The sequence below is a fragment of the Spiroplasma endosymbiont of Thecophora atra genome (assembly GCF_964019735.1).
GTDB lineage: Bacteria > Bacillota_I > Bacilli_A > Mycoplasmatales > VBWQ01 > Spiroplasma_E > Spiroplasma_E ixodetis_A.
On sequence record NZ_OZ026464.1, the window covers coordinates 980,417 to 1,038,087 of the forward strand.

Genomic DNA, 57,671 nt, shown 5'->3' on the forward strand with positions numbered 1-57,671 from the left:
ACCATACTTCATCTCCTTACTTAATAAATATTCATGACATAATATTAAATTATTATTTTTAAAAAAACAGTTTTTTTATTTAAAAAATTAATTAAATTTTTTAATTACTTTATTAGTTTTAATTCTATTTTCTAAATATCAATCTTTATGCTTTGATTTTAATAAATATGTTGTTACTAAATCATTAAAATAAGTAATAGCAAATAATGGAGAAATAAATATTTCTTGTGCTTCATAAAGTCCTGAAGAAACAATATTAAATGTTCAATCAGCATAAGTCACTAATTCAGTTTTATCTTGTGATGTAACAACTGCAATTTTAGCATTATTCTTTTTAGCAAGTTTAGCTGCTTCAACAATAGTAGCGGTTTTACCTGATAATGAAAAAAGAATTATTACATCTTCTGGAATAATTAAAGAAGCATGCATTAAAATACTATCATCATCTTTATTTAAACAGATTGATCGTAAACCAAACCGATATAATTTATTTGATAAATCTTCCGCACCTAAACCAGAATGACCAATGCCTGCTAAATAAATACAAGCTTTACGATTATCATCTATTCAATTAATAAATCTTTGTAATTCCTCATAATTAATCGTTGAATCATTTAAATCCATCAGTTTTTTATAATGTTCTTTTAAAACACTACGATCACCAAAAAACTCACGATTTAAAGCTTTGAAAGTAGTTTCTTGCGCAGCTAAACTAATGATAAATTCACGATAACCTTTAAATCCCAACTTCTTAATTAAATTATAAACAACACTATAACCAACAGTATTTTCTTTAGCCAAAGAACTAATAGTAACTTGATCCATTTTTTGACTATTCTTATTAATATAGTTAATAAGAACTTTTTCTTTTTTTGTGAAATTATTTTCTTCCTTTGATACTCTAGATCAAAAATTATCATTGATAAGCATGTAAAAACTCCTTTTTAAACTAATGTAAAATATTTAAATATTATTATTTTTTAATTATGTGATGAAAATGGATCATTAATATAATATGGTTGCAAATCTTCCATGTTTTTTACTTCGATAAAATATGGTGACAACTTTTGAAAATTTTCCACAATATTACACTTTTCTAAATTTTCAATTATTTTATAATCTAGTAAATCACTAATAATACCAATTTTAGCATTTTCATCTACTAATTGCGGCTGAATAATTATTTTTCCATTATCACATACTGCCAAATAACTTTTATTATTGTATGCTGACAAAACACTTATTGATTTTATTAATCCTGCCTGTAATAATAAACTATTAATAGTAAAAACCGTTAAAAAACTATTCAAAACTTTAAGTGTTTTGACAAAAGTAATTGCTACTCTAATTCCAGTATAACTGCCAGGACCATTTGCAATAACTACTTTTGAAATATCTTTTAATTTTATTTTGCATTTTACAAGTAAATTAGTAATAGTTGGAATTGCCAATTCTGTTTGTTTTTGTCAAGCAATAAATGATGAACTTGCTAAAATTTTATTACCTTGCAAAATCACCACTGTTAATTTGTTATTTGTTGTATCTAAATATAATTGATACATAACATCACCTTATTATTTCATTTAGTTGCTATTAATAATTTTCTAATATCTTACATACTTATTATAATATCATGTATAATGTAATTAAAATAGAAAAAATATAGAATTGTGAGTTGATCCATATGGGAATAAGAAAAAATATAGGATTTAAAAGTAAATTTTCTGATTTTTTACTTTGATTTGGGCTAATTATTGCTGTTATAGGTCTAATAATGCAATTTGCAATAGTTTTAATTGAGTATAAACCAATAACAGTTGGAACACCTAATCCTCATAATTTATGAACTCCAGATGGCCCATGAGTTGGTATTTGAACAATGATTTCTACCTTTACTATTCAATCAAATTTTTTAGTTTTTCTTTTCTTTTGTTTTGTATTAACAAATCGTTTTCATGAAAATCGCGCACAATTTGTTTTTGGGCGATTTTCATTAGCAATTACTGTTTATATTACCGTAACTCTTATCGTATTTTTTGCTGTATTATTTAAACCAATGATAAATAATTTAGATAGTAGTAATAGTATTAGCATATTAAATTTTATAAATACATTTTTATTACATTTAATAGTACCAGTGATAGTGATTTTATATTTTATGTTTTCTGCTGGTAAATACTACTGAAAACTCGGAAAACAAACATATCTTTGAATACCAATTATTTCTATTTACATGTTTGCATATTTAGGTTATGCACTTGCTAAAGGAAATTTTGTTGGTTTTTTAAGAAAAGGAACGACAGAAATTGATTATTCATTTCCATATCCATTTTTAGATTTTCATAAAAGTTTAACTACTTTCTTTATTTATATCTTTGCAATTTTAATCTTATACCTAATTTTGATGTTACTTTTTACTCTTTATAATAATATTCTTTATAAGAAAAATAATAAACCAATAGCAGCTTTAAGAGATACAAATTTTTAATGTAAAATAATTTATAAATAAAGTGTACTAGTTTATAAACTAGTACACTTTATTACTATTATTTATTATTTAAAAAATATTAAAAAATAATTGTAGGGAGGAATATATATTTGTGAAAAGTAAAATTTGAAATTGTATTATTTTTTTAAATATTATTTTGTTATTTTTTCCCTCCTTTTTCTTAATATATTTTATTTTAAAATTATATAAAAACTCCTTGTATGCTATATATGCTATACAAGGACTTAAAGTCAAATATAAAATTAAAACCGGCATTACTTAAATATTTTCTAAACATTTATAACTACCATTTTTATTGTAACTCACTAAAAAGAAAAAACAAGTAATAACATTTTTTACACTTATCATTTTATATTTTTATATAATATATTGCATTTTAACAAGTACTACTTAAAAATAATAAACTTTATTTTAAATATTTCTTTTTACGAATAATAACAACAACTATTGGAATTATAGTTAAAAAACTAATAATGAAGCCACAAATGATAATAATATTTCAATTATTAATTAACATTTTAGTTGTTAATGGTATATTAACATCTCAGGGACGATCTGAATTATTACTTTGTAAATAATTAACATAATTTTGTTTAGTAATATCACCTTGATATTGAATAAATCATGATAAAAACTCACCAGCAGCATTATTTTTTAAATCTTCAATTTTAATACTATTATTAGTAGCACTATTTAAATATTGTTGAAAACCTGCTAATAAATTATTAGTTTTTTCAAAAAAATCAGTACAATTTGGAAAATTAGGTATTTTTGTATTGCTTCTATAAACAGTAATATATTGTTCAGAAGCAGCTTGACGTTGTAAGTCAGATGTATCTAAACCTATACAATAAACTTGAAAATTACTTCCTTGATTAAGAGTTAAATTATCACCATCTTTAATAGGTGTTCCTAAATCATTTTTTGCTTTTTGTAAAGTTTGTGAATCAACTTTTCATTTTAGTCAATGTTGTTGTGAATCACTAATATTTACTTTAGCTTTCTCAATAGCTTTATTCATAACTATTAATGTATTTTTATTATCTTGTGAATTATTTTGAACTAAATATTGAGGTGTAATTACAGGATTTTCTTTAACTTTTTCATCACTAATAGTACTAAATTGAATATTTGAACTATTATTTGTTAACTTAATAGTTTTACTATAGCCACTATCTTTAACACTAACATTAAAACTAGTTGATTTTAAATGATCGTCTGGTTTATGATTTAATATTGCATAACTAATTGAACCATTATCAAAAACTTCATCATTTTTATCATTTATTAATAATTGTTCATTCTTATCATTTTTATTTTTTGCTAAAATAGCTAACATTGGTTGATTAGTATCATTGGGATTACCATTATTAAGTGGTAAAATTGCTAACCGATCTTGAACGCTTTTATGACTATTTAAAAAATCATCGCTTGGTTTAATCATATAAGGAATACTAAAATAATTATTAAAATCTGCCCTAGGATTTACCGTTGCAAAAATACCATTGTTAATCTGTGCTGGTAAACTATTATCATGGTAACCAACATAAACATAACCAAAACTAGCAATATCATTAAAACTTTGTTTAGCAACACTACGACCAATAACTTTATCAGTAAAATATTTAATACCATTATCTGGTAAGATATTATTAGCTTTGTTTTCGATTTGTTCCTTAAATTTCTTATTAACTTCTTTACTAATATCATCATTTGAATTATTATTAACCTTATTAATATCATTAAATTGTTCTGTTATTACTTCTTTATGCAATCTAATAAAATCTTCATACTTATTATTAATTGAATTTCAAGTATTGGCTTCACTAATTAAATTTTTATTATTTTCCTTAACAGTAATATGAAACCCAGAAAGTTTGTTACTGTCATTAACAGTACTAATATTAGATTGATGATTAGTAACTATCATTAAACTACTAGTAAGAGATAATGCCAAAGCCAAACTTATTGTTTTAAAACTAAAAGATAAGAAATTTGTCATTATGATTACTCCTTTTTTACCTATTATTTGTGTTTATAATTATAATATTAAATTAAGTATATTTAATTAAATACTTAAAATCTTAGTTTTATTAAAATAAAACTAAGGATATATAATCAATTATTAAACTTTTTGTTAAATCAACATATATAATTTTAATACTTATATAATTACTTATATATTCATTAAAATTATAAGGATAAAATTATATCCTTAACATTAATAATAAACTTTATTACCAAAAAATCAAGATTAAATAATTAATAAGTTAATTTTTTTAACTTATTAAGTGTTTTAAATAATCAGTTAGTAAATATTAATAGTGATAAGAAAAAACTTGATATACTAAATAAGTAGCATATTCAATCATAATAAAAAATTAAATTTTTGATAGGAAATTTAATTAAATTTAATTCTAATATAAATAGGAGAAAAAATATGAATTGAAAAAATAGTAGTGAATACCGATTAAAAAAAAGAAATCTTATTAAAATTATTTGACGTTTATTTGGTCTACTTATTATTTCTTTATTCTTAATTTTTGATTTAATAATTACTATTAATTATCCCAATGCTTTCATTGTTCCTAATGTTGATAAATCAACTGAAAGATTGGCAATTTATTATTTTTATTTTACAACTCAAACTAATTATTTAGTACTCATTTATTTATTTGCTTTTTTATTTGAAAGTAAATTTAAAGAAAATTCAAAACCAAGTTTTTATATTTTATTAAGCATTACTATTTATATTACAATTACAATGTTAGTATTTTGAATAGGTATCATTAGTAATAGCCAAGAAAGAAGTAAATATGGAACTGATATTTATTTATGATTTAAAACAATAATTCTAAATCTAATTATGCCAATTGTTATGATTTTAAATTTTGCTTTATCATGTGGACGTGATTTTTATTCACTAAAAAATCATCATAAACTTTATATGTGATTTATTTTATTTTATCCTTGTTTTTATGTAGTAATGGTAATGGTTCGTGGTGTACTACGTATTAAACAAGGAGAAAATATTAATATTTGTTATCCTTACTTTTTTTTCAACTACCAAAAATATGGTGTAGGAGTATTAGTTACTGCTATTATTTTTCTGTTAATTATTAGTATTGGTTTACAATACCTTTATTTATGAATTAATAACATACAATATAAAAAAAAGCATGATGATGATAAACCAAATTTTCCAATCATTACTTATCCTTATGGTTTTAAATTATAAAAAATAAAATAAGGCTTTAGAAATTAAAAGCCTTATTTATACAATTTATTAAATATTTTTAATTATTCATTTACCATAGAAACTACTTCTTCTGGTTTATTAGTAACTGGAAAATATTTACCAATAATTAATAATACACCTGAAGCAATATTAAGTCCTAAAAAAATAATATTAATACCACTAATAAAATTAAAATTTGATGAAAACATAACTATTAAAGAAAAACCTGCTAAAACCAAAGTTACAATTCCAACAGCTAAACCACTATTAGCATTTCCTTTTAAAACATTATTGCACATAATAATTATTGCAATTGAAAATCCAATAGCAATTAAAAGTCCAAAAATCAATCCAACAATAAATATTGTACTAACTCCTGATGTTAATGAAGTGTGATCATATTTTGTAAAACTTTTAAAAATGACACTACTTGCTGTTGCTAAAATAATTGTAATAATTACACTTCAAATAATATTTATAATATTTGTTATGAATCCAATTTTAGCTCCAATATATAATTTTTTATCTAATTTCTTTTCAACCTTATCCATTTTTTCTCCTTTTTTCTTAAAATCTTTTTTACATTTTAATACTCTCAATCTTAACATAAAAAAAATTTAAATTTTAAATTAAATACTAACACAAACAAAAAAATTTGGTATCGTGCTATTTTCCCATTGCTGGTATTTTCGTCGCTGGAGTGCTTAACTGCTGTGTTCGAGATGGGAACAGGTGTGACCACTCCGCCATGGACACCAAATAGTTTAGCAATTGTTCCCTAAAAACTAGAAACAGACATCTTTAAATTTGATTACTTTTGATTTGCAATAGAGAATATATTCTTCAATAAATCCTCGATCTATTAGTATCAGTAAGCTGAACATATCACTATGCTTACACACCTGACCTATCAACCTTGTAGTATTCAAGGGATCTTACTTCTTTCGAATGAGAAATCTCATCTTGGAACTGACTTCGCGCTTAGATGCTTTCAGCGCTTATTCATGCCCTACATAGCTACCCAGCTGTGCCACTGGCGTGACAACTGGTGCACCAGAGGTAGGTCCATTCCGGTCCTCTCGTACTAGGAACAGCTTTCCTCAAATTTCTTGCGCCCACGACAGATAGGGACCAAACTGTCTCACGACGTTCTGAACCCAGCTCGCGTACCGCTTTAATGGGCGAACAGCCCAACCCTTGGAAGCGACTACACCTCCAGGATGCGATGAGCCGACATCGAGGTGCCAAACCTCCCCGTCTATATGAACTATTGGGAGAGATTAGCCTGTTATCCCCGGGGTAACTTTTATCCGTTGAGCAACGGCCTTTCCACACAGCACCGCCGGATCACTAAGCCCAACTTTCGTTCCTGCTCGACTTGTATGTCTCGCAGTCAAGCACCCTTTTACCTTTGCGCTCTACATATGATTTCCATTCATATTGAGGGTACCTTTGGGCGCCTCCGTTACTTTTTAGGAGGCGACCGCCCCAGTCAAACTACCCACCAGACACTGTCCTTAGACCAGATTATGGTCTCAAGTTAGAATTTCAATATAGCAAGGGTGGTATCCCAATGGTGACTCCATACCTACTAGCGTCTGCATATCAACGTCTCCCACCTATGCTGTACAAACTACACCAAAATTCAATATCAAGTTGTAGTAAAGCTCCACGGGGTCTTTCCGTCTAATCGCGGGTAACCTGCATCTTCACAGGTACTAAGATTTCACCGAGTCTATAGCCGAGACAGCGTCCGGATCGTTACGCCTTTCGTGCGGGTCAGAACTTACCTGACAAGGAATTTCGCTACCTTAGGACCGTTATAGTTACGGCCGCCGTTCACTGGGGCTTCAGTTCAAAGCTTCGCTTACGCTAACAAATCTCTTTAACCTTCCAGCACTGGGCAGGCGTCACCCCCTATACATCGTCTTACGACTTAGCAGAGAGCTATGTTTTTGCTAAACAGTCGCCCGGACCTCTTCACTGCGACTCATATTGCTATGAGTTCCCCTTCTCGCTAACTTACGGGGTTATTTTGCAGAGTTCCTTAGCTATAGTTATCTCGCTTGCCTTAGGATATTCTCCTTGACCACATGTGTCCGTTCTCGGTACAGGCACCATGGTGATGTCTTTAGAAACTTTTCTTGGAAGTATGGCATCAAATGCTTCGTTACTAAGCGAACCGTTCACTCCCCATCGTACTTCAAGGTTAACGCTGTGCGGATTTGCCTACACAACCCTCTTTGTACTTAGCCCAGCACTACCAACCACTGGGACATTTTAGCCTTCTCCGTCATTCCATCAGTCACCATGGTGGTACAGGAATATCAACCTGTTATCCATCGACTACGCCTTTCGGCCTCGCCTTAGGTCCTGACTAACCCTGGGTGGACGAACCTAGCCCAGGAAACCTTGGTCAATCGGCATGAAGGATTCTCACCTTCAATCGTTACTCACACCGGCATTCTCACTTCTAAACGCTCCACTAGTCCTTCCGGTCTAACTTCGTCGCAGATTAGAACGCTCCCCTACCGCCCACAATATATGTAAACATACATATAGACCCATAGCTTCGGTACAATGCTTAGCCCCGGTACATTTTCCGCGCAGAATCATTCGACTAGTGAGCTGTTACGCACTCTTTAAAGGATGGCTGCTTCTAAGCCAACCTCCTAGCTGTCTGAACAATTCCACATCGTTTTCCACTTAGCATTGATTTGGGGACCTTAGCTGATGATCTGGGCTGTTTCCCTCACGTCCATGGACCTTATCACCCATAGACTGACTGCCAGATATGTAACAATGGCATTCGCAGTTTAACTGCATTCAGTACCCCGAGGTGGGGCCATCATACATTCAGAGCTTTACCTCCATTGCACTAATTCTGACGCTAGTCCTAAAACTATATCGGGGAGAACCAGCTATCTCCAGGTTCGATTGGAATTTCACCGCTAGCCACAAGTCATCCACGGTCTTTTCAACGAACGTTGGTTCGGTCCTCCATTAACTGTTACATTAACTTCAACCTGCTCATGGCTAGATCACCTGGTTTCGGGTCTACGACCACATACTAAACGCCCTATTCAGGCTCGCTTTCACTTCGGCTCCGTCTTTTCAACTTAACCTTGCATGTAATCGTAACTCGCCGGCTCATTCTACAAAAGGCACACCGTCACCCATTAACGGGCTCCGACTTGTTGTAAGCATATGGTTTCAGAAACTATTTCACTCCCCTCTCGGGGTACTTTTCACCTTTCCCTCACGGTACTGGTTCACTATCGGTAATTGGTTAGTATTTAGCCTTACGCAGTGGTCTGCGCAAATTCCGACAAGGTTCCACGTGCCTCGCCGTACTCAGGATACTGTCAAGAGATTTATACATTTCGCATACTGGGCTTTCACCATCTATAGCGTTGCTTCCCAACAACTTCTGCTATATATAAATTTTGTAACTCTTCATAGGTGGAACCTAATAGACAGTCCTATAACCCCAATCTGACGACTGGTTTAGGCTGCTCCCTTTTCGCTCGCCGCTACTAAGGGAATCGCATTCGCTTTCTTTTCCTCTAGGTACTAAGATGTTTCAATTCTCTAGGTATCACTCTGCACAACTATGAATTCATTGTACAGTACTATCTGATTAAAGATAGTGGGTTTCCCCATTCGGACATCTCCGGATCAAAGCTTATTTCCAGCTCCCCGAAGCTTATCGCAGGTAATCGCGTCCTTCATCGTCTTCCAATTCCAAGGCATCCACCATACGCTCTTAATAATTTATTTTTAGAATATCCTATTGCAAGATAAAAATTATCTTATTTTTTTAAAAGATGTCTATTATCCAGTTTTTAAAGAACAATTGTTCAGAAAAAACAATCCCTGAAAACTAAACAGAACAAAAGAAATAATCCAATAAATCATCCATCTAATTTTTCTTGTTGTCTTGGTTTCTTATTAGAAACTAAACTCCATAGAAAGGAGGTGATCCATCCCCACCTTCCGGTAGGGATACCTTGTTACGACTTAACCCCAATCATCAACCCTGCCTTTGGCAGCTCCCTCCTTGCGGTTAGGACACCGACTTCTGGCATTGCCAACTCTCGTGGTTTGACGGGCGGTGTGTACAAGACCCGAGAACGTATTCACCGCGACATTGCTGATTCGCGATTACTAGCGATTCCGACTTCATGAAGTCGAGTTGCAGACTTCAATCCGGACTGAGACTGACTTTTTGAGATTTGCTTGACCTCGCGGTTTAGCGACTCTTTGTATCAGCCATTGTAGCACGTGTGTAGCCCAGGTCATAAGGGGCATGATGATTTGACGTCGTCCCCACCTTCCTCTAACTTACACTAGCAGTCTCCTTAGAGTCCCCAACTTAATGCTGGCAACTAAGGACAAGGGTTGCGTTCGTTGCTGAACTTAACCAAACATCTCACGACACGAACTGACGACAACCATGCACCACCTGTATCCTTGTTAACCTCTACTATATCTCTATAGCTTCGCAAGGTATGTCAAGACCTGGTAAGGTTCTTCGCGTTGCTTCGAATTAAACCACATGCTCCACCGCTTGTGCGGGTCCCCGTCAATTCCTTTGAGTTTCACTCTTGCAAGCATACTACTCAGGCGGAGTACTTAATGCGTTAGCTACAGCACTGCCTCATGGCAACACTTAGTACTCATCGTTTACGGCGTGGACTACTAGGGTATCTAATCCTATTTGCTCCCCACGCTTTCGTGCCACAACGTCAGTAATAGGCCAGTTAGCCGCCTTCGCCACTGATGTTCCTTCATATATCTACACATTCCACCGCTACACATGAAATTCCACTAACCTCTCCTATACTCTAGTAATGTAGTTTCCAAGGCGGTTAGGGGTTGAGCCCCTAAATTTAACCTCAGACTTGCAAAACCGTCTACGCACGCTTTACGCCCAATAAATCCGGATAACGCTTGCCACCTATGTATTACCGCGACTGCTGGCACATAGTTAGCCGTGGCTTTCTGGTAAGGTATGGTCGATACTAAAATCATTTCCTATTCTAGCACTTCTTCCCTTACAACAGACCTTTACAATCCGAAGACCTTCATCAGTCACGCGGCATTGCTCCATCAGGCTTTCGCCCATTGTGAAAAATTCCCTACTGCTGCCTTCCGTAGAAGTTTGGGCCGTGTCTCAGTCCCAATGTGGCCGTTCATCCTCTCAGATCGGCTACGCATCGTTACCTTGGTAAGCCATTACCTTACCAACTAGTTAATGCGCCGCATTCCCATCAATTAGCGAAGCAAATGCTCCTTTCATTATTTATCATTGCAAATAAATAACATATGCGGTATTAGCTGTCGTTTCCAACAGTTATTCCCCACTAAATGGTAGGTTAGATACGTGTTACTCACCCGTTCGCCACTAAAGTATTGCTACTTTCGTTCGACTTGCATGTATTAGGCATGCCGCCAGCGTTAATCCTGAGCCAGGATCAAACTCTCAATAAAATTGTTTTTGTTAAAAGATGATGTCTGACTTATTTAATTTTTAATAAAAAATTGACGGATTAATTCTTGTTCTATTTAGTTTTCAAAGATCGTTTTTTCTAGTTTGTAACCCATTTATTTTTGGGACAATAATAATAATACAACATGCCATAATTATTGTCAACCTAATTATCATAAAAAAACATTATTTTTTTAAAATTAAAATCATTAAAATTTTTTATAAAATTAAAAAAATAAAATATTATTTATTCTACTAAAAATTTAATAGTAATATAATCACTCTTAATTGTTAATTGATATTGACCAATACCAATAAAGTCATACAACTTTAAAGCAAGATTTTTAAATTTTTTATTACAATCATTATTTAAAAATAATATTTTTTCAATATTATTATTTTGTAAATCTTTCACTAATTTTGAATTAATCGTTTTATTTTCTGGTATTGATCAGTAATATTCTTTTGTTAATTTATTATAACTAGTTAATTTACCATAATTTGTTCCATCAATATCTGCAAAAATTACTGATTTATTTTCATTAAATGTCAAATGACCCGCTTGAAAGGCAATAATTTTTAAAGGTCCAAGTTTTTTATTAAAATTAACACGATTAATTGTACATAGTGCCTGATGCACAGTAAATGTTGATTGATAAGATAATAAAGGATAATCTTGATTAAAATGTTCATTAAGTAACAATGTTTCATAATCTAGTTTATATTTAAGAATAATTTTTAGTTCATTAACAACCAATTTGTTATTTTCAATGAAATTTGTAACTAAACATGGTATTTCATTAAAATTTGGAAAAATACGATTAAATACTTTATTACTTGTAACCTCATATAATAATGATGCTATTAATAAATTGTCATAATGATAATTAATTAATTCAGTATCTAATTCTTGACTTAATCTTAAATAAAAATAATTAACTATTTGATAATCATTTAAAAATAAGAATTGTTTTAAGATATTTTGATTACGATTAGTATCATTATCATGGGTTTGATAATTTTTTATTTTTTTTGCTATTCGTAAATAAAAATCATTTAAAAAATTATAAAATTCTTGAATTGTCAAATCATAATCAATTAATATTTTAAAAATAGCATTATCATTATAAAGTTGATAATATGATTGAATTACCAAATAAATTTTTTTTCGTGATTGATATCATTGCTTTAAATTAGTTAAAATGACGTTTTGACTTCTTGGTTCTAAAGTAATAGTACATCCATAAGGTAAATTAAAACTATTAGGTAATTGTTTATTAACATTTATAATATGTGAGTTCGAAAGATTTTTAATACCAATGGTTATGTCATATTTTTTATCAATATTAGCAATTAAATCATAAACCTCTAAACAATGTTTAGTTTCTGTTTTTCTCAATCCTCTTCCTAATTGCTGTAAATATACTGTTTTTGAATTAGTTGGTCGTAATAAAATAATAGTATCAATTTCAGGAATATCAATTCCCTCATTAAAAATATTTACTACACATAAATAATTAATAATTCTATTTTTAAAATCATTAATGATTTTACTACGATTAGTTTGATTTTTACTTGTTAAAAAATCTGCTTTTAAGCCGTGATTTTGCAAAAATCTAGCAACAATTTGTGCATGAGTAATGTTAATACAAAAAATTAAACAAATCCGATTACTATAAAATCCAATATAGTCATTAATTACATCTAATAATAACTTATTTCTTGCTTCAGTATTTAATTTTTTAAATAATTGTTGATCATTATTTAAATCAATACCAGTTAAATCAGCAGTAATGTCATCAATACAATAATAATCAAATGGTGATAAAAGTTTTTCATTAATTGCATCTCACAATCGTAATTCATGTGCAAACTCATTATCAAAATAATTAATAATGTTTTTATTATCTTCTCGTTCTGGTGTTGCTGTTAAACCAATAATTTGTTTAGGATGAAAATAATTTAAAATTGTCTGAAAAGTTTTGGCAGCCAAATGATGAGCTTCATCAAAAATAATAATATCAAATTGTTGACGTTTAAACTTATTTAGATGTCTATGTACAGTTTGTACTGTTGCAAATAAATATTGTTCTTGAAAATTATTTTGTTTACTATTTAAAATAGTTGCAAATTTTTTATCATTTATTACTTTTCGAAAAGTAATAATTGCTTGTTCAATAATTTCTCTTTGATGTGCTAAAAATAAAATTGAAGGTTTTTGATTATTATTTTCTTTGATTTGATTTAAATAGTCAAAAGCAGATACTACTGTTTTACCAACACCTGTTGCCATGACAATTAAATGTTTTGTTTTTTTAAGTTTTCTTCTTAACTTTAATTTATTAATTAAGGCAATTTGAAAATCATAAAGAAAATAATTAGTTGCTAATCATTGTTCATCTTTTTTATTTACAAGCAATCGATTATATTCAATTCGTGATAGTAATTGTAATCGTTGTTGTTCATCATTTAAATCAACTAAATTATCATTTCATAATTTATAATACTGATTTAAAATATTTTGATATAGTTGCTTATTATCAAATTCATTAATTTTAATATTTCATTCACGACCACTAGCTAAACCTTTTTGCGTTAAATTTGATGAACCAATTATTGCTGAAGAAAAACCTGAATTTCGTTTAAAGATAGCAGCTTTAATATGAATTCTTTCACTACGTTTTTCTAAATTATTTTCAACTTTAACTTTAATATTAGGATACTTTTTTATTATTTTAACTAATGCATATAAATTAACAAATAAAGCCATATCATCAAAAGTAGTAGTAATAAAATTAATAGTAATATTATGATTTAAAGCGTAAGTAAATGATGAACGTAACTTATTAATAATTGAATTTGATATAAAAGGATAAATGAAGTATACTTCATCACAAGTTCTAATTTCCTGATTTAAATGATTAATTAATGTTTGTTGGTTTTCATTAGTAAATAAATAATTATCACTTAATCTAATATTAGAAGTTAAAGGATTATCAATTATACTATCATTTACTTGTAATAAAATGTTATTACTAAATTTATTAGTAGTAAAATTACTTATGATTTGATTTAAAAAATCAATTTTTGCTTCTGGTGATTTAATCGTTTTTAATTGTTCAATTAAAGTATTATTTAATTGTTTAACTAAATAATGATCAATGTCTTTAATTAATTCTTTTTCATCATTAATATGTGATATTTGGAAATTATTGGTAATATCATCACTAATCTTTAATAATAAATCATAATAGCCCTTATTTTTCATACTCTACACTTCCTAATAAATAGTGTCTATTTTAATAAATTATAATCTATATTTTAATAAATTATTAACTATTATAAAATAATTTTGTAAAATAAAAAACCTCTAATATTTAAAATATTATTTTAAATAAATAAGAGGAAGGTAATCTAAGATAAGATATATTCATATTTTATTTTTTTTCTGTTGATGATGTTTTTTCTGCTTGTAATGGATTAGTAATACTTACACCTTTGTATGTCTTGCATTTCATACAGGCATGATGTGGTTTAGTAATTGCTCCACAATTTAAACAGTTAGTTGTAGTTGTTGCAGATAAACTATCATGGGCACGACGTGTATTTTTACGCATTTTTGACGTTCTTCTTGCTGGTACTGCCATAGTCTGTTGCCTCCTTACTTTCGTATCTCATAAATTATATATTGATTTATCAGAAAAATCTATTTTTTTTGATAAGTTTTTCAAATTTTTGGAAATAAAATACTAATAAATCAAATATTTTATTTGGAATGATAAAAAGATTGGTGAAATAATTAAAAATAGAATGTAATTATGAGAAACTGCTTATTTTTTACTATAAAAAATTACCATTTTAAACAGTTTTTTCTAAAAATTTTCTATTTCTAAAATTTTTATTAATTCAATAATTTCTTTACCTTGAATTAATATTCTTCCATTTTTATAGTGCGTTAATGTTCAAAAATTCACCTTTTGATATATATTTTCTATCAAAACATTATTATTTACTTTTTTAAACTCTTTAATTTTATCTATTTTTTTAACATTTACTAGATTTACATGTGTAACATGTGTATTCTTTGTTGTTTTTACTTCATCTTTTTCAATTATTTTTTTATTATGATAAGCTTCATAATCTCATATTAGTTTATTATTTAATTCCCAGTCATTAATAAAATTTATAGGTTGTGAATGTTCAGGATAATTTTTTTTTACAAAAATTATATTAGCAATATAATCTGCCATTTGAATATCTAAATTTGTTTTAGAATCTAAATATTTTACATTTAATTTTATATTTTCATTAACATTACATAGTTTTCAATTTTGTTTTAAATATTGTTCTAAACCATTTGGAAATAATCCTTTATCTTATCTTTCATCAATCCTAAAATTAATTTCACTTTCATCTTCAAAATATTCTTTAATATTTTCAAAAATTTTATTTAACATAACTTTAGTTAAAAAATTATATTTATCTGCAATATGTTTTATATTTTTTAAAAGTTTTGGATTTTTTGCATTAATATAAATTCCTATTAATTTAACATCATTTAAGGTTAATAATTGATTTATAAAAATTGCTTTTTCTGTAACATTTAAATCTGTAGCTTTTATTTCAATTTTATTTTTTAAACTTTCTTTTAAAATATTTTTTACTTTGTTATATATAAATTTTACTTTTCTTATATCTTTACATATATAGCCTGCTATGACAAAATATTTATGTCTATTATTTATTGATAAAGTCCCGGATTCATCTAATATTATAAATACCATTATATACTACACTTTCATAAGTTATCAAATTTATTATACTTGAATCATATATAAAAGTATAGTAAAATACAATAAAGTCCTTTAAGATAAACCGTATACCACTTGATTACTAAGCGTATGTTAAGTACGTGGTTTCTTAGGCAAAATCCCTTTAATTAGGGATTTTTTATTAATAAAAGTTACCTAGGTAACTTTTATTTTTTACATATAATTAATTTTTTTAAATATCTTAATTTCTTTTTTTTATTTATTATAATTATCAATATATCTATCTTAATAACCACCCTTAGTTTCTTGTCCTGAAATAATAGCAACACCATTACTAGTACCAATTCTAGTAGCACCAGCATTAATCATCGCCATTGCATCATCTTGATTTTTAATACCACCAGAAGCTTTAATTGCAACATGAGGACCAATATTTGCCTTCATTAATTTAATATCAGCAACCGTTGCACCACCATTAGCAAAACCAGTTGAAGTTTTAATAAAATCTGCTTTTACTTTAGTTACTAACTGACAAGCAATAATTTTTTGTTCTGTTGTTAATAAACTACACTCAATTATTACTTTTAAAATAATATTTTGTGGACATGCATTACGAACTGCTTGTAGATCTTGCAATACAAGTTTTTGATCATTATCCTTTAGTGCCCCAATATTAATAACAACATCAATTTCTTGAGCACCATCTTTAATCGCATTAATTGTTTCTGCTACTTTAGTTTGTGTAGTATTGGCACCCAATGGAAAACCAACCACTGTACATACTTTAACATTACTATTTTTTAATAAAGTAACAGCACGATTAACATAAAATGGATTAATACAAACTGCTTTAAAATAATAAGTTTTAGTTTCTTTACATAATGTATCAATCATTGATAATGTTGCTTCTGGTTTTAATAATGTATGATCAATATATTCATTTAAATTAATATTACTTTTCATAAACTTCAACTCCTAATTCATTTTCACTTTTAATAATTGCTTCAATAACTTCAAGATTCATTAAACTATGATTTAATCAATAATCTCGACTTAAATAATCTTTATTTTTAATCATTTTTACAAAGTCATTTAATTCATATGTCATTAAACTTTCTTCATTGGTATTATCTGCGATTTCTTTTATTCCGTTTTTAGTATAAACCTTAATTCCACTTAATGGATGAACTTGTGATAAAACAAGACTACTATTATGACCTATAAATTCACTTTGTGCATAAGAGGTTACTCCTTTACTACAAGTAATAGTAGTAATAGTTCCATTTTCATGCTTCAAAATAACATGATTACTTAAATTAACACCATTAGGTAATTTAATTGCCATCGCTTTAACTGTTTTTACTTTACCTAATAAATACAATACTAATTGTAATGGATATACTAAACTATCATAAGTTGAACCTTTACCAAAATCTTTATCAAAAACAGAATCATATATTCCTTTTTCAACTGATGGCATTCTTGAAGAAATACGATTAAAATTAAGGTTAACTACTTCTGGATTTATTTCATGCACTAATTTTTTTAATTTAGAAAAAATAGGTAAATGAACAGTAACATAAGCTTCTAATAAAATTATTTTTTTACTTCTTGCTAAAGAAATTAGGTTTTTAACTTCTTCAACTGTAAAAGTAATAGTTTTTTCTACCAAAACATGAATATTATTTTTTAAAAATAATTTACTTTGTTTGTAATGCAAACCATTTGGTGAAGCAATATAAATAGCATCAATATGTTCTATCATTTTATTTAAATCATCAGTACTATGGGCAATATTATATTTTTTTGCTCATGTTTCTGCTTTATCTAAACTTCTTGAATATATACAAGTTATTTTAACTTTTTTATTAGTTAACGCTTGCTTTATAAATCTTTGAACAATTTTTCCAGTTCCAATAATACCAATTCTAATCATCTTGTACTCCTCTAACTTTTTAAACTTGTTTCATAATTAATGATTGACATTAAAAATAAAGGTGCAGTTTCAGCACGTAAAATTAATTTTCCTAAACTAATATTACTAAAATTAAGTTGTGTTAAAGTTGCAATTTCTTCTTTAGTGATTCCTCCTTCGGGTCCAACTATAATTGTTATTGATGATAATTTATTATTTATTTGACTAATTCAACTAGTTTCTGATGAATTTTCATATGCAACCAAATTAAGATGAGACCGATATCGCTCTAATTGTTTTAAATCAAAAACAACGGGTGTAACAATCGGAATTAAATTGCGATTTGATTGTTTGGCAGCAGCTTTTGCAATATTTTGTCAACGTAAAACTTTCTGTTCTGCTTTTGTTCTTGTTAAAACACTAACACATCGTTTTAACTGCAATGGCACAATTTGATAAACTCCCAATTCTACTGCTTTTTGAATGACTAAATCAAATTTTTGTTCTTTTAATAAAGATATTACTAATGTGATTTTACATCTGAATTCTGAATTACTATTTGGCACTGTTTTTATAATTTCGCATTTAATAACTGATGTAATTTCAATAATTTTTGTTAAATATTTTTGTTCTTGATGAATAATAACTATTTCATCATTAATTTTATGACGTAATACTTTAATTAGATGTTTACTATCTTCTTCATCCAATATTAAAATATTATTAGTTTTATGATTAGTAAAGTAGCATTCCATAGTCCACCTCTAATTTAATTATAACATAAGGTAAAACTCAAATTAACAAGTTTTAACTATCATCTTTAATTTATAAAATATAAAATTTCTTTTTTCTTTTATCATGAAACTAAATTAAAAACTACTTAATTAATTAAGTAGTTTTTAATTATTTATAAAATAATACATTTTGCAACTTTAGTAATAGCATTATTATCTATGTTTACTAAAGGTTTATCATTTATTATGTTCTTATTTTTATTACTTTCAAATGTATCAGCAACTTTTTCTCGTCTTTCTCTTTCTTTTTCTTTTCCAAAACTATTATTTACTTCATCTATTTTTTTTGCAAGTGAATCTTTATCTTTTGTACTTCATTTTTCATGTGGTTCTCATGGCATATTTTTTACTTCCTTTATTATTCTTTGAATATTTTTTCTACCCTTTAAATACTCAGTAAAATTATTTTTAAAACAATATTTTATATTGAATAACTTCGTTGTTTTGTTACTGGGCTAATTGGGGGTTGTATATCAGTAGAATTAACTATAACACTTAAATCAAAATTTTTAGCAACAGGATTAGTAACTGTTGGTTTTGCTTTATCTGGGTTTTCTCACGTTATTTTATTACTTAATAGTTTATTTATTTTTTGCTTTTTCCTATTATCTAATTCTTGTTTTAAAATATTAAATTGTCTTTCTAATTGAGTTTCTACTTTATCACTTGTCAAGTCTCTAATTATTGTTTTAAATTCTTTTTTATCTTTTTCAATTTTTTCTTGATTTTTAAACATTTTATTATAAATTCATGAATCAACTTTTTTTATTGCAGTTGAAACTGTTGTTGCAGCAGTTTTAATAAATAAGCCAAGTATAATTGAAATTAAACCAACTATAAGTTTGTCTTTTAATTCTGTTGCAATTTCCCTCCTTACAAAGGGTAAACAAGAAATCAATATTGGAACACCAACAGAAAGTACTGAAATAACACCCCACATTGTGAATTCAACTATAGATGGTTTTTCTTTATATTTTGTTTGTTCTTTTATAAACTCTTTAATTGGTATTCTATCAAAATTATTATTATTTATTAATAAAAGATCATTTTTGTATTGACTTAAATTTTTATATTGTTTTGTTTGCGTTAATATTTGTATATTATCATTATCAAAGTTATGAAAAAACATTATTTTTTCTGAAATTGATTGATTATTATGTATAAAAGTTGTTATATAATAACAATTATTATTTATTGTCAAAATTTCTTCATATATTTGTTCAACTTTTTTACCATTTTCAATTTTTTCTTGTTTAATTTCATTTTCTAATTTTAATATTTTATTTTCATATTTTAATTCTTTTTGTAAAATGTTAATTTTATTAAGTTTAATTTTTAGTTTTTTTTATTTTTTTTCTATTTTTTGTTAATATTTTGGTTTTGTTCTTTTCGTCATTATTTAAAAATTGTTTAATATCATTTTTTAATTCATTTTGGATATTACTATTTATCTTTTGATATTCATTTAATTGTTCTTTTCTTTGTTTTAATTTCCTTAACCGAGTTGTTTTTTCTTTAATTTCATGTTCATATTTGGCTAATTCTCTTTTTCTTTTTTTTAACGTTTTTTTACCAAATAATTGACCACTAACTATTGCATTTTTAATTTTTTCTAAATTTTCCTTTGCTTTTTTTAATTCAAATTCAATTTTTAAAGTTTCATCATTATTTTCTTTTTGTAAATTTAATATTCTATATGCTCTTGCTTCTTCAATTATTATTTTCTTTGCTATTTGTTTATCAAGATCTAAAATTGTTACAGAATTATATCTATACTTTTGTGATCCATTTTCAATTATTTTAGTTTGTGATATTTGACTTGAATTAAAAGAACTAGTAAATTCAGTATTATTTATATTTTTTTTATTTTTTTCAAATCTTATTGTTAAGCCGCCATGTCTTGCTTTTATAGCAATTTCTGACTTATTTAAAATATCATTTATTATTTGTTGTTTAATGATTGCTGAGTTATACTTGTAAGTGCAAGTAAATAAAATTGCAAAAAATTCTCATATAAAAATTTCATAATGCTAAATTTAGTTTAGAAAAAAGTAAGGAGTTTTTATATGAGTTATAAACATCTTGGCATAGATGAAAGGATTTATATTGAGAATCAATTGAAATTTAAATTTAAAATTAGTGAAATAGCTAAAAATCTTAATCGAAGTATTAGTACTATTATTCGAGAAATTAATAGAAATAAAGATAATAATCATTATTTTTCATTAATTGCACAAAATAAAGCTGAAAATCGAAAACAATCACATATTAGTTTTCATAAGTTTAAAAATAAGAATTTAGTAAAATATGTACAACAAAAATTACTATTAGGTTGATCACCTGAACAAATTTATGGCAGAATTAAAAATTTTCATAAAGAGTGAGTTATTAGTTTTAAAACAATTTATACTTGAATTTATTTTGGAATGCTTGATAAAGTTACTAGTAAAAATTTAAGAAGAAAAGGTAAAAAACGAAAATCTAAAGAAAATCGTGGCAAGTTTAATGGTAAATCAATTAAAGAACGAGATATAAATGTTAATGATCGTATAACACTTGGTCATTGAGAAGGAGATACTATAGTATCATCACGAGGTAAAAGCAAATCATGTTTAATAACTTTAGTTGAAAGAGTATCACGATTTACTTTAGCAATATTAGTTAAAAACAGAACTACTAAAGTTATTAATAAAAATGTTAGTTATTATTTATCAATTCTTCCTAAAAACATTGTTAAAACTATTACTTTTGATCGTGGCAAAGAATTTTCAAATTGACAACAACTTGAAAAAAATTTAGATATAAAAATTTATTTTGCCAATCCATATTCACCTTGACAAAGAGGTACTAATGAAAATACTAATGGTTTAATTAGAGAAAAATTTCCTAAAAAATTTATTTTTTCAAAAACTAATAAAAATGAAGTTCATAAATTTATATTGTCTTTAAACCAAAGACCAAGAAAAATACTAAATTATCTTTCACCAATCGAATATTTGGATAGAAAAATAATTTAGTTGCACTTACCTTTACAATTTAGCGATTTGATGAAATGTTTGCAAATTTGTTTTATCAGCCATTCTTTTTTCTCCTTTTTTTAAACAAAAACCCATTTACTTTAATTTAAAGTAATGGGTGATATAAACTCAATAATAATTATATGTTATCAAATTTTGTCTTTTTTACAACAAATTTCCATAATTCAAAAAATAAATAAAATTTTAAGTTTTAATTAAATTTAATAAAAATATATTTTTAAATATTATAAATGTTATACTTTAATATATTATTTAAAAATTAGTGTTTACATTTTTTTAAAATAGAAATTTAAAAAAATGTATTTTATTTTTACGGGCGTAAAAAATATGAAAAAAATTAGCAATAAAACAAAATGTATATTAGCATTGAATTGAATTACAATTATCACAATTTGAATATTACATAAAAAAAGTACTGAAGAACTAGATAAAATAAATAATAGTCCAGAAAAAAATATAAATGAACTTGAATATAAAAAATTAAAAACAACTTTAACTGACTATATTACTTGATTAGAATACTATTCTAAAATTTTTGTTATTTTTGGCATAACTCTTACTACATTAACAGTAATAGAAATTTTATACCAACAAATTTTTTTCCTAATAAACCAATAACAAAAAAAATGACAAAAATCTTTAAATTATCTGAAAAATTAACTTTTAATGAGTTAAAAGAAATAAATATTAATATTCCAAAATTTAAAACAAAATATACGTTATTACAACAAACTAATATTATATTAGAAACAATTAATAACTACCTTGATAATGAAAATAAAACAAACTATCAACAATACTTAAAAAAATTTTTTATACCAAATCTAATTATTGAAAATCAACAACTACAAAATGAACTCTATACTTTAAAATCGTGATTAGAAAATCAAAAATCACTTTTCATTTGTGAAACTAAAAAAGATAACAAACAACAAAAATCATTAATTACCACATCCATAATACCTAAAACAAATCAATCACTTAATAATATTACTAAATGTAATAATAAAGAACTATCTTCTCATTTTTTAGAAAATCTATGACCAAAATGATTTAATAGTATTTTAACTACAGAAGAACAAAAACTACTAAATATTGCTTATCAAAAAGCAAAAGCAAAAGAAGAAAAAAATTTTGAAAATTATTAAAAGAAAATAAAGAAATAATAAAAAACAAAGGAATAAAACACTTTTTAGAAATAACATTTAAAATAAATAAAACTGAAAATAAAATAGCACACATAGTAAATCAAGAAATATTATTTTCAGATATAAAAATTATTGAAAGAAAACAAAAATTAAACTTAACATAAAATTTGACATTAAAATACTTATATAGTATAAAATATCAGTATAATTAAATAAATTTTGCCCTTATATGCTAGTAATATGGACTAGTATTTCTATGTTTAACCAAAAATTAAACACTATGGGTTTATTAATGATTTTTTGTCATGATAAATCAACATCAAACACTTGGGAAATGTTGATTTTTTTATTTTTAAATTTACTATAAGAAAGGAATAACATATGTTTTATAAAAAAACAATTAGTAAGTTTTTTAAATTTGATAGTCTTAATCCTACTTTTAAAAAAGAAATTATTGGTGGTTTAACAACTTTTTTAGCAATGGTTTACATTTTATCTGTACAACCTAGCATTTTATCAAGTGCACCAAGTATTAATGTCAATAATGGGAATATGCAATTTGGGGGAATTTTTATTTCTACTGCCATTGCTGCATTCATTGGTACAGTGATTATGGGATTATCTGCTAATATACCAGTTGGATTAGCACCAAGTATGGGATTAAATGCTGTATTTACTTTTAATATTGCTAATAATGGAATTGGATATGAAGGAGCTTTAATTGCAGTAATGATTTCTTCCATTTTATTTTGTTTAATATCTGCTACAAAAATTAGAATGTTAATCATACAATCATTACCACAATCAATGAAATTAGCAATTGGTACTGGTATTGGTTTTTTTATTGCATATATTGGTTTTAAAAATATTGGCTTGGTAGAAATTAGTGGTAGCGGTTTACCAATTGCCTCATTAGCAAATTTAAAAGATAACTGACCATTAATTTTAATGGGAATTTTTGTTTTAACTCTAATATTCATTTTATATTTTAAAAAAATTCCAGGAGCAATTGCATTAGCAATTTTATGCGGTCTAATAATTTCATTAATTATTGGTAATGTTAGTAATAGTGATTTTATTAAAAAAAACTTTGCACATTGAACTAATTAAAGTTACTCAGATTTTAGTTCTTGAAAAATTAATTTAAACAATACCTATAATGCAATTGTAAATCCGAAAATTTGAAGTTCACCAACAATGTATATTGCTATAAGGGCAGTTGTCAAATTTACGAAATAATTAATTATTACATTAGTAACTTATTTCCAAAAATGAATTATTTGAAAAATAATGAAAATTAGACAAAATTACTCTCTTTAACCCTTAAATTTTTAAATTTATATTCGACGTATTTTAAAAAATATACATTTGCTAAATTGTAAAGGTAAGTGCAACTAAATTATTTTTCTATCCAAATATTCGATTGGTGAAAGATAATTTAGTATTTTTCTTGGTCTTTGGTTTAAAGACAATATAAATTTATGAACTTCATTTTTATTAGTTTTTGAAAAAATAAATTTTTTAGGAAATTTTTCTCTAATTAAACCATTAGTATTTTCATTAGTACCTCTTTGTCAAGGTGAATATGGATTGGCAAAATAAATTTTTATATCTAAATTTTTTTCAAGTTGTTGTCAATTTGAAAATTCTTTGCCACGATCAAAAGTAATAGTTTTAACAATGTTTTTAGGAAGAATTGATAAATAATAACTAACATTTTTATTAATAACTTTAGTAGTTCTGTTTTTAACTAATATTGCTAAAGTAAATCGTGATACTCTTTCAACTAAAGTTATTAAACATGATTTGCTTTTACCTCGTGATGATACTATAGTATCTCCTTCTCAATGACCAAGTGTTATACGATCATTAACATTTATATCTCGTTCTTTAATTGATTTACCATTAAACTTGCCACGATTTTCTTTAGATTTTCGTTTTTTACCTTTTCTTCTTAAATTTTTACTAGTAACTTTATCAAGCATTCCAAAATAAATTCAAGTATAAATTGTTTTAAAACTAATAACTCACTCTTTATGAAAATTTTTAATTCTGCCATAAATTTGTTCAGGTGATCAACCTAATAGTAATTTTTGTTGTACATATTTTACTAAATTCTTATTTTTAAACTTATGAAAACTAATATGTGATTGTTTTCGATTTTCAGCTTTATTTTGTGCAATTAATGAAAAATAATGATTATTATCTTTATTTCTATTAATTTCTCGAATAATAGTACTAATACTTCGATTAAGATTTTTAGCTATTTCACTAATTTTAAATTTAAATTTCAATTGATTCTCAATATAAATCCTTTCATCTATGCCAAGATGTTTATAACTCATATAAAAACTCCTTACTTTTTTCTAAACTAAATTTAGCATTATGAAATTTTTATATGAGAATTTTTTGCAATTTTATTTACTTGCACTTACAAGTATAACTCAGCATTATTATTTTTATCTGTTATAATTTTTCCTACTTCTTTTCAATTTGAACCACTTGGAGGAATTGGAATTGGTTGTGGCTGTTTTTTGATAATTTCATTAATAGCACCAGCAATAGTTTTATCAGTAGTTTCTAAACTAAGAATTTCAGTACCAATAGTATTAATAGAAAAAGCATATTTAAAATGGTCTTTATCCATTTTATCTTCTAATTTTTTATCTATTTCTTCTTTTTTATAATAATCAGATAAATCTACTTTACCACCAGTAGCACTAATTTTATTATTTTGATCAATAGTTATATTAGTACCAGCAATTAATTTATCTTGTTTTTTATCAATATTTAGTTTATTTTCATTAATTGCTGGAACAATTTGTTTAACAACTGTTTGTAAATTCTCATCATCAATATTTTGCTTTTTATCCAACAATTTATTAGTTTCTTGTTTTGTATAATAATCATGTCCAGAAGTTTCTTCTGCTATAAATTCAGTTGGTGTACCTTTTCCAATATATTGATATATTTTAGAAATAAATCCTGAGTAATATGTTCCAGATGTAGCACTTGCACGAATTTTATAATTAATGCAAGTTAAATATAATCTAATATTATTAATTTCATCTGAATAAAAAGTATCTAATAGAGTATATGATTTTATTGCAGATTCTTTATCTAATTTAAATATAGATTTTCTAGTATATTTATATTTATAAATATCACTTTCATAAATATAACCTCATATTACTAATATTTCTTTATTTAAATTATCAGTTGAAAGTTCATTTGATATTTCTTTTCATAATGGACTAGTTTCAATATTAAATCAGTTATTTTTAATATCATCAATATTTTGTTTATTAATCTCAATTTTATTTTCTAATAATTTGATATTATTATCAACTTTAGTTTCTAATAATTTAATAGTATTTTCATTTGTAGTAATTCGTTTTTGTTGTTTAGCAGAAAAATCACAAGTTGGTGCATGTGTATAATCACCAATTTGTGGATTATTTTGTAATGCTTCTTGTGGTAATGTTCCAATTTCATCTGGTCAATCTAAAATCATTGTTTCAGTTTCTTTATCATAATCTGTTGCAACATAACCTTTATTAACAAATTTACTAACAGGACCTCTGTATATTTCATTTTCATTATCATCAACTAAATCATCATATAATTTAATTTGTTTTGATAATGTAAATTCTTTTTGTTGTTCAATTAATTCATCAACTTGATTTCTAGTATAAAATGCTTTTAAGTCAATTTTTTCAATATCTATTTCATCATCATTATAACTTGAAAATATTTGTTTTAATTCTGTTAATCTTGCTCATATTTTCATTCTACTAGGTGCTAAATCTCAAACATTAATCGTAGGAATACTACTTGCACTAAATTGACTACCATTATTAAATTGAATAGTAGCATCAACATTAAATTCAATTGGTGTACGATTAAATAGTCAATGTTCAACCATTACATAAACCATATCTCTTAATGTTTCTTTAATTAATTCATCTTTAAAACTATCAAAAGGAAATTTAGATAAAATAAAATCAAGATAAGCATTAATATCATTTTGAGCACGAATAGCAAAAGTTTTAAATCAATCATTAACATTAGGTCATGTCTGTATATATTGCTGTGGGGTTTCTGTAATTTTTCCAGTTAATGGATATCAGTTATTATAATTTTCAAGACTGACATCAGTTCAAAGTTTATTAATCATAATTTATCATTCCTTAAAAAATGCTTTTTTATAATGCTTAGTTTTTGTTTTAGTTTTTCTATGTGATATATGGATAATTTCTTTTTGTAACTTTTTCTTACCTTTTTTTACAACTTGACTATATGCAAATTTTTCTAAATGATGTAATAGTCCAGTGCCAAATAAAGTATTAACTGAAAATTTTAAACCAACACTTTTAAATGATTTATTAATATTTTCAATAGGATTATTAATAACATTTACTACTTTATGATAAGTTCTTATTATTCTAAATATTTCTCTATATACTTTAAAACTATCTCTAATTACTTGTTGTACCACTGGTGGAGCAAATGCTATTGCTTTTAATCATTTATTACGATTAATACCATAACCAATGTATCAACCACTATATCAACGATATCAATGAAATGGATGTATTTGAGTAACAAAAGTTTTTGCTTTAAGAATACTATCAACAACTGTAATTGGTTTATATTTAGGATTGCGATGATAAATAGTAATTGCACATTTATCTAATGATAAAGGTTGAATTTTACAACCCATAAATACTTGTGAATTTAATGGAATTAATTGTGCATGTTTAATTGCTCTTTTTTCTGCACTAGTAAATAAATCAGTTGCTTTTTGTTTTAATTTATTAATCTTTTCAAATGCTTGTTTTTCTAACTTTTCAAATTTTTCTTGTAATTTATATATACTTTCTCGTATTTTTTCAAAATATGGTGTATTTTTTCAAAATTTATTTAAACCTTTTTTTAAATAAAATCTAATATCCAAATATTTAAAAATTTTATTTGCATTTAAAACAATCTTATGAATTGAACTTTTTTTAAAATGCTAAATTGTAAAGGTAAGTGCAACTAAATTATTTTTCTATCCAAATATTCGATTGGTGAAAGATAATTTAGTATTTTTCTTGGTCTTTGGTTTAAAGACAATATAAATTTATGAACTTCATTTTTATTAGTTTTTGAAAAAATAAATTTTTTAGGAAATTTTTCTCTAATTAAACCATTAGTATTTTCATTAGTACCTCTTTGTCAAGGTGAATATGGATTGGCAAAATAAATTTTTATATCTAAATTTTTTTCAAGTTGTTGTCAATTTGAAAATTCTTTGCCACGATCAAAAGTAATAGTTTTAACAATGTTTTTAGGAAGAATTGATAAATAATAACTAACATTTTTATTAATAACTTTAGTAGTTCTGTTTTTAACTAATATTGCTAAAGTAAATCGTGATACTCTTTCAACTAAAGTTATTAAACATGATTTGCTTTTACCTCGTGATGATACTATAGTATCTCCTTCTCAATGACCAAGTGTTATACGATCATTAACATTTATATCTCGTTCTTTAATTGATTTACCATTAAACTTGCCACGATTTTCTTTAGATTTTCGTTTTTTACCTTTTCTTCTTAAATTTTTACTAGTAACTTTATCAAGCATTCCAAAATAAATTCAAGTATAAATTGTTTTAAAACTAATAACTCACTCTTTATGAAAATTTTTAATTCTGCCATAAATTTGTTCAGGTGATCAACCTAATAGTAATTTTTGTTGTACATATTTTACTAAATTCTTATTTTTAAACTTATGAAAACTAATATGTGATTGTTTTCGATTTTCAGCTTTATTTTGTGCAATTAATGAAAAATAATGATTATTATCTTTATTTCTATTAATTTCTCGAATAATAGTACTAATACTTCGATTAAGATTTTTAGCTATTTCACTAATTTTAAATTTAAATTTCAATTGATTCTCAATATAAATCCTTTCATCTATGCCAAGATGTTTATAACTCATATAAAAACTCCTTACTTTTTTCTAAACTAAATTTAGCATTATGAAATTTTTATATGAGAATTTTTTGCAATTTTATTTACTTGCACTTACAAGTATAACTCAGCATTTAAAAAAATAAAAATTATTATCAAAGTTATAAAGGAAAAAGACAAGAAATAATCTTGTCTTTTTTTGTAATTGTAAAATTTTAAAATTTTTAATAACCCTCTTTAATACTATTATCAACACGTGTTAAGGAACTAAAAAAGTGAACTACAACACAGTTGTTAAAAATAGTAGCTAGCATGTGGACTTGCATGGATAAATAAAAAGTGGAGTGATACCTAATAAAATATACTAACCATTAATGGTAATTCTTGGGGTGGGAGCGAATTGGAAACTAGTATATATAGACCTGTTGTAGGGACGTACTATTCGTACTAAAACAAAATTAATACATAAAGCGTATCATAATTTTTATAATTCAAAAGTTTTAAGTTTTGTTACTTTAACTTATGCTGAAAATATGCAAGATATTAATAAAGCAAAACATGATATTGCTATATTCTTCAAACGTTTAAAGCGTTGATGAAATAACCCTAAACGTGTTAAATATTTAGGTGAGTTAAAATATATGTATGTTTATGAATATCAAAAGCGTGGTGCTATTCACTTTCATATATTATTTAATAGAAAAATACATAAAAGTATGTTGCCACAATGATGACCATTTGGTTTTAATGATGTAAGAGTTGTTAAAAAAGGTACTAATGAAAATATAGTTAAGTATTTAAGTAAATATGTTGTAAAAGTGCAAAATGATATAAAATCTCAAAATCAGTATGATTTGGGTGTTCGTGCTTATGCTTTTTCTCGTAATTGTTCTAATCCAAAAGTAGTTAAAGGCCAAAAGATAATGTTATATCAACGTTTAATTGACGCTTCTATTAATGCTTTACATACACAATTTTTTAAAAAGAAAATTGATAATTTGGGTCGTACTATACTTTTTGGTGGTAGTTTTGATACTACTGTTTTTGGTGATAATTTTAAAGATTATGATGAATATATCTCAATTGATAGTATTAGGTTTAGGAATGCAATTAAGCGTGTACCTAGAATTTTACATTTACATTAAATTATATTTTAATTGTTTTTTAAAATTTTATTTTTGATATATTTATTTAAGAAAGGAGTTGTACTTAAATGAATATTTTAAAAAGAGTTATTATGTGTATTTCAATATTTTTATGTTTGACCATTATTTGAATTCCATTTCATTTTATGCTTAAAACTTTAATTTATGGTGATAAACGTGAAAAAAAAGTTCAAACTGTTAAATCTTAATATGATTTTTAAAGAAAATACTTGTATATATATATATATATATATATAATGGTTAATAGCAAAAATGTAAGGTTTTACCTAGGAATTTAACTTTATGTTTTTGCGTTTTTTTGTGTCAATATCGAGTGAAAATTTCCCAAAAATATTTATAAAAAAATAAATTATTTTGGAAAGTTACAGTGTTAAATAAATATAAACACGAATTCCAAATAAACGTTAAAAATTTAGCTTTAAATTTTGATTTGCGAACTTTTTTTTGTATAATTTAATTAAGTTTAATATAAGTTTTTAACTCATTGCTTTAATTTCAAAGTAAATGAGTTTTTATTTTGAAAGGATGAAAAAATGAATAAAAATTTACAAGAAGAATATGAATGAATTAATAGAGAATTGAAAAAAATAATTATTAATAAAAATCAATTTACTCCAGAAATTATTAGTAATAGAGTTAATTTAGCTCAAACTACTATTGTTGATATTAATGAAAATTTAAAAAAACAAAAGATTAGCAAATTTAAAAAAATTAGTTATTCAATATTGAAAATATTTACTTTTGGAAAAATTGATAAAAATAAAATAATTAAAGAAAAAAATGATTTTTTTATAAAAATATCAAAAGAACTTTTTGGAAATATTAAAAAAGTAAAAGAATTATATATAAGAAAATCAAATAGTGAAATAAATATAGATGTTAATAAAATTAATAATGTAACTTTAAATAATTTATTAATAAATCCGACTAAATCAAACTTACCACAAATGTAAAAACGAGAGATTGCAATTACAATTTCTTTTATATTTAAAATCAATTTTAGAACACCAAATTTGCTCATACGCAAACGTTTTAAAATTTTATATGGTTTAGTATTTATAAAATTAAATATCTTATAAAATAGATTTTTAATTTTAATTAAGAATTATTGATATCCATATCTTCAAGGATGATTTTTATTGGGTATATAAACTTTTTTAGTTTTTATTAAATTTTCTTTTATAATTGGTTTTTGTGCTATTTCTTTTAGTTCATACATTTGATTATTGTAACTAAGATATAATTCATTAATAAATGATTTAAGTACAATTACATCAGTTCTAGGTTGTATGTATTGAACTTTGTTATTTTTATAAGGAAAATACTTTTTACCATAATATGTTATGGTTGAACCACTATCTGTTTTTCTTTTAGAAAATCTTGAAAGATAAATATTGATTTCTTCCTGTGTAGGAGCTTTAACCATAGCAGATTTAGTATCATCAATAGGAAAGGCAAATTGTTTATTAAAAGTACTTATGTATGTTTTAAGAAATTTGTTAGCTTCTTCTAAATTTCTAATTTTATTAAGTCGTAATTCACTAATTAAACGACTTTGAAGTGTTCCAAATAAGCGTTCAACGCGACCTTTAGCTTGCGGAATTGAAGTTCTGATTATTTCAACACCTAAATCATTACAGGACTTTTGAAATTGAGTATAAGTATCATTTTCTGTATTTATTTTTCCTGCATCAACTTTTTTCTTATATCCAAAAACTGTTCTATTATCGGTATAAAATGTTTTTGGTATTCCATAATTAGTTAAAATTTGATAAAAAATATTATAATAACCATCTAATGTTTCTTGATGATCAAATCATAGTCCAACAATATTTCCTGTAGCATCATCAATTGCAGCATGTAAAAATGATTTTGGTTTATCGTTACCAAATCAATGATGATTACTGGCGTCCATTTGAATTAATTCACCAAAATTTGTTCTTCGATTTCTTGTTGGATGTAAGTTATTTTTTTTATTTTTATGTCTTTTTGGTGAAGTAATTTTTTCTTTAATTAATATAGTATAAAGTGTGCTATATGAAATCTTAATTTTTTCTTCATTAATTAATTTCTCATGAAAATGTTGAAAATTAAAATTATAATATTTTGTTTTATACAAGTTTATAATCTTAATTTTGATTTCAAAATTTGTTGCCTTATTAGAAATTTTATTACGAGATTTATGAATAAAATCAACTTTACCTTCTCTATTAAAAATTTGAATTAATTGGTTAATTCTTCTAATAGTTAGATTAAGTTTATTCTTGGCTTGATGTTTAGATAATTTATTAATAATAATATCATTTATAATTTTGTATTTATATTTTTCTTTCATAGTCATACTTCTTTCCATATTTATCACCAAGTATATTTAACTTCACTTTTGGGAAATTTTTACTCGATAACTAATAGGAAATTATCACTAAATAATGACATTTTGCGTTTTTTTGTTGTAAATTTTAATTTTTATGTTATATTATAATTAATAATGTTAATTACCCATATTATTAATCTGGTTATTAATATAACCTAATTCCTAGGAGGTTAATAAAATGTATTTTCTTTGTCAATTGACGAAAATTAGAAGTAATGAAGTAATTAAAGATGAAAAAAGTGGTAAGTCCAAAAATTATGATGTACTTACTTTTTCGTCGTTTTATGTTACTGATAAAGGTATTAAAATATCAACTGGTGAAAAATCTAAGGATAAATGAGTTTTACATGATAGTGAATTATTTACTAAACTTTCTAAAATGAATTTAAGTCTTGGTTCTTATTATGATATTGAAATAACATGAGAAGCAAAAATAATTGACATACATAATTTAAAAACTAAATAGTTATTTATTATAGGGTAATTGGTAAATAATTATTTAAAGGATTTAAGTTATGTCAAAAATTAATAATTGTGCTTGTCAACAACATTTTCATTTAGCAATGTATGTATGCAAACTTTGCGACCAACTAATTTGTCCTAAAAGAGTTTTACAAAATTTATATACTGGGAAATATTATTGTCCAAATTGTATATTAAATATTGCTTTGGTTAAACAAAAAGAACAATTACAACAAAAAGAAAATTAAAAATTAAATAAGGGGCATATATATACTTTTTAGTGTATTTTTGCCCCTTACTCTAATTAGTATAAATATGCTCCTTATTAATAAAGTAAGGAGTTTTATTTATGCCTAATGAGTTAAAACAAACTAGTAATTATACTTTAACTAAAATATTAAGAACTGGATTAAGTCCATTAAGTGCTATGGTAGGAGTTAGTGCTTATTATGGTCAATATTTAAAAGACCCAATTTTAGGTTCTATTAATTCTTTGTTATTTAGTAAAAAGTTAGGAATTGATATATGGAATATTAATCAAAGACCAACTACTAGAAATAAAGTTATTAATAGTTATAAAAAGATATTTTTAGGATTAGGAACAATTGGTTTAATTAATTATGCTAAGTTTGTTCAGTATGTAAATAAGTCAACTTTTTTATTAAGAGATGAACCTTGTTTTTGACCACCTTGCCCTACTGAGCCACCAATTCCTACTCCAATACCAACACCTAAACCAGTAGTTGATAATTATTTTGTAGATTGAGATACTTATATATCTTTAAATAGTTTTGGTATAGCGAATGTTATTAGTAGTTTAACTGAGTTAATACCTAATAGATTTGAAACTATACGTAAAATAGCAAATATGGGTACTGGTGGTTGTTTGATTAGTAGTGGTGTTGCTATGGGTATTAATAATAATTTTAATAATTATTTTGCTATTCCTACGATTATTGCCGGAGCAAGTGAAATTATAAATACTTTACTGTTGCCATTAGGAAATACACATAATAATACAGAATTACAAGAAGTGTTTACTGATGAAAGAGCAAGATTAATTAATGGCAGTGTTAATCATTATCAAAGTACAGATGACGGTATGGTTGATATTGATTTAAATGATGATAGTATGTCAGAGATTAATTTAGATAGAGCAAGTTTAAACTGGGATTATTCTTATGCTTATACACTAGGTGGTATTTAAAGTGAAAATATATATGTGATGAATTTTAAAATTTATGGCATTAACTGGATGTATTACATTTAGTATATTTTTAGGATTAATTCCTAGCATTATAGTTTTAGGAATTGTTGCAATTAAACCAGTATCTATTTTAATTGGTATTGTTGTGGGTTATATTGGTATTCCATGAAATAATATTAAAAATAAAATAACAAATTGAGTTTTTAAGAGAAAAGAAAATAAATTTATTAAAAAGAATGATTTAAAAGTTGAAAGAAAAAGATATGAAAAACAAAAATTAGAAAGAAAATTTCTAAATTTAAATAATCAAGTAAAAGAATTAAAACAAACATTAGAATTTCAAAGTAAATTATTAGAAATTAATAATGAAAATTTAAGAAATAATGAACAAAATAAAACTATAAGAACATTTATTTTATAAGGAGTGAATTAATTTTATGAAAAAAGATAAATGAAAAAATATGTCAAGACAAAAGTTGCATAAGAAAAAGGCAAAAAGAAATTTTGACCAAAGATTATATGAAAATATGAGTTTTGATAGTTTTTTAGGAGGTAGAAAATAATGGTTAAATGAATAGTTGTGATAATTGCTGTGCTTGGTACTTCTTGGGCTTTTAAAGGTACTATTAAAAAGTTAGTTTGAAAATTTAAACATAGAAAACACAATGTAGTTGACCCAGATTGTTGATATTGTAAAGAACAAAAACGTAAAGAAAGAGCAAGAAAAGAATTAGAGGAGGGAGGTGATTAGTATGCCAAAAGGGTTAAGTGCTTTAATAGAAATGATTGGAGGTATTGGTCAAAAATTACTAGAATCTTTTAGTTATGTTTTTAATTAAGTATTTGCGGGTGATTCTATAATGACAAATTGACCAGTATTAATTCCAATATTTATGATGGTCTTAGTATTTATTAAAGAATTTATTGGACATATTATTCGTGGATTTAGATAGAAAAAATTAAAGTTGTTTTTAGGAGGTAATAGTTATGATTAAATTATTTTTTGCAATAATTTTTGTTTTTCCTTTATTAGGTAAACTTTTACCTTCTTTAAATAATATTGTGCAAAATATTTTACAAAGTTATATTACTGATTTTTCTGGTTTACATAATTTGTCTTTGGTTATTAAAAGTTTTATTTTTGGTGATAGTTCACAACAAATAGTTTCAATGCCAGCACCATTGTTAGCAATTATTTTAGTACTTTTTACTTTTTCATTAATTTTAAAATTATTAAAAATAATATAGGAGTAGTTTATTATGGGTGTTGCTTTTATTTCAAAAGTTTTAGAACTATTTGGACAAATTTTTATGAAATTTTGAAATTTGCCAATGGCAGATTTAGGTTTTAATTTGGGTACTTTTGTTGTTTTTATTCTTTTAATAAAGTTTGCTATGTCAGTTTTTTTAAATATTGATATTCAGCCAGTTTCTACATCGGGTACTGTAAAGAAAAGTTACAAAAATATTAAAGGTAGTTCAAAATTTGTTGGTAAGCAAATTGCTAAACAACATGAAAGAAAACGTTTAAGAAATAAGGCTAAGGGTGTTGAAAATAAAAAAGGGAAGTTTGTAGGTAATTAGTTATGAGTGATTTTGTTAATAGTATATTGCATTTAATTTTTATATTTTCTAGTAATGATATTGGTATATTTTTAAATCAAACTAATATTACTGATGAAGTTTATATTTTGTTTAATTTGACTTTTTGGTTGGTATTAGGTGTATTTTTTAATTTTATTTATCGTAGTATTAAATTTATTTTTAGGTCATTGTTTGGGTAGGTATTAAATATGAGTGTTTGAGATATTTACAATAAAATACATCAATGTATAGTTGATTATTGAACTATGTTTATAGGAAGTCCAGTTGACCAATTTACTACTATTTTATAAAATTTAGTAGTTTATGGAACGCAGTTTTTTATTGGATTTATTATATTTTATGGTTTATGATGAGTTTTAAGATGTTTGTTTGGTAAATAATTATGTGATTTAAATTTGCTAAATTATTTTTTGTTGTAAATACTTCTGTTCAAGCACCAACTAGTTTAATTGCTTCAAATGACCCTAATGTTGTTAATTATGATATTACAAAAGAAATGGTTAAACATGTTAAGTATCATAATTTTGATGATTGAGCAACAATTCCATGAAATTCTGCTTATTTTGATGTTGACCAGCCGGATTTAAAATTAGTAAGTGGTGAATTTATTGGTAATCAGGGTACTTATATATGTTCTTATTATAGTGATACAATTGGTGTTCCGTCACAAGAGATAAATATGGGGTCTGGTGTTTATACTTTTAATAGAAAACAATTGGATGAATTTTCACGTATTATGTTTAATCATAATTATGTTACAGAAAAGAATACTAATCGTTTGAATTTTGTTAATAATGATAGGAGAGTTATAAATTTTCAAACACAGTTAAATTTTGAAATTGATAAACCTTTAAGTTTTTATATTCAAGGTTTTATGTTTTATTTTGAATATGAATATTTTAAAACTTTTACTGCTAATTTTGTTTTTAGTTTTTTAGATAATGTTGGTGATACAAAGTATGTTTTTAAAGGTAAGGTTGATAATGATATTTATCAGCAAGATTTATATAATTTTGTTACTATGCCTATTCGTGTTCCAAATTTAAGATATTTAACAGTATTTTTTGATGTTCATGGTGATTCATTTTCACATATGTCACCACGGTTAAATTTTGGTCAAATTAATATTTTTTCAAGTGAGAAAGTAACACCAGTCCCACCAAATAGTCCTTTTAACCCTGAGTATGAACGTGTTAGTTGATATGATGTTTTTGGTCATTTGCGTAATGCTTTTAGATGAGTACTTTATGGTGTTGTTGGTAAAGTTTTACCAGTTGAACCATTAAGACAATTTCTTTTTACAACAGATAGTTTATTACGACATATTTTTTCAGATACGATTAGTACTGCTTTAAATGTTGATATTGTTAGTGGAATAGAAAATATTATACCTTTATGATTATTTGTTAGAGCAATTAGTTTAATTATAGGTTAGGAGTTTATTATGCCTTGATATGGTTATGTGTTATTAGTTATAGGTTTGATTATAATTATTTATCCAATTCTTATAACTATTCGTAATCTTAAAATTTTAAAACGAGTTGGTAGTTATATTATTTCAGCACCTCCAAGGACTGGCAAATCTGCCCTTGCTTGTTGTTTAGCACAAAGTCATAAGAAACGAGTAGTTAGTCCTTTCCCTATTAAGTTAAAGACTGGTTATTCTTATTTGGTTAATTATAACGATGTTTTTACTTTTAATCAGTTAGCAAGTAATTATGCTTTTGAGGAACAAGATTTAATAATTTTAGATGAATTAGTATTAAAAATAAATTCTAATGATTTAGGAGTACAGTTTAAAAATCAACAAGAAAGTTTAGGACAATTTTGTAAGTTAATAGGTCACATGTTTAATGGTACAATGTATTTGATTGAACAACATCCTAATAGAATACCAGTACAAGCAAGAGAAAAAGTTGAGTATGTTGTTCAAGTTAAACGTATGCGTTTTTTGGGTTTTATTGTTATATTTAATCTTAATTTATATACTAATATTGAGGATTATAATAAAGTAGTATTTTCACGTCGTAGAACAAAGAAAATGATTAAAAGAGGTATTATGCCTCCAAGTTATAGTGGTGAAGCAATGGCTATAACTTTATTTTTTCCTAGACACTGGTTAAAAAGGTATAATTGACGTGCTTTACATTATGTGCATGAACTTAAAAGTGAATTGTCACCTAAAAAATACCTTAAAGAAGCAAATAGTATTGATATGACTTATAGCGATATTAAGTCTGCTGGATTGGATAAATTGGATAATATTTTAAAGAAAAAAGATAAACCTAAAAATAAAGATAAATAAAAATGATTATAGTCCCAGTGAACCTACTGGGACTATAATTTGGGTGAGCCACGTAGTGGCGAGGGACGAAGTCCCTATATACTTGAATATTATTTATGGGGTTACAAATATGAGAAATATAAAAATAACATTAAAAATAATGAGTGCAATTACTTTAACTTCTATTAGCACAAGTTCAATTGTTGCTTGTGAGTATGATTCAATAAAAGTGCCTGATTTAAATTCTAGATATGCAAAATTATTAGGATGATATAATTAAGATAACTCAATAAGTTTAATCCAACAAAAATTGAGTTATGATAGTAATAACGAAAAATATTTAATTATTGCCGATGATTCATTAATTATACCTGATAATCTCTTTAAAAATAAATTATTAATTACAGGTTCTACTTCAAAAAAATATAAAGCAAGAAATGAGCATGCTGTTGCATTTTTACAAGAATTAGGATATACATCTGGTAATGAAAATCAGGATTATTCAAACTATGATGTTAATGAAATTAGTAATTTAATTGCAAAAGTTAGAAATAGTAATCCAGGCAAAATTACAGAAAATAATCAAAATGACTTTCGGGTTAGTGACGGTACTTGTCAAATTGATATTTTAACCAAAGATGAAAAAAATGAAAAACTTATTACTTCTTATACTATCAATACAAGCAAAAATAATGAATTAGGCATTAATAATATAATTATTACTAATATTATATTTAATAAAAGTACTTTAAAATTAACAACAGAAGAAGGTTTTAGACAAGGTAATCCAATTACTAGTTTTAAATTAAAATTTAAAAGTGATGATAAACAAAAGCAATTTGATGAATTAGTTAAATTACTAAATACAAAAATTTCTACACAATTTTTTAGTGATATTAATAATTGAACACCAGTAACAGGAAATTTTCCAAACTCAAAAGTTTTTTTAGAAATTCATTTTGGTAATGTAAGTATCCATAGAATTGATTGTGGAATAGCTCCTACAGAATAAATTAAATTCAATTTTTATTACTTTCAAAATTTTAAAAATCAACTTTCAATAGCCTTACTTAAATAAAATTCTTCAATAATGTAAATAAATTAAATATAAATCTTATATAATTACTTCAATTATGTTAATTTATTATGTTAATTTACTATAACTTGTATTGGGTTTATTACTATCATTATACTTTTTTTCATGATTAACAATACTCTTAATGTTATTGAAATTATTTTTTTGTTGTTCTAAAATTCTAATTTTTTTATCTTTTTCTATCCTTAATAAATTCATTTCGGATTTTAAATTATTTTTTTCTTGTTCTTGATTTTTATTTAAAAATTCTAAGTTAATAATTTTTCCTTCAATATATTTAATATGTCTTCAATGAAATGTAATTCTTTCTCTCATTGCTCTATTTTCTTGACAATTTCCACTTTTTTCTAAACATGGTGAAGATAATAATTTTTTATGTTCTGAATCTTCTCTTTTAAGTTCTTCTAAAAATTAGATACTTGTCTTTGATTATCACTTATATTTTTGATACAAGTTTCTAAATTACTTTTAATAATAGCCATTTTTTGTTCAATTAAATTTATTTCTACATTTAATATATTTATTTCTTGCTCTCTATTCATCTTTTTTTCCTTTCAATCTAAACTCATTTATTTTAAAATAAAAACTATATTAAGTTTATAATAATTATAAATTAATAATTTTTAATTTTAATTTTTTAACTTACTTTGTATATCCTTTTTTAATTATTTACTTAATTTATATAAAAAAATATTAAAAATGAGAGTATTATCTCTCATTTATCTTTTTAATAAAATTAATATTTCAAAATTATATGATTAACAGTAAAACTAAATAAATATAATCTGTTAAATTCTAACTAAAGGTTACACCTTGCAAGTTAATATTCCATACTCGATCACGGAAACATTTAACTGTATCAACGCTTCAATTAATGCTTACATAAACATTTTCTTCATCATGTCAAATATGAATATAACCATGTAATTCAAGAAAGGCTCCTCAAAATCCACCATCATAATAGTAACTAAGCTCAAATATATTTTTGTTTCTATCATTACTAATATCATTAGTACTAATACTTAATTGCGAACCTTTTAATTTTTGATCAGTATAAGTATTACAATAAAGACTAAAATACGAATTATCACCAAAACTTAATTTACTAAACTTATTAGAAAAACTATCTCAATCTGGTGCATAATTTGTTCAATTAGATAATAGAGGAATATCAGAGCTGGTTCAAGTACTTTTTAACGAACCAACACTATTACTTTCATTATAATTATAATTTAGTTGATCATTATTAATACTACTACTATCAACAGTAAAATCAGCAACTATCTTTCCTTTATAAATAGTTTCATCACCACTAATAGTTACTTGTTGATTAGTAATATCATCTTCACTAAATTTAATTGCATCTAGCTTTACATTTGGATTACTTTTACTAATCGCAGTTTTAATTTCTTCAATATTTGGTTTTGATAATCCATTAGTTTTAATTGTTCCTAAATTTAAATTTTTAAAAACATCACTTAAAAGCTCTGTTTTATCACAATCATAAGTAACAACAATACTATCATTGCTATAAAATTTACCATCACCATTAATAACTGCACTATTATCAGTAATTTTATCAACTATAATTTTGCTTACATCAAGATTATAGTTAGCGGTTTTAAGTGCTAAAATTAATTGCTCTTTACTTGGTGTATTTTGTCCAGGAATATTCAAAGTTGGTAATTTATTATTTAAAACACTATTTAAATCAATAAGTAAATTATTAATTACTACATCAGCACCAGTGTATACATATTGATTAATAGATTTAATAGTAACACTATTATTTTGCAACGTTACTTGAATAGCATTCATATTTAACCTTGAATATTGTTTTTTCAATGCACTACTAACATCTTCTAAAGTTATTACTTTTCCTATAATAGCAATTTTATCTAATCCCTTATTAATAACGTCTTTAAGAGCAATTCTAATATCAAGATTTAAATTTAGTATTACTTTACCGGTATATTTTTTTTGATTTGTACTAGTAATAGTGGCACTATTAGTAGCAGTAATTTCTATTGCAATAAAAGAAGTATCTAACTTTTCTTGGTAAGTATCACGTAATGCTCTTATTACATCATTATTTGATGGTATATCATGACCATTAGTCTTAACCATTAAATCTTTTTTATTAATAATAGTACTTAAATCAACACTATCATTAGTACTAAATGTAACTGTTACCTTACCAGTATAAAGAGGAATAACATCAGCACCCGTAATACCTGTAATAGTTGCTTCTTTATTAGAAATAACATCAATTTTAAGGCGATCCATTTCTAAATTAGAATATTTTTCTTGAATACGACTGTAAACGGCTTCCACAGTAGGTTTTTGACCATTAGTACTAAAATTACCAATGGATGCTCCATCAACAATTATTGTTCTAATATCAATAGTTTGGATTTGATAAGTAATTTTAATTTTATCTTGATTATAAAAAATACCATCACCAACAACAAAAGCATAATTAGTTGTTTTATTAATAATTATAATATTATCAGTATGAAGTTCATGATTTAAAATAAATAGTTGTGATTTTAATTCATAATCTGTAGGTATTGTTCCTCGATGTTCCTCTGGTACAATTTTTAAATCTGTTTGTGTTAAATCTTTTTTTAAATCTTTTTTGAATATAGTTAGATTATTACATGCCGTTGTACTAGCAGTGACTGCACTTGATAATAATAATGCACCCATAAATAATAATGGTTTTTTCATATATATACCTCATTTAAATATTGTAAAAAATTAATAATTATTTTAAAGTGATTATATCATAATTTAAAAAAAATTAAATTCTAGATTTTTAAATGATTTTATTAAAAAATAGCGTTTTATATATTTTACATTTTTAATGTATGTACTTTTAATGAAGGAGTCGAAACGGAAATATTTTGTACATCTTTATTAATTTTATTAATAACAAAATTTGATATTTTATTATCATTTTCTAAGTTTTTCTTTATAAAAAAATGTTTTTTATAACATTCAAAATACTGTTCTTTTCAATATTTAACTACTTCTTTTTCTTTTTTATAAAGTTTAATACAAAATTTATATCAGAATTTATTTATTGATAATTCTAACTCAAGATTATTAAATAAGAATTCATTATTTATATTTTTACTTAATAAAAAGTTTTGATGATCTAAAAGTTGAATTTTTATTTCTTGAAAATTATAATTTTTTTCTAAAATTGAATCTTTTATCATATCTATATTTTCTTCACAATAGTTATTTTTATTAAATATGATTTCATTTAAAATTTCATTATTACGTTTATATAATTCTTTTATATTTAATATTTTTTCATTTATCTCTTTTAAATCTTCTTCTCTCATTTTTTTCCTTTCAAAAAAATTCATTTATTTTAATTTTTAAAATAAACTATAAATAATAATAATAAATGATTATCTAAAAAACATAAAAAATGCTTTTAACACTATTAAAGTTTTTATTATTACTTTTTTGAAATTTGACTTATTTTGAAATAATATAAGAGATTCTAAAGTTGACAAATTTTTTTTATTTTCTATACTGTATATAACTAAATATTAGTTTTTAATCCATTTACTTTTTATGAAAGTAAATGGGTTTTTATTTTGAAAGGAAAATTGAATATGCCAAAAAAATCAAATTTTGAAAAAAAAGATCGAAAAGAAAAAGAAAAATTTGATGAAGAAAAAATAATCTACTCAAGTATTTTTCATACAATAACAATTTTAGAAATTTTAAATGATAATCCTATAATATTTTTTAAAAAATTAAATCATATTATTAAAGAACTATATATAGAAACTATTTTATTAAAAATGCAAATACATATGGTTCAAACGCTAACTCAGAGTTTTATTATATAAATCAAAAAGCACAATATGATTACTTTTCAATTACTGTAAATATTGAACAAAAAACGTTAAAATTATTTTTTTGTTCAAAAACTTTATACCTACAAGGATTTACTTTTGAAATAACTTATTATTATTTTGAAGATAGCACATTAATAAATCCTAATATAGAAAATATTATTTGCCAATCTTTACCTTTTGTAGGAAGTTATGTAGCAAGTAATGGACTCCAGGCACATAATAATTATTCTTGACAAACAATACATAATGATTTTTTATTGTTAACAAATTCTAACTTAAATGAAAATCAAATTAAATGCTCATTAATAGGAGCAATTCTAGCTACATCAGAAAGTATTCGTTTCAGAAGTGTTAAATGTTTTATTCTTCAAAGTCAAAGACCTATAAATCCAATAATACAAAGTTGAGTTTTTTTTCAACAAATTATAAAAAATTGAGATCGCGGAACACATAATGCTATTAATTATCTTTTAAATAATAAAGGTAGTTTAAATAAATATTTTCACCAAGAATTAAGTAATAATGTATTAAGAATAATGGTTTTTAGCACAAGCATGTATCATGCAATTAACAATTATCAAAATCCACCATTAATAACTTCAAATCAAAAATGAAAAATAAAAAAATTACAAAATTGAATAGATACCAGTATTAAAATCTGTGAAAAACAAAAATACACTATTGCTAAAGAAGCCAATAAATTTCAAAACTTAAATAATCTTATTGAAATACTGAAAAATTTTAAAAATGATATTATTACAAATAAAAAATTACAAGAGGAAATAAAAACAGCAAACGATTTTGCTGATAATATTATTGAAATAAATAAGGTTTTTGATATAAAGACAAACCCAGAAAGTATAAAAAGTTGTTATATTTAAAAAATAAATTATTCTTTTATTTTAACTCTTTTGACTCAATTTCATCAATGTTGTTACTTCTTCTTCTGTCAAATAACGATATTCACCCATTGTTAAACCTTTTAAAGTAATATTAGCAACTTGTAAACGTTTTAAAGTAATTACTCTACTTCCTACTGCTTTAATCATACGTTTAACTTGTTGATTTTGTCCCTCATGAATGGTTAGATGTAGTAAAGTATTTTCTTTTTTTATATTTTTATAAATTATTTTAACAATAGCAGGAGAAGTTGTAAATAAAGTTGATAAAATAATACCGTCTTGTAGTTTTTTAATAGCATTTGATGACAAAATACCACTTGCCAATACTTCATATACCTTATCTATTTTATAACGAGGATGAATAATAGCATTAGTAAATTCACCATCATTAGTCATTAACAACAAACCTGAAGTATCAAAATCTAAACGACCGACTGGGTAAATTCTACTATTAATATTAGTAAAATAATTCATTACCGTTGGTCGATTTTTAGGATCACTGACTGTTGTTAAACAATTAGGTGGTTTATAAAATGCTAAATAAATATGATTAGATTGCTTAATAATTTGATTATTAACTTTAATAACATCACTACTTGTAACTTTAAAACCTAACGTTGTAATAATTTGCCCATTAACTGTTACTTGCCCATTAATAATTAGTAATTCTGCTTTTCGTCGTGAACATACTCCAGAATTAGCAATAGCTTTTTGCAAGCGTTCTAAATCATTATTCATTAGTAAAGTTGTAGATTTCTTGTTCATCATTTTGGTTATTAAATTGAGGCAAAGTTGGTAATTGAGTTAAAGATTCGATATTAAAATGATCCATAAATTCATCAGTTAAATCATATAAAATTGGTTTTCCTGGTAATTCACTACGACCAATCTCAGTAATTAAATTTAAACTTTTTAGTTTAAAAATAATAGAATCACAATTTACACCACGAATATCTTCAATTTGTGGTTTAGTAACTGGATGATTATAAGCAATAATAGCTAGTGTTTCTAAAGCTGCTTGTGATAAACGTATTAAAGGTTGTTGTTTTAATACTTGATAGCGATTATAATGAATAGGTTTTGTTGTTAATTTATAAATATTACCAACTTTAATTAAACTTAAACCACTGGTATCATCATCATTTAATTTCATTTGTAAAGACGCAATTAAATTTTCAACAGTCTTTGGTTTTTTTGTTAATTCTAAATATTCAGCAAGTGTTAATAAATCAAGGCCTTCATTGCCAGCAATAAATAATAAACCTTGTAAAACTGCTAATCTTTCGTTTGTTTTTCAATTGCTATTATTCATTTTTCTCACCTCGATAAATTACTGTAATTTCAGTAAAAGTATTAGTTTGTATAATATGTAAAATTTGATGATTTGCAAGATCTAAAATTGCAATAAAAGTAATAATAAAATAATGTAAAGTTAATGCTTTAGTAAAAAATAATTGTTCTAAAGTAAAGTGTTGCTTGGGGTTTTTTTTCAGTAAGTGTTTAATTTCTTTAGCTCGATCTTCAGCTGAAATTAAGTTTAATGCTAAATTAACTGGTAATTTATTTTCATTTTGTAGTCTATTAAATATGTTTAACATTGCTTGTGTTAATTTATTAATATTATTTTTTACCAAAATTGGTGTAATTTCATCAACTAAATATGTTTTTAAATCACTAGGTGTTTTTGTTAATAATTGGGTTCTATATAAAGCCTGTTCTTTAAAATAATTACTTATTTCTTTGAATTTTTTATATTCTAATAAACGAGCAATTAATTTTTGACGATTAACTTCATTTTCATAAGCACTATCTACCACTAGTTCTTGTTTTGGTAATAATTGTTTTGATTGCAATTCTAATAAATAAGCAGCAATCGGTAAATATTCACTTACTAAATCAATGTTTTTAATTAATTCTTCATTAATAAAATGAACATATTGGTTAGTAACATCATTTAGATTTAAATCTAAAATATCAATATTTTTTTCTTTAATTAAATGCAAAAGCAAATCCATTGGTCCTTGAAAAGATTCAATTGTAATTACTGGTTGTAACATTATTCTCGTTCCCTCAATATCATTTTATACTTATTAATATTAATTATAACTTAATTTAATAGTACTTGATTAATCTTTAATAAATAAAAAAACTTATTTTTAATTTTTTAATGATTAAAATAAGTTTTAAAAGTTATTATATATTTAAATATTATTATTTAACTTCACGTAACGTAATATGAATATTTTCAACATTTATTTCAAATTTTGAAGATGTCTTTATATCTGGAAAGCCTTTACTTAGGTCATATTCTAATTTAAAGTTTAAATTAAAATAACCATTTTTTTCGTTAGGATTAAAATTAAATCCACTTTCGGGATTAGTAATAGTTATTAGACTATCATTTCATTTGGAAGCAAGAATACTATAAATTTTATTAATATTAGCAAAATAACCCTTTGTTATAACTTGTTCTTTTATATTATTCATTTCCTTATAATCTGAAAAACTTTCTGAAGCATTTGGTAATTCCTTTACTGCATCAACTGTTCATTCAGAAAATATTTTTGAAATTTGTGTTGTTGCATCAACAAAAGTTTGGTTAATCTTAATAGCAGTAGTACTTTCAATATCACCAGTATTAAAAATAGATTTACTATCATTACCAACTAAGAAATCAATAGTAATATTACTAACATTACCATTAAATACAATTGATTTATCATCATTATTGGTCACCGTTGGATCTGTCATTTTAAATAAAGTTGATTTAGGAACATTTGAAAAATCACCTGAAAATTCAAAACTTAAACTTAAACCAGAATATTGAACTTTATCTTTAATGGCAACATTTAAATTTTGTTTAATATATGATAACTGAGTTCTAGCAATTTCTTCTTTTTCTTCTTTTTCTGCTCCTTTAATTTTTCCAGTTATTGGTAAATTTTCAACATTAATATTTAGATTACCTTTAGTAATTTCTTCTTTAATAAAATCTTTAATTGCATCAGCTTTTTTTTGATCACTAGTATGACTTGTATCATTATTAATTGTAATTTTAATATCTTTAGTAACTGATGGTAAATCTAAATAAGAGATTTCCGCTTTTACTCATAAATGACCATTGACTAATTCACTACCAGTTGGTAAAACAAACTTAGGTTTTTCTTTTTCATCATTATCATTATCTTTTTTTGGAACATAGTCCATAATTTTGACATGTGCATCAGGGTGATATCAATTTGCTGGATGTTCATTGGTACTTTCTTTAAGTTTACTAGAGAAAAAGTTACCAATAGCTGTTTGCACAGAAGTATCTAATTTGCTAAAAATTTTACCTTTCATTTCTCCTATATTGGTATCATCTGATAAATTAAGATCAGCCTTAATTTGCACACTACTATCAGTAACAAAAGAGGCAGCAAAATTAAGAATATCCCTTGGAGTCATTTGATTATTTTCACTACCACAAGCAACAACTGTTACAACTGGTGTTGTTGCTAAAGCAAGTGTGCCCAGTAATTTTAATAAAGATTTCACAAAAACGCTCCTTATCATTTCATTTAATTAATATTTTTAAAATACTGTAACATTATAAACAATTTTAAACTAAATTACATTATTATTTCTAAAATTATTGGTTTAATATCGTATTTTTTATTAGTAATCTGAAATATAGAAATTGCCAAATCTAAAAATTGTTGATGGAAATGTTGATCTTTATTAGTATGGAGTTCCATAATTACACTATTTTTTTCAACTTTTTGACCATGAATTTGTTTTAAATAAATTCCTGCCACCGGATCAATAATATCAGTTTTCGTAGTTCTTCCTGCTCCTAATATTACTGATAATTCACCTAAAGCATAATTATTAGTAAAATCTAAATAGCCCGATAATTGCGCCTTAACTTTAATAATATATTTAGCTGGTGGTAATTTATCAATATTATCAAGATATTTAGTATCTCCACCTTGACTTTTAATAAAATCATAAAAAATTTGTAGTGGTTTTTCACTAGTAAACATAGCATTAACTTTATCAATACCCTCTTTTAAGGTTTTTACCTTTTTAGCTCCCAATAAGGCTAAAGCTACTAAATTACTAACAAGGATTTTCAAATCTTCTGGTCCTTTATTTTTTAAACTTAAAATAACTTCTTGTAATTCTAGTGCATTACCAATTGTTCGTCCTAAAGGCTTATTCATATCACTAATAATAGCATAAATTTTTTTATTAAAAGCTTTACCAATATGTACCATTAATTTTGCTAACTCTCTTGCAGTTACTATATCCTGAACAAAGGCACCTTTTCCACATTTAATGTCTAGTAAAATTAAATCAGCGCCCATTGCTATTTTTTTAGACATAACACTAGCAGCAATTAATGGTAATGAATCAACTGTTCCTGAAACATCACGTAATGCATATAATTTTTTATCAGCAGGCACTAAATTACTAGTTTGACTAATAATACTCATACCAACTTTATTAACAACTTTAATAAAATCTGATATTGCTAAATCACATTTAAAATTTGGAATTATTTCCAGTTTATCAATAGTACCACCAGTAATACCCAATCCTCTTCCAGAAATTTTTGCAACCTTTAATCCACAAGCAGCAGCTATTGGACCAAATACTAAACTAGTTTTATCACCAACACCACCAGTTGAATGTTTATCAATACTAAAACCAGTAATTTGTGATAAATCCATGGTTTCACCACTATTAATAATAGCTTTTGTATATTCTACTAATTCATCATTAGTCATTCCCTGAAAATAAACAGCCATTGCTCAAGCACTAATTTGATAGTCTGGTATTGTTTCATTGGCAATACCTTCTGTTAAAAATTTTAGTTCTTCTTTATTTAAACTTTGTCCTAATTTCTTTTTAGAAATTAAATCAATCATATACATTTTAATAAAACACCTTACTTTCTTTTTATTAAATAACAATTACAATTGCAATTGCATTAGTTTCATTATGTGATAAAGATAAAAGTAATTGATAATTCTTAATGATAGTTATTGGTTGATTATATTGATTATAGCTAATATCAATATTTTTAAATGTTAACTTTTCTTGTGGTAATGCCTTAAAAATTGCTTCTTTTAATGCTCATCTTCCTGCCAAAAATTCCTGTTGACGTTGTAAAGAATATTGATTAAAAAGTATAATTTCTTTTTTACTTAAAATTCTTTTAGCAAGTTCTTCAATATTTTCTATTCGATTTACTTCAATAATATCTATACCTACACTACGCATTGTTAACTCCTTATATAAAATAAAAGGTTAAAACCCTAAAATCCTTGTTTTTATTATATAATTAATATGAAAGAAAGTGTGATATTAATTTCAATAAATCAAATAAATTTTGAAAAGATGGTGATATATTAATGACATTTTACTTAAATCAAAAACAAAAATCATTAATTAAAGAACACTACCAAAACTATAAAGTTGATAATAAAAATAGTAGTTATGAATTATTTCAATATCATAATATAACAATTGAAATTTATCAAGAAAAAGTTATTTTTAAAGGTACTAAAGAGGATATTATTGCAGAATATCGCAGTATTTGAAATCAACTTGATGAAAATCAATCACCAGTCATTGGCAATGCTGAATTTGGTATTAATAATTTTTTTGGTCCACTTGTTATTATTAGTTCTTATATTGGTTCAGGTAATTTAGAAAAATTACGTTTACTTAACATTCGCGATTATAAAGACTTATCACAAAGTAAATTTATTGAATTAGCACAAGATATTATGAAAACAATTATTTTTGAGTCAGTAATCATTAACAATCGTAAATATAATCAATGAATTGATGCGGGTTATAGCCCCAATATTATTAAAACCTGAGGAGAAAATCAAGCATTAGTTCGTATGTTACAACATAGAATTCAATATGATACTATAGTTATTGATCAATATATTAATGAAGATACATATTACAAATACATTGAAAATATGAAAGATAATCGTAATAAAATTATTAAAGATAAAGTTCAATTTGTTACTAATGCAGAAAGTAAGTATTTAGCTATCGCTTGTAGTACTATTATTAGTCGTTATTTATTTTTAGAAGAAATTAAAAAAATAAAAGGTATTGACACTAATACAATTCCATTAGGTACTGGAAAAGAAGTTAATGTATTTTTAGAAAAAATTAAAAATGAAAAAACAATTGAATTTAATAAATTTCTTGAACGTCATAGCAAAAAATCATTTACTGAATTTTTTAAATAAATAATTAAAACTTAATTTTTATTAACTATATATAAAAAGATATTTTTTATTTAAAAACTATTAAATAAATGATATAATCCAAATCAGATATATGTTTAAATATATTTTTAAGTCCTATTTTGTTTTTATAAACAAAATAGGACTTTTATACTTAAAGGAGAAAATAAAATGCCAAATGAAGAAAAAAAGCCTTTATTAGAAAAAAATAAACATAGTAATTATGGAATTACTCATCAACAACCTTCTATAAATGATAGTAATTCAAGTAGTACTGAAAGTCTTAATAATTCAAGTACAATTATCGAAATAGAAGATAGTGAAGAAAATAATTGAATAAATTGTAGTAGTCGCTATGGAGGAACAACACAAAAAAAACTCAATGATAATGGAAATTGAAAATATGAAACCCAAATTAAAAATAACTTTGATAGTTTAACTTTTTTTAATGAAAGCACTATTACCATTAATAACAATCAATACTGACAAAAACTAACATTTGTTGAAAAAAATTGAACAGTAATTATAGTGATTTTAGAATTATTAAAAATAAACTTTAATAGAAATACAATAGAAATATATAAAAAAGAATACAATGATATTGATAAATATATTGATGATAATTTAGATTTAAAAACTTTTCAAAAAAAAGAAAGAAAATTATCACCCGAAAATCAATTCTTAGAAAATATTACTATAAAAACTATTAATAATCTTAATAAATTTATAACAAATACCAACGCACTTAATGAACAATTAAAATTATTTAAAGAAAATTCTAATAATAGAGATTTAAATGTTTTATTAAAATTATATAAATATTTAACAATAATACAAAATTTTATTGATCAAACAAAACCAGGAATAATAAGAAATATTGCATATAAATTTTTAGGATTATTAGAAATTTATATTGGACTTACTGGTAAAAATTTACAAAGAGTAGTTTCTAATTTTCCCATTGATGGTAAAGAACACACATCCCAAGATTATATTGATGCTATATTTTGAAATTGACAAAATTATGTTATGGTATTACTTGATACTGCACTTGGCACATTTTTCACTTCAGCAGCTTCAAGTTGATCACGAGATGTTTTTTTTAATAAAAAAAACAAAACAAATCCCATTGAAATCAATCAATTTAATACCAGTGACTTTGAAAAATATAAAGAAATATTTGAAACACTTTTATTTGAAGAAGATCATCAAAAATTAATGAAATATTTTTCAAATATTTCCATACTTAATGATTTAATACAGAAATTTAATCAAATTGAAAATTGTGTAGAAACAGAATTTGAATATCATCCAAATTTTAAAAAAGAAATTGAACGAATTAAAAAACTAATTATTAATTCACAAACAGAAAATAATAATGCTAATAATGATATTGAAATTAAACAAGTAATATCTTTAGCAAATAAAACAATTAAAACTATGGAACAACAAAATAATAAACCAATAGCATTAGTAACTAATTGAGGACGTAATCTTTTAGTTAATTTAACTTTAGAAACACTAACATGGGCAGGTAGTCATATTATTCTAACTGGTTCATCAGAAAATACTTCTAAAGAAGATTTTAATTTACATGATTGAATCACGAAAGACATTTTTACTACAGGTGCTTTAGCAGCAAATATAAGTCGTTATTTCGTTATGAGACCAATTAATAATATTTTTAAATCGGGTTTAACAAACTTAGGAATTCCAACTAATCTTTGTTCTGAAAAACTTTCAAAATGAGTTGAAAAACAAACTAGATATAAAAAAATATTAATGGCAATCCCTTTATTTTTATCAGTCACTTGTACTGTTAATGCTGTTAAAACAGAAGCTGCATTAGTTACTGAATATGGATTTCAAAAAGCCACAAAATTATTTTATGAAAAATTTGTTAGATGAACAACATTAGGATTTTCAATTGGTGTAACAGCAATTGATATGATTGCTTTTGCTATTTCTGATTTTTATAAAGATGTATTTAATCAACCAATAACTATAAAAAAAATCACAGAAATATTAACTAGTTGTTGTGGATTTACTAAAAAAGAAGCAGTTTTTCTTGAAAAACATTTAGAAAAATTAGAAAACAATGGGAAATTCACAACTCTTGATGAATTGTTTAAAAAATATCAGGAAGAAGAATTTGAAGATTCTGGTATTGAAGAAGTTTTATCACAACAAATAGAATCAGAAAAATCATCAAATGAAAAAGAAACTGATGACGAAACATCAATAGAAGAATTTCCTATTGACAATCCATATCAATTTGCAAATGATATAAATAACCAACCATCAACAAGTACAGGAATATACCATCCAATGTCATTCAATTAAAAGCACTATTTAAATTTAATTTTTAGTCACTCTTTTAAAAAGAGTGACTTTTTTAATATTTTATATTTATTTTTTTTCTAAAAAATGTACACTAATTTTGGATATTTTAGATATATAAGAATAAATATGCCAAAAAAAATAGTGAGAAAGGGATTTTTATGGATGAAAAAAATAAAAGAGAAAAAGAAATAGCAAGAATAAAAGAAAAAATTGCAGCTAATAAATTAAAAAAAGAATCTGAAAAAGCTGAAAAAGAAAGACAACAACAAGAAATCGAAAATAAGAAAAAAAATGAAAATAAAAAAACTTTATAAAAATAATATTTAAAGAAAAAATCACTTAATAATTAAGTGATTTTTTTATAAAAATGAATAATTTTAATATTTTGGTTTTCTTTTTCAATTTGAATTATTATCAACATTACGTTTAAAATCATTTCTATTGTTATGAGATGAAAAATTTAATTTAGTCGGTACTTTAACAACATTTTTAGGTAAATCTCAACCTGTAGTATCTAGTAAAGTAATTTCGTGATTTTGATAATATTGAATTTCTTGAATTTCATTATATTGAACTCTATTACTTACTAAAGTAATAGCAGTGCCTTGTGCTCCAGCACGAGCTGTTCTACCAATACGATGAGTATAATACTCATATTCGCGTGGAATATCATAATTAAAAACATAATCAATACCATTAATGTCAATTCCTCTAGCAACAACATCAGTAGCAATTAGTACTTTAACCTTACCATTTTTAAATTGTCTCATTGCTTCCATACGTTCTCTTTGACTTTTATCACCGTTAATAACAGCACATTTAATATTATTTTGTTCTAATAATTGTGCGATTTTGTTAGTAAAAGCTTTTGTATTTGAAAAAACAATACTTAATTGTGGTTGTAATTTTTGATATAAAGCAACTAATGCAGTTTCTTTTGTTATATTACGACAATCAAAATAATATTGTTTAATATTTGCTTGTTGTAATTTTTGACTTTCATCTTCAACACTAATACTAACTGGATTATTTTGATAATCATCAGCAATTTTTAAAACTGGTTTTGACATTGTCGCTGAAAAAAGAACAGTTTGAATATTTTGAGGTGAATTTTCAAATAAGAAATCAATATCTTTTTTAAATCCCATTTTTAACATTTCATCTGCTTCATCTAAAACTAATGTTTTAATTGAATTTAATCTTAAACTGCCACGATTAATATGATCAGTAATTCTTCCTGGTGTTCCAACAACTATGTTACTAGTTCTTAAATCATATAATTGATTTCTAATATTAACACCACCGCATAATAAAACAACATTAACGCCATTTAAAAAATAAGCATATTTTTTTACTTGTTTAGCAACTTGGATTGCCAATTCTCTAGTTGGACAAACAATAATGGCTTGATTACGATATAATTTTATATCTAAATTATGTAATATAGGTAAGACAAAGGCAGCAGTTTTTCCGGTTCCGGTATGACTTTTTCCAATAATATCTTTTTTTTGTAAAGAAACTGGAATTGTCTTCTTTTGAATTGGTGTTGGGGTAGTATAACCCCATTTAGCAATAGCAGCAGTTAATTCTTGTTTTAAATTTAGTTCTGTAAAACTCATATATTTCTCCTTAAAAATAAATTTTGAATAAATTTAGAAAAAATGATAATTATAACCTGAAAAATAACCTCTAAAAGAGGATTATTTTAAAAAATGATTAGTTTTATTTATTATTTATATATAATATACTTACTTACATTTTAAAGTATTAATTCATCTAATTTTTCTAAAATTAAAAGTTGTCAAATAATTTCATGATATTATTTATTTCTTTGACATCATTAACAACTTTTTTGATATTTTTTTATCAATCATATCTTAAAAGAAAATTGCGAATTAATCAACAACTTAAATATAATACACTATTTTTAATTAAATGTAAAGATAAATTTATAGAAATGAAAATATAAAAATAATAATTAAAATACTATACAAATTTTTAAATTTATTAAAATTAAAAATTTAAATTATATTAGAAATTTTTTATCATAACAAAAAATTTTGAAAAATAATATAAATTATCAAACATCAGTATCTGCTTTTTTAATAATTCAATTATCAAATAAAATATGATTATTTTTATGATTCTTAATCATTCCAATTAAAAAATTAGTGTTTGCATAACGAATAGTTAAATAATTATAACCATGCATACCACCCGCATTTCTTTTAACTTTAAATGTATTATCATCTACTTTTTCCACACTAGTTCTATCACTTAAAGTTGGATTTTTTTCTCCTTTTCAAAGACCATTTAAAGTAACTGAAATATTACCTTTAATAAGATTTTTGGTTGTAGCTTTAGAACTTATTTTTGAACTAATATAGTCACTAATATCACTCATTGTTTTATTATTTTGAACAAAATTATCAAAATCTCCGGGATTCATATATATTGTTAAATTATTATCAGTAGTGATATCAATACGCCCTTTAGCAAATTCACTTTTTGTATAGAATATTTTACCTAATGCTGTTGCTGTTTGCTCTGCTCATTCATCTTGCGTTTGATTAGGGCTAATATTAATAAAATCTAAAGTCATTGGCGTTAATCTTAATCCTGAAATGCTTCAATCACTAATAGTGATTTTTCCAAAAGCATTAATTTTATTTTTACTTTCTTCAGGCACTCCTTGTTTTCCAACAAGTCACTTAGTAATCTCATCTGAAAAAGCTGTTGCTGTTGGTGATAAATAATTTTTCAAAGAATCAATTGCTTCATCAATTGTAGATTTAGTAAGCGCTTCATACATATGATCACCACTAGCATAAACATCATTTTTTTGAAGAACTTCTGATTGAGCATTAATATCAACTTTAGTAATATTAACTTTATTGTTATTAAGTTTTCTAGTAATTAATTCTTTTGCTTTTTGTAATAAACTTTCACTATCAGTAGTGGTGCTTTCTATTTGTATCATAAAATCTTTTAATACTTTTGTTACATTACCAGTTGAAGCTTCAATTAAAGACTTTAAATTAGCGCCAGTATTAGCGTAATTAAAATCAAAAATATTAGATACTTCAATTTCTGTCTTTTTGTTACTTTCATCTTTATAAGATAATTTTAATTTTAAGTCTGCAGCAAGTTTATATCACATTGTTATGTTATACGTTGCTGGATCATAATTTTCAATACCAAAATCAGCTTTTTCCTTAGTTCAATTGAATTGTTTATTTGTCATTGTTGTTCCATTAAAATCAATTTTTAAAATTTCACTAGTAGTTATATTATTAAATAATGGTTTTAAATCAGATGGTTGTAATAAATAATCCTCAATAATAAGATTTGTAATATCTTTTTGAAGCCTAGTTAAAAATATATCTTTTATTTTACTATCAACCAGAGTGTCACTATCTTTAGATAAACTATTTAAATTATTAGTAATATCTTTTCCAGATTCACCAAATTCATCTTCAAAAGTTAAATTCTTATATTCACTAATTAAATTTGCAAGTCCTAAACTAATTTGCTCTTTAGCTTTTTTTAATAATTCTTGTACATCAGCATTTTCCGATACTTCATCATCAGTATCAGAACTATTACCATTTCCACATGCCACTACATTTACTGCTAATGGTGCTGTTAATCCAAAAATTGCTAATAATTTTAATATTCCCTTCACTCTAGTACCCTCCTAAAATTTCTTTTAATATATTTTATTAAAGTTTTAGTATATTCTATAATATTTATAATTAAAATGTTGTGAATATATTAACTTTAATATTTCAGTAAACTAATAAGTTTATAAAAAATCAAGTTTAATTTAATAATTAAAAAATAAGCATTGTAATCATAATTATTAGATTATCTTTTATATCAAAATTTGTTAAATTTTATTACTTATAATTAAAATGTTTAAATAATATTTCTTTTTTTATGCAGTTTAATAAAAAATAATTTTTCTTTTTCATTAAATTATATTTTATAAACAAAAAAAATAATTGATTATAATTGATAATATGTAAAGGAGAAAAAATAATGGACAGATTACTAGAAACCACAACGAAAACTATAGAAAAAACTAAAACCAAAAAGGCAAGTTGATTTAAGTTATTTAGATTAATTATAATTAAAATTAGTTACAGTTTTATTACGGCATTTTTATTTTTATTTTCAATAGTAATTTCGGTATTGAGCATTAGTGTTTTGTTTTTTTTAAATTTATCAATAGAAGATTTTATTATTGATTTACAATATTATATTATGATTTTTTATAGTATATTTTTATTTATTTTTATTTTATTAAATGCTATAAAAATTTTTGGTACTCAATTTGAAGATAGTTCTTTCTTATTATTACTTACTAAACCTTATACAAGAAATGTTATTATTTTAACTCAATACGCTGCTTTATTTTTTATGAGTTTAACTTTTATTTTCATAAATATTATTGCTTTATTAATATTTGGCGGGATTTGTGGAATTATTATAAAAGTTTCTTATTTAGCTTTTTACGTATTAACTATCCTAAAGTTTTTTGGCTTTTGCTCTTTATTTGCTGTTTTAGTTACTGTTGGTGTAGTAACAATGTTAGTTTTTACTCCATCACAAACAGTTTTTTTAATTTTTGTTATTTTCTGTAGTCTATTTTTATTAGGTGGTTTGCCTTACTCATTAACCAAAATAAATAGTGACATTATTAAAATTAATTTTGAAAATAATATCCAATATACTGTTAGTGAAATCAAAGAAGCAATTTTATTTAAACAAAATTTAGAAAAAGGATTAATTAAATATCCAAATTTAACAAAAGCTATTTTTGATTTTTATTCTAATCTTAGTGATCAAGAATTAAAGGATATTAAAAAAAATAATGTTATTAATAAGCGTATTGATTTTTATCAAAAATTAGGATTTATTAAAACAAATCCTACTGTTAAAACTCTTAGTGGTAAAACAACCACTTGAAAACCAATTGAATTTCAAAATAAAGATATATTTATGAAAATTACTTTTAATAGTTATTTTAAAAACTTAGATGAATTAAAAAATAATGTTGATAATAATCAAATTACAGAAGACTTAATTAATATAATTAATGATTATGATAAAAAGTATAATATTGATTCATTTATGGATCTGCAAAGTGGTAAAGCACCTTCACTATTAACATACGATACTGATATTAATAATACTTATATACAAATTACAGGTCCAATATTA

General features: G+C 24.6%; 59 protein-coding genes, 3 rRNA genes and 1 riboswitch (2 of these 63 running past the window's edge). Of the genes, 28 read left to right on the top strand and 34 right to left on the bottom strand.

Going from position 1 to position 57,671, the window contains the following annotated elements:
- From AACL05_RS05545 to tsaB, 3 genes are all read right to left on the bottom strand, one after another.
- A protein-coding gene (locus AACL05_RS05545) for a fructose-specific PTS transporter subunit EIIC (RefSeq protein ID WP_338960459.1) crosses the window boundary here: on the bottom strand, positions 1 to 5 show its 5' portion. It extends 2,101 nt beyond the left edge of the window; only the first 5 of its 2,106 coding nucleotides appear in the window; its start codon is at positions 3 to 5; its stop codon lies beyond the left edge, outside the window.
- 82 nt (positions 6 to 87) lie between these two features.
- Positions 88 to 930 carry a MurR/RpiR family transcriptional regulator gene (locus AACL05_RS05550; protein ID WP_252320354.1) on the bottom strand — a complete coding sequence of 281 codons (843 nt, stop codon included), beginning with the start codon at positions 928 to 930 and terminating at the stop codon, positions 88 to 90.
- A gap of 50 nt (positions 931 to 980) precedes the next feature.
- Positions 981 to 1,562, bottom strand: a complete 582-nt coding sequence (gene tsaB / locus AACL05_RS05555) for a tRNA (adenosine(37)-N6)-threonylcarbamoyltransferase complex dimerization subunit type 1 TsaB (RefSeq protein ID WP_338960461.1) — start codon at positions 1,560 to 1,562, stop codon at positions 981 to 983.
- 212 nt (positions 1,563 to 1,774) lie between these two features.
- Between tsaB and AACL05_RS05560 the strand changes: the two genes are divergently transcribed.
- Complete coding sequence (locus AACL05_RS05560) at positions 1,775 to 2,488, top strand: hypothetical protein (RefSeq protein WP_338960463.1); 714 nt, start codon at positions 1,775 to 1,777, stop codon at positions 2,486 to 2,488.
- Positions 2,489 to 2,915: 427 nt separating this feature from the next.
- Here AACL05_RS05560 and AACL05_RS05565 read toward each other — a convergent pair whose 3' ends face one another.
- Positions 2,916 to 4,511 carry a hypothetical protein gene (locus tag AACL05_RS05565; RefSeq protein ID WP_338960465.1) on the bottom strand — a complete coding sequence of 532 codons (1,596 nt, stop codon included), beginning with the start codon at positions 4,509 to 4,511 and terminating at the stop codon, positions 2,916 to 2,918.
- Positions 4,512 to 4,949: 438 nt separating this feature from the next.
- Here AACL05_RS05565 and AACL05_RS05570 point away from each other — a divergent pair, with 438 nt between their 5' ends.
- The gene (locus AACL05_RS05570; RefSeq protein WP_338960467.1) at positions 4,950 to 5,747 is read left to right on the top strand and encodes a Pr6Pr family membrane protein; all 798 of its coding nucleotides are present in this window, start codon (positions 4,950 to 4,952) and stop codon (positions 5,745 to 5,747) included.
- Between the two features lie 62 nt (positions 5,748 to 5,809).
- Here the strand turns inward: AACL05_RS05570 and AACL05_RS05575 are convergent, their stop codons facing one another.
- From AACL05_RS05575 to AACL05_RS05635, 13 genes are all read right to left on the bottom strand, one after another.
- On the bottom strand, positions 5,810 to 6,298 hold the full coding sequence (locus AACL05_RS05575; RefSeq protein WP_338960468.1) for a hypothetical protein: 489 nt from the start codon (positions 6,296 to 6,298) through the stop codon (positions 5,810 to 5,812).
- 102 nt (positions 6,299 to 6,400) lie between these two features.
- Positions 6,401 to 6,507: ribosomal RNA gene (gene rrf, locus AACL05_RS05580) — 5S ribosomal RNA — on the bottom strand.
- A gap of 82 nt (positions 6,508 to 6,589) precedes the next feature.
- Positions 6,590 to 9,527, bottom strand: a 23S ribosomal RNA gene (locus tag AACL05_RS05585).
- A 191-nt stretch (positions 9,528 to 9,718) separates the two neighbouring features.
- Positions 9,719 to 11,240, bottom strand: a 16S ribosomal RNA gene (locus tag AACL05_RS05590).
- The 16S, 23S and 5S rRNA genes sit together here, the layout of an rRNA operon.
- Positions 11,241 to 11,485: 245 nt before the next feature.
- Complete coding sequence (locus AACL05_RS05595; RefSeq protein ID WP_338960469.1) at positions 11,486 to 14,506, bottom strand: DEAD/DEAH box helicase family protein; 3,021 nt, start codon at positions 14,504 to 14,506, stop codon at positions 11,486 to 11,488.
- 169 nt (positions 14,507 to 14,675) lie between these two features.
- Positions 14,676 to 14,885, bottom strand: coding sequence for a 50S ribosomal protein L32 (gene rpmF / locus AACL05_RS05600; RefSeq protein ID WP_281747878.1), 210 nt, complete (start codon positions 14,883 to 14,885; stop codon positions 14,676 to 14,678).
- Between the two features lie 225 nt (positions 14,886 to 15,110).
- The gene (locus AACL05_RS05605; protein WP_338960473.1) at positions 15,111 to 15,488 is read right to left on the bottom strand and encodes a hypothetical protein; all 378 of its coding nucleotides are present in this window, start codon (positions 15,486 to 15,488) and stop codon (positions 15,111 to 15,113) included.
- 126 nt (positions 15,489 to 15,614) lie between these two features.
- A complete protein-coding gene (locus AACL05_RS05610; protein ID WP_338960475.1) occupies positions 15,615 to 16,022 on the bottom strand; it encodes a DUF3800 domain-containing protein in 408 nt (135 codons plus the stop codon).
- 273 nt (positions 16,023 to 16,295) lie between these two features.
- Complete coding sequence (gene deoC / locus AACL05_RS05615; protein ID WP_338960477.1) at positions 16,296 to 16,973, bottom strand: deoxyribose-phosphate aldolase; 678 nt, start codon at positions 16,971 to 16,973, stop codon at positions 16,296 to 16,298.
- Entirely contained in the window at positions 16,963 to 17,946 is a 984-nt protein-coding gene (locus AACL05_RS05620) for a Gfo/Idh/MocA family oxidoreductase (RefSeq protein WP_338960479.1), read from the bottom strand. Before AACL05_RS05620 ends, deoC begins: the two co-directional genes overlap by 11 nt.
- An 11-nt stretch (positions 17,947 to 17,957) precedes the next feature.
- Positions 17,958 to 18,680, bottom strand: coding sequence for an RsmE family RNA methyltransferase (locus AACL05_RS05625; protein ID WP_338960481.1), 723 nt, complete (start codon positions 18,678 to 18,680; stop codon positions 17,958 to 17,960).
- Positions 18,681 to 18,832: 152 nt separating this feature from the next.
- Complete coding sequence (locus AACL05_RS05630; protein ID WP_338960483.1) at positions 18,833 to 19,060, bottom strand: hypothetical protein; 228 nt, start codon at positions 19,058 to 19,060, stop codon at positions 18,833 to 18,835.
- 80 nt (positions 19,061 to 19,140) lie between these two features.
- A complete protein-coding gene (locus AACL05_RS05635; protein ID WP_338960485.1) occupies positions 19,141 to 19,920 on the bottom strand; it encodes a hypothetical protein in 780 nt (259 codons plus the stop codon).
- Between the two features lie 865 nt (positions 19,921 to 20,785).
- Between AACL05_RS05635 and AACL05_RS05640 the strand changes: the two genes are divergently transcribed.
- The 4 genes from AACL05_RS05640 to AACL05_RS05655 all read left to right on the top strand — a co-directional run bounded on the left by AACL05_RS05640 (position 20,786) and on the right by AACL05_RS05655 (position 24,015).
- A complete protein-coding gene (locus AACL05_RS05640; protein ID WP_338960236.1) occupies positions 20,786 to 21,736 on the top strand; it encodes an IS30 family transposase in 951 nt (316 codons plus the stop codon).
- Positions 21,737 to 22,084: 348 nt separating this feature from the next.
- Complete coding sequence (locus tag AACL05_RS05645; RefSeq protein WP_338985850.1) at positions 22,085 to 22,375, top strand: hypothetical protein; 291 nt, start codon at positions 22,085 to 22,087, stop codon at positions 22,373 to 22,375.
- 8 nt (positions 22,376 to 22,383) lie between these two features.
- On the top strand, positions 22,384 to 22,905 hold the full coding sequence (locus AACL05_RS05650) for a hypothetical protein (RefSeq protein WP_338960492.1): 522 nt from the start codon (positions 22,384 to 22,386) through the stop codon (positions 22,903 to 22,905).
- Positions 22,906 to 23,108: 203 nt separating this feature from the next.
- Positions 23,109 to 23,206: riboswitch (purine riboswitch) on the top strand.
- An 80-nt stretch (positions 23,207 to 23,286) separates the two neighbouring features.
- Entirely contained in the window at positions 23,287 to 24,015 is a 729-nt protein-coding gene (locus AACL05_RS05655; RefSeq protein WP_338960494.1) for an NCS2 family permease, read from the top strand.
- Positions 24,016 to 24,299: 284 nt separating this feature from the next.
- On the opposite strand, the gene AACL05_RS05660 is transcribed toward AACL05_RS05655, so the two are convergent.
- The 4 genes from AACL05_RS05660 to AACL05_RS05675 form a co-directional block, all read right to left on the bottom strand.
- A complete protein-coding gene (locus AACL05_RS05660) occupies positions 24,300 to 25,250 on the bottom strand; it encodes an IS30 family transposase (protein WP_338960236.1) in 951 nt (316 codons plus the stop codon).
- An 86-nt stretch (positions 25,251 to 25,336) separates the two neighbouring features.
- On the bottom strand, positions 25,337 to 27,082 hold the full coding sequence (locus AACL05_RS05665) for a hypothetical protein (protein WP_338985852.1): 1,746 nt from the start codon (positions 27,080 to 27,082) through the stop codon (positions 25,337 to 25,339).
- Between the two features lie 3 nt (positions 27,083 to 27,085).
- Positions 27,086 to 27,862 carry a hypothetical protein gene (locus tag AACL05_RS05670; protein WP_338985854.1) on the bottom strand — a complete coding sequence of 259 codons (777 nt, stop codon included), beginning with the start codon at positions 27,860 to 27,862 and terminating at the stop codon, positions 27,086 to 27,088.
- An 83-nt stretch (positions 27,863 to 27,945) separates the two neighbouring features.
- A complete protein-coding gene (locus tag AACL05_RS05675) occupies positions 27,946 to 28,896 on the bottom strand; it encodes an IS30 family transposase (protein WP_338960236.1) in 951 nt (316 codons plus the stop codon).
- A gap of 487 nt (positions 28,897 to 29,383) precedes the next feature.
- Between AACL05_RS05675 and AACL05_RS05680 the strand changes: the two genes are divergently transcribed.
- The 3 genes from AACL05_RS05680 (at position 29,384) to AACL05_RS05690 (ending at position 30,987) form a co-directional block, all read left to right on the top strand.
- Complete coding sequence (locus AACL05_RS05680) at positions 29,384 to 30,013, top strand: rolling circle replication-associated protein (protein WP_422397372.1); 630 nt, start codon at positions 29,384 to 29,386, stop codon at positions 30,011 to 30,013.
- Positions 30,014 to 30,081: 68 nt separating this feature from the next.
- Positions 30,082 to 30,222: a hypothetical protein gene (locus AACL05_RS05685; RefSeq protein WP_338960166.1), complete on the top strand. Its 141-nt coding sequence runs from the start codon at positions 30,082 to 30,084 to the stop codon at positions 30,220 to 30,222.
- Between the two features lie 345 nt (positions 30,223 to 30,567).
- Positions 30,568 to 30,987 carry a hypothetical protein gene (locus tag AACL05_RS05690; RefSeq protein WP_338960498.1) on the top strand — a complete coding sequence of 140 codons (420 nt, stop codon included), beginning with the start codon at positions 30,568 to 30,570 and terminating at the stop codon, positions 30,985 to 30,987.
- Between the two features lie 152 nt (positions 30,988 to 31,139).
- On the opposite strand, the gene AACL05_RS05695 is transcribed toward AACL05_RS05690, so the two are convergent.
- Entirely contained in the window at positions 31,140 to 32,387 is a 1,248-nt protein-coding gene (locus AACL05_RS05695) for an ISNCY family transposase (RefSeq protein ID WP_338960500.1), read from the bottom strand.
- 199 nt (positions 32,388 to 32,586) lie between these two features.
- On the opposite strand from AACL05_RS05695, the gene AACL05_RS05700 reads away from it, so the two are divergent.
- The 13 genes from AACL05_RS05700 to AACL05_RS05760 all read left to right on the top strand — a co-directional run bounded on the left by AACL05_RS05700 (position 32,587) and on the right by AACL05_RS05760 (position 38,978).
- Positions 32,587 to 32,874, top strand: coding sequence for a hypothetical protein (locus tag AACL05_RS05700; protein ID WP_338960502.1), 288 nt, complete (start codon positions 32,587 to 32,589; stop codon positions 32,872 to 32,874).
- A 49-nt stretch (positions 32,875 to 32,923) separates the two neighbouring features.
- Positions 32,924 to 33,118 carry a hypothetical protein gene (locus tag AACL05_RS05705; protein ID WP_338960504.1) on the top strand — a complete coding sequence of 65 codons (195 nt, stop codon included), beginning with the start codon at positions 32,924 to 32,926 and terminating at the stop codon, positions 33,116 to 33,118.
- Positions 33,119 to 33,219: 101 nt separating this feature from the next.
- The gene (locus AACL05_RS05710; RefSeq protein WP_338960506.1) at positions 33,220 to 34,077 is read left to right on the top strand and encodes a hypothetical protein; all 858 of its coding nucleotides are present in this window, start codon (positions 33,220 to 33,222) and stop codon (positions 34,075 to 34,077) included.
- A 1-nt stretch (position 34,078) separates the two neighbouring features.
- Positions 34,079 to 34,498: a hypothetical protein gene (locus AACL05_RS05715; protein WP_338960508.1), complete on the top strand. Its 420-nt coding sequence runs from the start codon at positions 34,079 to 34,081 to the stop codon at positions 34,496 to 34,498.
- A gap of 16 nt (positions 34,499 to 34,514) precedes the next feature.
- Positions 34,515 to 34,640: a hypothetical protein gene (locus AACL05_RS05720; protein WP_338960160.1), complete on the top strand. Its 126-nt coding sequence runs from the start codon at positions 34,515 to 34,517 to the stop codon at positions 34,638 to 34,640.
- Positions 34,640 to 34,828, top strand: coding sequence for a hypothetical protein (locus AACL05_RS05725; protein WP_338960158.1), 189 nt, complete (start codon positions 34,640 to 34,642; stop codon positions 34,826 to 34,828). Before AACL05_RS05720 ends, AACL05_RS05725 begins: the two co-directional genes overlap by 1 nt.
- A 236-nt stretch (positions 34,829 to 35,064) precedes the next feature.
- Positions 35,065 to 35,325: a hypothetical protein gene (locus AACL05_RS05730; RefSeq protein WP_338956747.1), complete on the top strand. Its 261-nt coding sequence runs from the start codon at positions 35,065 to 35,067 to the stop codon at positions 35,323 to 35,325.
- Positions 35,326 to 35,337: 12 nt separating this feature from the next.
- Entirely contained in the window at positions 35,338 to 35,661 is a 324-nt protein-coding gene (locus tag AACL05_RS05735) for a hypothetical protein (RefSeq protein WP_338960510.1), read from the top strand.
- 2 nt (positions 35,662 to 35,663) lie between these two features.
- Positions 35,664 to 35,861, top strand: a complete 198-nt coding sequence (locus AACL05_RS05740) for a hypothetical protein (RefSeq protein ID WP_338960152.1) — start codon at positions 35,664 to 35,666, stop codon at positions 35,859 to 35,861.
- A 203-nt stretch (positions 35,862 to 36,064) separates the two neighbouring features.
- Complete coding sequence (locus tag AACL05_RS05745; RefSeq protein WP_338960512.1) at positions 36,065 to 37,117, top strand: hypothetical protein; 1,053 nt, start codon at positions 36,065 to 36,067, stop codon at positions 37,115 to 37,117.
- 9 nt (positions 37,118 to 37,126) lie between these two features.
- Positions 37,127 to 37,987: a hypothetical protein gene (locus AACL05_RS05750; protein ID WP_338960514.1), complete on the top strand. Its 861-nt coding sequence runs from the start codon at positions 37,127 to 37,129 to the stop codon at positions 37,985 to 37,987.
- A 109-nt stretch (positions 37,988 to 38,096) separates the two neighbouring features.
- The gene (locus tag AACL05_RS05755) at positions 38,097 to 38,246 is read left to right on the top strand and encodes a hypothetical protein (RefSeq protein ID WP_338960516.1); all 150 of its coding nucleotides are present in this window, start codon (positions 38,097 to 38,099) and stop codon (positions 38,244 to 38,246) included.
- A gap of 30 nt (positions 38,247 to 38,276) precedes the next feature.
- Positions 38,277 to 38,978: a hypothetical protein gene (locus AACL05_RS05760; RefSeq protein WP_338985856.1), complete on the top strand. Its 702-nt coding sequence runs from the start codon at positions 38,277 to 38,279 to the stop codon at positions 38,976 to 38,978.
- A 132-nt stretch (positions 38,979 to 39,110) separates the two neighbouring features.
- On the opposite strand, the gene AACL05_RS05765 is transcribed toward AACL05_RS05760, so the two are convergent.
- From AACL05_RS05765 to AACL05_RS05780, 4 genes are all read right to left on the bottom strand, one after another.
- The gene (locus AACL05_RS05765; RefSeq protein ID WP_338960521.1) at positions 39,111 to 39,377 is read right to left on the bottom strand and encodes a hypothetical protein; all 267 of its coding nucleotides are present in this window, start codon (positions 39,375 to 39,377) and stop codon (positions 39,111 to 39,113) included.
- Positions 39,378 to 39,466: 89 nt separating this feature from the next.
- Positions 39,467 to 39,631, bottom strand: a complete 165-nt coding sequence (locus AACL05_RS05770; protein ID WP_338985858.1) for a hypothetical protein — start codon at positions 39,629 to 39,631, stop codon at positions 39,467 to 39,469.
- A gap of 226 nt (positions 39,632 to 39,857) precedes the next feature.
- Positions 39,858 to 41,792 (bottom strand): hypothetical protein, encoded by a 1,935-nt coding sequence (locus AACL05_RS05775; protein ID WP_338960526.1) that lies wholly within the window; start codon positions 41,790 to 41,792, stop codon positions 39,858 to 39,860.
- A 125-nt stretch (positions 41,793 to 41,917) separates the two neighbouring features.
- Positions 41,918 to 42,415 carry a hypothetical protein gene (locus tag AACL05_RS05780; protein WP_338985860.1) on the bottom strand — a complete coding sequence of 166 codons (498 nt, stop codon included), beginning with the start codon at positions 42,413 to 42,415 and terminating at the stop codon, positions 41,918 to 41,920.
- A 279-nt stretch (positions 42,416 to 42,694) separates the two neighbouring features.
- Here AACL05_RS05780 and AACL05_RS05785 point away from each other — a divergent pair, with 279 nt between their 5' ends.
- Both AACL05_RS05785 and AACL05_RS05790 read left to right on the top strand, forming a co-directional pair.
- Positions 42,695 to 42,934, top strand: a complete 240-nt coding sequence (locus AACL05_RS05785) for a hypothetical protein (RefSeq protein ID WP_338960530.1) — start codon at positions 42,695 to 42,697, stop codon at positions 42,932 to 42,934.
- A gap of 266 nt (positions 42,935 to 43,200) precedes the next feature.
- A complete protein-coding gene (locus AACL05_RS05790) occupies positions 43,201 to 43,824 on the top strand; it encodes a hypothetical protein (protein WP_338960532.1) in 624 nt (207 codons plus the stop codon).
- 21 nt (positions 43,825 to 43,845) lie between these two features.
- On the opposite strand, the gene AACL05_RS05795 is transcribed toward AACL05_RS05790, so the two are convergent.
- The 6 genes from AACL05_RS05795 to acpS form a co-directional block, all read right to left on the bottom strand.
- A complete protein-coding gene (locus AACL05_RS05795; RefSeq protein ID WP_338960534.1) occupies positions 43,846 to 44,583 on the bottom strand; it encodes a pseudouridine synthase in 738 nt (245 codons plus the stop codon).
- Positions 44,576 to 45,157, bottom strand: a complete 582-nt coding sequence (gene scpB, locus AACL05_RS05800; RefSeq protein ID WP_286641535.1) for an SMC-Scp complex subunit ScpB — start codon at positions 45,155 to 45,157, stop codon at positions 44,576 to 44,578. The genes AACL05_RS05795 and scpB overlap by 8 nt, the downstream gene beginning before the upstream one ends.
- Complete coding sequence (locus tag AACL05_RS05805) at positions 45,150 to 45,902, bottom strand: segregation/condensation protein A (protein ID WP_338960536.1); 753 nt, start codon at positions 45,900 to 45,902, stop codon at positions 45,150 to 45,152. The genes scpB and AACL05_RS05805 overlap by 8 nt, the downstream gene beginning before the upstream one ends.
- Before the next feature lie 154 nt (positions 45,903 to 46,056).
- Positions 46,057 to 47,382, bottom strand: coding sequence for a hypothetical protein (locus AACL05_RS05810; RefSeq protein WP_338960538.1), 1,326 nt, complete (start codon positions 47,380 to 47,382; stop codon positions 46,057 to 46,059).
- 74 nt (positions 47,383 to 47,456) lie between these two features.
- A complete protein-coding gene (locus tag AACL05_RS05815) occupies positions 47,457 to 48,764 on the bottom strand; it encodes a thymidine phosphorylase (protein ID WP_338960541.1) in 1,308 nt (435 codons plus the stop codon).
- 28 nt (positions 48,765 to 48,792) lie between these two features.
- Positions 48,793 to 49,113, bottom strand: coding sequence for a holo-ACP synthase (acpS, locus tag AACL05_RS05820; RefSeq protein WP_338960545.1), 321 nt, complete (start codon positions 49,111 to 49,113; stop codon positions 48,793 to 48,795).
- 131 nt (positions 49,114 to 49,244) lie between these two features.
- Here acpS and AACL05_RS05825 point away from each other — a divergent pair, with 131 nt between their 5' ends.
- The 3 genes from AACL05_RS05825 (at position 49,245) to AACL05_RS05835 (ending at position 52,759) form a co-directional block, all read left to right on the top strand.
- Positions 49,245 to 50,105, top strand: a complete 861-nt coding sequence (locus tag AACL05_RS05825) for a ribonuclease HIII (protein ID WP_281748449.1) — start codon at positions 49,245 to 49,247, stop codon at positions 50,103 to 50,105.
- 168 nt (positions 50,106 to 50,273) lie between these two features.
- On the top strand, positions 50,274 to 52,445 hold the full coding sequence (locus tag AACL05_RS05830; RefSeq protein WP_338960550.1) for a hypothetical protein: 2,172 nt from the start codon (positions 50,274 to 50,276) through the stop codon (positions 52,443 to 52,445).
- Between the two features lie 158 nt (positions 52,446 to 52,603).
- Entirely contained in the window at positions 52,604 to 52,759 is a 156-nt protein-coding gene (locus tag AACL05_RS05835) for a hypothetical protein (RefSeq protein WP_174479916.1), read from the top strand.
- Positions 52,760 to 52,822: 63 nt separating this feature from the next.
- Here AACL05_RS05835 and AACL05_RS05840 read toward each other — a convergent pair whose 3' ends face one another.
- Both AACL05_RS05840 and AACL05_RS05845 read right to left on the bottom strand, forming a co-directional pair.
- Positions 52,823 to 54,064: a DEAD/DEAH box helicase gene (locus AACL05_RS05840; protein WP_338960553.1), complete on the bottom strand. Its 1,242-nt coding sequence runs from the start codon at positions 54,062 to 54,064 to the stop codon at positions 52,823 to 52,825.
- Between the two features lie 458 nt (positions 54,065 to 54,522).
- On the bottom strand, positions 54,523 to 56,130 hold the full coding sequence (locus AACL05_RS05845) for a hypothetical protein (RefSeq protein ID WP_338960555.1): 1,608 nt from the start codon (positions 56,128 to 56,130) through the stop codon (positions 54,523 to 54,525).
- 356 nt (positions 56,131 to 56,486) lie between these two features.
- On the opposite strand from AACL05_RS05845, the gene AACL05_RS05850 reads away from it, so the two are divergent.
- Positions 56,487 to 57,671, top strand: the 5' portion of a protein-coding gene (locus AACL05_RS05850; RefSeq protein WP_338960558.1) for a hypothetical protein. 537 nt of this gene lie beyond the right edge of the window; only the first 1,185 of its 1,722 coding nucleotides appear in the window; its start codon is at positions 56,487 to 56,489; its stop codon lies off the right edge, out of view.